The organism is Pseudomonas sp. MF6767, assembly GCF_016405475.1.
In the GTDB taxonomy this organism is placed as follows: Bacteria; Pseudomonadota; Gammaproteobacteria; order Pseudomonadales; family Pseudomonadaceae; genus Aquipseudomonas; species Aquipseudomonas paracarnis.
Genome location: NZ_JAEKCY010000014.1, coordinates 57672 through 113129, shown reverse-complemented (window position 1 = coordinate 113129; position 55458 = coordinate 57672). Strand labels below are relative to the sequence as shown.

Below are 55458 nucleotides of genomic sequence, written 5' to 3'. Positions count from 1 at the left end.
CCGACAGCAATCGCCAGTTCCAAGCCCACGTCTTGCCGTGACAGCACCTGCACCTTGGCTTGCGGGCTGATCTGCGTCTCGCCTTTGCCTGCATCCACGGCCCGTGACAACGCGGCGCCCCATTGCACGGCGGGCATGGCGCTGAACGTGCAGGCGGGCGACAAGGTGCCGTTATGGGTACTGCCCGCGTGCCGCTGGGCGCTGTACCAGGCGTCGACATTGCATTCACCCGGCGTGTTGATCGCGCCGTCGTCAACCACATAAGCGCCGCCTGCGGCTTGCGCTTTTGAAATCAACGCGGCCACCAGGACAAGGCCCAGGATCACGCCGATAAAGATCAGGTTGCGCTGCAATGCGCGGCGCTTTGCTGGCGGCAGTAACAGCAGGGTGTGGCGAGAGTGGCGTGCGCGATATTTGGCAAACCCGTCGCGGCGTGCCGGCGTGTGTTTTTTGTGCATGATGCACCTCGCTTGAGTTCAGCTTTCTACGGTCAGCACCGAAATGCCGCTGGCTTTGGCCTGGCAAACCAGCTCCGAGGTATCGTCACCGCCCGGCAGGGCAATGATCAGATCGGGGCGGCTGTCGGCCAGCATGAAGTGATTGCGCTGGCGTTCCGCCTGTTTGCCATGGCGCTGCCAATTGGGTGGATAACGCACCACGTCGATACCGATTTCCCGGGCCCATTCCTCGATCTCACTGCCCAGGAACTGGTTGCCGCCGTGGATCAGTACCTGCACCGGGCGCAGGCGGTGGTAAGCGTCCAGCACATGGCGGGACTTTTTGGTGTCGGCGTAATGACGACCTGCACAGATCAACACGCGCATGAGCAAATCCTTGTATTGCACGCAGGCGACCGGGCGGCCGCCTGCGTTTGAACGGCGGGGAGGGTCAGTACCACTGCTTGAAGCGGCGGATGTAGATCGTCTTCATCAGTTGGGCGACGCAGCAGTAAGCCAGCAAGGTGCCCACCAGCCATGGGAAGTACGCCAGCGGCAGCGGTTGCAGGCCCACCAGGGTGCCCAGCGGTGAGAACGGCACGTAGATGCCCAGGGCGATCACGATGCAGGTCATCATCAACACCGGCCAGGCGGCCGTGCTCTGGAAGAACGGGATCTTGCGGGTGCGCAGCATATGCACCACCAGGGTTTGCGAGAGCAGCCCTTCGATAAACCAGCCGGACTGGAACAGCGTCTGCATTTCCACACTGTTGGCCGAGAACACGTACCACATCAGCGCAAAGGTGGTGATGTCGAAGATCGACGAGGTCGGCCCGATCCAGATCATGAAGCGTCCGATGTTTTTCGCATCCCACTTGCGTGGCTTGGCCAGGTATTCCTTGTCCATCTTGTCCCAAGGCAGGGCCAGTTGGGAGATGTCGTACATCAGGTTCTGCAGCAGCAGATGGATCGCCAGCATCGGCATGAACGGGATGAACGCACTGGCCACCAGCACCGAGAACACGTTGCCGAAGTTGGAGCTGGCAGTCATGTTCAGGTACTTCATGATATTGCCGAAGGTTTCGCGGCCCTTGAGCACGCCTTCTTCCAGCACCATCAGGCTCTTTTCCAGCAGGATGATGTCGGCCGATTCCTTGGCGATGTCGGTGCCGCTGTCCACCGAAATACCCACATCGGCATCCCGCAGCGCAGGTGCATCGTTGATACCGTCACCGAGGAAGCCGACGGTGTGACCGTTGGTTTGCAGCGCCTTGAGCACGCGGGATTTTTGCAGCGGCGTGAGCTTGGCGAATACGGTGCGCTCTTCTACGCGGCGCAGCAGGGTGGCGTCGTCCATGGCTTCGATTTCCACACCCAGCAGCGGCTGGCCGGGTTCCAGGCCAACCTGGCGGCAGATCTTGCTGGTGACCACGGCGTTGTCGCCGGTCAACACCTTGATCGCCACGCCAATCTGTTGCAGCGCCGCAATGGCCGGGCCTGCGGTTTCCTTCGGTGGGTCCAGGAACGTCAGGAAGCCCTGGATCACCAGGTTGCGTTCGTCGCTGGTGGTGTACTGCTGGCGTGCCAGCGCTTTAGGGATATTGCGGGTCGCTACCACCAGCACGCGGAAACCGTCTTCGTTGTAATCATTGGCGAGCGCCAGTAGCGCCTCACGACGGCGGTCATCCAGGGGCAAGGCTTCGCCGGCCTCCATGACATGGGTAGAAATGCTCAGCATCTCTTCCACCGCTCCCTTGCATACCAGCAACTGATCACCGGCGGCATCCTTGACCACGATCGACAGGCGACGACGGACAAAGTCGAACGGCAATTCATCGACCTTGCTGTAGGCAAACGGCACCTGGAACTTGGGGTTCTGTTCCGAGAACTGCACCACCGCCTGGTCCATCAGGTTTTTCATGCCGCTCTGGTGAAAGCTGTTGAGCCACGCCAGGGACAGCACGGCGTCATCGCGCTGGCCAAAGGCATTGACGTGATGCTCGAGGATGATCTTGTCCTGGGTGAGGGTGCCGGTCTTGTCAGTGCACAGCACATCCATCGAGCCGAAGTTCTGGATCGCATTGAGGCGCTTGACCACCACTTTGCGCTTGGCCATGGCCGTAGCCCCCTTGGCCAGGTTGGCGCTGACGATCATCGGCAGCATTTCCGGGGTAAGGCCGACGGCTACCGCCAGGGCAAACAGGAAGGCATCGCCCCAATCGCCCTTGGAGAAGCCATTGAGGAAAAACACGATGGGTACCATCACCAGCATGAAGCGGATCAGCAGCCAGCTGACACTGTTCACGCCCCGGTCGAAGGCGGTTTGCACCCGCGAGCCGACAATCGCCTTGGCCAGGGAGCCAAAGTAAGTGCGCGGCCCTGTTGCCACCACCACTGCTTTGGCGCGGCCGCTGACCACGTTGGTGCCCATGAAGCAGATGTTCGGCAAGTCCAGCAGGTTGCCCTGGTCGGCGGCCAGGGTAGAGGCGGACTTTTGCGTGACATCGCCCAGGGTGTCGTACTTCTCCACCGGCAAGGCTTCGCCGGTCAGCACGGCCTGGCTGATAAACAGGTCGCGGGACTCGATCAGGCGGATATCGGCGGGGATCATGTCGCCGGCTGACAGCTGCACGATGTCGCCGGCCACCAGGTCGCGCATCGGCACTTCGCGCAAGACCGGCTGGGCGCCAACCTGCTCGCGGCGCAGCACGGTGGCGGTGGTGCGTACCATGGCCTTGAGGGCTTCTGCGGATTTGGCCGAGCGGTGTTCTTGCCAGAAACGCAGCAGGCTGCTGAGCAACACCATGGTCATGATGATGATGACTTTGGTCAGGTCGACTTCTTCACCTGCCTGAAGTGGCAACCAATAGTCGGTGACAAAGCTGATACCGCCCAGGGTCAACAGCACGTAGATGAAGGGGTTGTTCAGTGCCTGCAGGAACTGGACGATAGCGTGTGGCGGCTTGTCATGGGCCACTTCGTTATAGCCTTCGCGTTGCAGGCGCGCCGAGGCGTCCAGTTCGGTCAGGCCGTCCTGGGTGGCGCGTACATTGGCGAGGGTGGCCGCCAGGCCATTGTGGGCTTCGCGGGCGGCACGCATCGACAGCCTGGTGTCGGCAGCGGTGCCATTTTTCTTGTGCAGAGGCGTGTTTTTTACGGCGCTCATTGTCTGTACTCCTGTCGCCAATTCTCGACAAAACATACCCTCTACTTACCTGCAGACAGGCGAGCGAAAGCATGCCGAGCCGCGGACTTCGCGATCGGTTAAAATAAAGTATTTAAATAACTTCTGAAGGGCCCGCTAACAGCAAGTTAGTTAACTAGCGTGCAGCAGGCTACTACTGGACGTGTTCATAAAGAACTCCAGGGTCATCAATAAGAAAGTTGCTGTTTCCAGCGAGGTCAGGCGGCGTGAGTACTCAGGTAGAAACCGAGCATCAAGCGCGCTTGCGCCAGGCAGGAAACCTGGGGTCTCTGCGGGTCTTGAGGGTCGGCATGATCCCAGTGCTGCACCAGGTGGCCGCTTTCAGGGCAGATACGCCAGTGCGCCAGCGGCGGGGCTGGGCGCACTTGAGGGGAGGGTGTGACAAAGATCGAGCGGCTTGGCGAAAAGCCCGCCGGCGCTCGGCACAGCTTGGCGCGCAGGGCTGCGACCAGTGTGCGCGTATCAGGCAAAACAAGGAGTTGGAAGGTCATAACACACCTCGGGACCGGACGGGCGACCGGTGAGGCAGTTACGGTGGAGCATCAAGCTCTAGCGCAGCTTACCGGACCTGGAACGCGAGTCCTGTCATATTCTGGGTTTGGCGCCCGATGCCCGCAAAGGCGGTGCTCGGACAGCGACTAGATACTGTGTCCATTGGCTTCTTTTGTGAGGTTTAAAAAAGGCCCCAGTTGCGGGCACGGGCAATCTACTCAGGGCGTCAGTGAATGTCAACGTATGATTAATTAAATTAACCAGTGTTCAGAGTTTGTTCAGACAAGAGGCGCGCGTAAGTTGTGAGTTGAATAACTTCATACACCTTGCGCGGCGAGGAGTGCCAGATAGATCAATACTAAACCGCAGGCCGCATAACTCACACGCTGCCAAGTCGGTGATGCGTTCTTGCGTAGCAGGTTCACCAAGGCGGCGGTAAGAAAACACGAGAGTACCGACGCCAGCATGAAGCCGGCAAAAAACATCAGGGTCTGTCCGTGACTGGGGGTGGTGCCGACAATCCCCGACAGTGCGCTTCCCAAGGCGCCCCAGTAGACGATGTTTTTCGGATTAGCCAAGGAAATCGCCGCGCCCACCGCCAACGCATTTTTGCCTGAGCTGGCAGGGGCATTGTCCATTGCCGGTAACTGCCAGGCATCAATCAGGCTGCGAATGCCCAGCCAGGCCAGGTACAGCGCGCAGACGATTGTAAGTGGAACCCGCACTGCATCATGCTGGATCAGCAGTGCGATACCGGTGAGGCCAATCACGGCCCAGACGGCGTCGCCCACCAGTGAGCCGAACTGCACCAGCAACGCCGGCGTGAAGCCATGGAGCAAGCCGCGGCGCAGAGTCTCTGCCAGCACGGCGCCGGGGGAAAGGCAAAATACAAAACCGAATACCAGCGCATAGACAAAGATCGACAGCATGCTCAGTTCCTTTCGAGAAAGTGCCAGAGCATACGTCAGTCCGGGAGAGGGATACCACGCCCTCTGTAGGAACGCCCGCGATGGCGGCGCGTCAGCGACTGAATCTTCAACTGAACCACCGCTATCGCAGGCAAGCCAGCTCCCACACTGGCCGTGTATTGCCCACAGGATCAGCGCCCGGCACAGATCCCCTGTGGGAGCGGGCTTGCTCGCGAAGGCGGTGTGTCAGCCACTGAATCTTTAACTGAATCACCGCTTTCGCAGGCAAGCCAGCTCCCACATTGGCCATGCATTGCCCACAGAATCAGCGCCCCCTGTAGGAGCGAGCTTGCTCGCGAAAAACTTCAACGATAACGCGTGTTGCCTGAATGATCGCGGTGCCTATGAGTTTTTCGCGAGCAAGCTCGCTCCTACACAGGCTGCGGCGTTGAGGCAATGCGGTGGAGTTCAGCCTTCAATTCATCCGGCGATAGACGTGCAAAGGGCAGCGCAAAAAACGCCTCGCAGCGTGCGGTGATAATGTCGAGGGTGGCCTTGAATGCTGCCTCTACTTGCGCCTCGTTACCCTGCACTTCGGAAGGGTCCTCCAGGCCCCAATGCGTCTTCACCGCTGGGCCGAAATATACTGGGCACGCTTCACCGGCTGCTTTATCGCACACGGTGATGACCACATCAGGCGGGCTGTCTTGAAAGGCCTCATTGCCCTTGCTGTACAAACCTTCGATGCTGATGCCCGCCGCCTCCAGCGTACTCAGGCTACGGGGCAACACCTGGCCCCTGGGAAAACTGCCCGAGCTGATCGCCTCGAATCCCTCCGGCGCCAGGTGATTGAACATCGCTTCGGACAAGATGCTGCGGCAGCTGTTGGCGGTACACATGAACAGCACTTTCATTGCAGTCTCCATTAGACGCTCAGGCGCAAGGCGAGGGCGGCGAGGGTGATCAGCAGGACGGGCAGGGTCAGCACGATCCCGACCTTGAAGTAGTAACCCCAGGTGATGGTGATGCCTTTGCGTGCCAGGATATGCAACCACAACAAGGTGGCCAGGCTGCCGATGGGGGTGATTTTCGGGCCCAGGTCGCTGCCGATCACATTGGCGTAGATCATCGCGTCCTTGACCACGCCCACGGCATGGCTGGACTCGATGGACAACGCGCCAATCAGCACGGTCGGCAGGTTATTCATGGCTGATGAGAGCAGCGCGGTCAGCACCCCGGTGCCCATGGCCGCGCCCCACACACCATAGGTGGCGAAGGTATCGAGCCAGGTGGCCAGGTAGTCGGTCAGGCCGGCGTTACGCAGGCCATAGACCACCAGGTACATGCCCAGGGAAAAAATCACGATCTGCCACGGGGCTTCCTTGAGGACCTTGCACGTGGAAATCTGATGACCTTTGGCAGCAATCACCAGCAGCAGTACCGCACAGAACGCCGAGATCGCACTGATGGGAATGCCCAACGGTTCCAGGGCGAAACAGCCGACCAGCAAAATACCGAGTACCCACCAGCCGGCACGAAAGGTCGCACGGTCATGGATGGCACTGGCGGGGTCTTCCAGGTCGGACGGGTTGTAGGTCTGCGGAATATCCCGGCGGAAAAACCACAGCAGCACCGCGAGCGTGGCGGCGACACTGACCAGGTTCACCGGCACCATCACCGCGGCGTATTCGTTGAAGCCAATCTTGAAATAGTCCGCCGAGACGATATTCACCAGGTTCGACACCACCAGCGGCAGGCTCGCCGTGTCGGCGATAAACCCTGCGCCCATGACGAAGGCCAGCGTCGCCGCCGGGGAAAAGCGCAAGGCCAGCAGCATCGACATCACGATAGGCGTCAGGATCAACGCCGCACCGTCGTTGGCAAACAGCGCCGATACCAGCGCACCCAGCAACACCATATAGGCAAACAACCGCCGGCCGCGGCCACGCCCCCAGCGCGCCACATGCAGCGCCGTCCAGGCGAAGAAACCGGCTTCGTCCAGCAACAGGCTGATGATGATCAGCGCGACGAAGGTGCCGGTGGCGTTCCAGATGATCTGCCACACCGCCGGGATGTCCGCCAGGCTGATCACCCCGCAGGCCAGCGCCAGGATCGCGCCCAGTGTGGCACTCCAGCCGACGCCCAGGCCCTTGGGTTGCCAGATGACCAGCACGATGGTGACGAGGAAAATCGCAATTGCGACAAGCATGAATAAACGCTCCGATGGCTCAGCAGCAGGTGCTGGCCCGTTGTGGTCTGTCGCCCATTGCATTCAGACGCAGTGCGTCATCCTGCAACCATGGCTGGTTGGCTTGCAGAGTGGTGTCCAGCACCTGAGTAACCCAGGCGGGCAGTGCCGGATTGATGCGGTAGTAGATCCATTGCCCTTGACGTCGGTCCACCAGTAGCCCGCAACTGCGCAATTGCGCGAGATGGCGGGAGATTTTTGGCTGGCTGTCGTCCAAGGCATGGATCAACTCACACACGCAAAGTTCGCCCTCGCGCAGGATCAGTAAGGTCACCCGTGCACGGGTGGCATCGGCCAGGCACTTGAACAGGGTGGGAGGAGAGAAGAGGTCTGACATGGTCAAGGACTTTTCAAGTAGAGATATTCGAATATACGTATTTGCATATATATAGGTCAAATCTTGTTTCAATTGATATGGATCAAAACCCTTTGAAAGCGCCACAACTGTTTGAAATTAAAATGAAACACAAATGTCCTAACGTGCCTGCCCATTGCTGATGAAGGAAGACCCCGCGTGACCCGAGCCACCCGCAACCTGCGCAAGACCCTGGATTCCGTCGCGGAAAATAACGAAACCGCGGCCTTTGACCTGATGCGCGCCGTGGAAAAACTCGGCGATGAAGTGCTGCGCCAGCGCCTGCTCAATACCATCCACCGGCTGAACCAGGATGCGTATGAATTGCGCGAAGCCCGGGATTCGGTGGAGCAGGTTTCGGTAAAGCTCGCCTGAGCAAGATCGTTCAAGACAAGCTTTCGTTCGCGCTGGCATGCTTGTCGACTGTCTGTCGATGAGCCGCTTCCATGCCCACTGCATTACCTCATTACGCCTTCACCCGCGGCGCCATCGCCGTCATTCCCTTATCCCTGGCCTGTGCGCCCTGGGGGTTGCTGGCCGGCTCCATGGCCATTGACGCGCAATTTACCCCGCTGCAAGCCCAAGGCTTGTCTGCCATTGTGTTTGCCGGTGCCGCACAACTGGTGGCCATCGGCATGGTCAAGAGCGGTGCCAGCCTGATTTCCATCGTGCTGACCACTTTGCTGCTCACATCCCAGCATCTGCTCTATGGCATGCACATGCGTCCTACGCTGTCTTCGCTCAACACCCGTTGGCGCATGAGCCTGGGGTTCTTGTTGACCGATGAATTCTTTGCCCTGGTCAACCACTACGACCGCGAGACCTTCAACCGCTGGTACGCCCTGGGCGTCGGCCTGACGTTTTACCTGGTCTGGAACCTCTTCACCCTTGCCGGCATTGTGCTGGGCAAAAGCATTCCCGGCCTTGATCAATTGGGGCTGGAGTTCTCGATTGCCGCGACCTTTATCGCCTTGATCACCCCTGTGGTGCGCGACGTGCCCACGGTGGTATGCGTTGCCGTGGCACTGCTGAGCTCGGTCTGGTTGAGTTATCTGCACTGGGAGTCGGCGGTGGTGGTCTCGGGTGTGTTGGGGATGAGCGCGGGGTTTGCCTGTAAACGGCTGGGAGTGGGGCAACGATGATTTACCTGATGATTGTGGCCATGGGCCTGGTGGTGTTCTTCAACCGTTACCTGTTTATCGAGCCGCGCTTGCCAGTACGGCTCAATCGCGGTGCGCGTGAATTTCTGGGCTTCGCCGTGCCGGGCATGCTCACCGCGATCTGCGGGCCGATTATTTTCCTGGCTGACCATCGGCTCAACCTGAGCCCGAGCAACCCTTATCTGCTGGCCGGCATCTGCGCCGTGGCGTTGATGTACTGGACGCGCAGCGTGTTGACCACGGTGCTATTGAGCATGGCGCTGTTCTATCTGTTCCGTTGGTGGTTTTGACACCCGGGCAAAAAAAAAGCCCGCGGGGTGGCGGGCAGAAGGGAGACTTCTAAAAAATGAGCCTGGCCACTATAGGCGGCGTGTTTGCCCTTCACAGTGAAACAAAGTTCATGGGCGCGTCAGTTGGCAGACGCACAGTGGTAGAGTCACGGTTTTTCCAAGGAAGCAATGGCATGCACAAAGTGGTAATGGGCGCATTGATACTGGCGGCACTGACCGGTTGCGCCGGTTCGAAGATGAAGGAAGCGCGCGCAGGCAGCCCCTACAAGACCCTGGCATCAGACAAGGCCACTCTGGTCGTTGCCCAGTGCATCCAGTTCGGCTGGCAGGATGAAAGCGTGTTCGGCGTCGATGCTGGCGGCTTCAAGGAAGCGACCGAGGCGGGTGGTTTTACGGTGTATACCACCGGTGGCGATTACTTTGTCGATGTACTCAGCACCGGCGCGGGTTCTACGGTCAACTACTATGCAGCACAGGACAATATGCCGGCCAAACGTCGCCTGGCAGCACTGGCCACTTGTCTGTAAGTCGGTTGCCTTAGCCATATTCCGAAATGCCTGGCGGGACAGCCGCTGGGCATTGGCCTATGATTCACTTGCTCGTTCGACGTGATGGCTCTTTACCGGTACACGGATGTCGAGGCTTAAACGTCGAACGAGCTCCTCCACCCCAACCTCACCGGGGCATGAAACCCAAGTGCCAGCGTCGCGGAATCAACAGTGTCGCCACCCCCAAGGCCGCAGCCAACGCACCACTGACCCACAATGCGCGCAGGCCCATCTGCTGTTCCAGCAGTGCACCGATCACAGCGCCAATGAACATCCCGCCCCACGGAATCAATTGCACGCGCCAGCCATTGCGGCGCTCCCCCAATAACCAACGGCCGAGCCCGCGACCAAAGCGTGACAGCGCTCCGGTGACGTAGGTCAGCCCCACCGGCAGCCCGTTCACTTCCTCGACGGCCGCGTTGAGCATGCCCATGGCAATGATAGCTGCGAGCAACGCGGGCAAGGTGTCGGTCGATGGCCACAACGCCGCAGCGCAGAGCAAGGCGCCGATGCACAGTAATAAGGGCAACGCATGGCGCTTGCTGAAACGGCTGACCAGCACGCCCAAGGCATTGCCGACCACGAAGGTGGTGACCAGCAATACCAGGCGCCCGGTGAGCCCCAGGTCGCCCGCACTGATGGCCACCGCCAGGCGCGTGGTGTTACCACTCATGAACGAGACGAAATCGCCGCTGGCCATAAAACCGATCGCATCGGTCATGCCCGCCAGCACCGACAGGCAGGCCACCAGCATCAAGCCCACGCGCCCGCGCCAGCGCTGACGACGGGCGAGCGTGGCATTGGTGTAAGGCTTGCGGGACGAAGGCAGCATGGGGCTGGTTTCCTCGGTGAGATTATCCGGCCACTACCGTAGGGCGCTTTGCCTGTCCGCGCAATGACCTCAGACACGCTCCAGTTGCCAGCCGGTGGCGTGCCACGTCAGATGGTGAGTCGGCTCGATCGCCTGCAAGAATGCCTCGTCGTGTGATACGGCCAGCAGCGCGCCGGTAAACCCCTTCAAAGCCTGCTCAAACGCTAGCACTGACTCCAGGTCCAGGTGATTGGTGGGTTCATCCAACAACAGTAATTGCGCCGGTGTATCACGCCACAAGGCCAGGGCCATCGCGGCTTTCAAGCGCTCGCCGCCGCTGAGTTGCCCTGCCGGCTGCGTAACCCGCAGCGCGTCCAGCTGCAAAAACGCCAGACGTGTGCGCAGTTCGGCTTCGGCCAGCGGCGTGTCGAGCAGGTTGAGTTGCTCGACAAGGCTGCGCCGGTCGTCCAGCAGCGCCAGGTGCTGATCAATGTACGCACTGGGCACCGCTACGCTGCACTTGCCACTGACCGCCTGCCAGTGGCCGGCCAGCAGTTTGAGCAAGGTCGATTTGCCGCAACCGTTCGGCCCACGCACGGCAACGCGAGCCGGACCTGTCAGGTTTAGCGTCAGGTAGCTGACGGGCGCCAGGGGATCGAGCCAGGGCAATTGCGCCTGCTCCAGCACCAGTACCTGGCGGCCATTGGGGACCGTCGAGCCTGATAATGCGAGCAGTGTGGGCGTCTCATCCGCCACGCGCTCGTAAGCCTGGCGCACCTGGGCGTCGAGTTGGTTTTTGCACGCATGATGGGCGCTACGCACGCTGCTGACGATCTCCTTTGCTGCGCTTTTCCAGCGCGCCTTGGTAAAACGGTCGACGTTGGCGGTCTCGGCCTGTTTACGTGCGCGTGCGGCATGGCGCTGCAGGTCGTCGTGGTCTTTTTGCAGACGCCGACGCTCACGGCTGCGGGCCAGACGCGCCTGTTCCCACGCAGCAATCGCGGCCTGCTGGTGAGTATCGCGTTGCTGGCGATAGGCGTCGTAGTTGCCGCCGTAGACCTGAATGCCAAGGGGCGAAAGCTCAATGATGCGACCCATGACGTTGAGCAACTGTCGATCATGGCTGACCACCACCAGGCCACCTCGCCAATCGCGCAACACACGCAACAGCCAATCGCGCCCGGCAGCATCAAGGTGGTTACTGGGCTCATCCAGAATCAGCAACTGCGGCGCAGCCAACAACGCCCCGATCAGCGCGACCCTGGCGAGTTGGCCACCGCTGAGTTGATCGGCCGGGGTACTGGCACTGAGGGTCTGCAAACCCGCTGCATCCAGTGCCTGGCGCAGGCGCTCGGCGAGGTCCCAGCGATCGTCGATCAGTTCCAGGTCACCGAGGCGTGCATCGCCCTGGGCCATACGTGCAAGGGCAGCCAAGGCTGCGGCAGTTGCGGTGATATCGGCGATGGTTTGCCCTGGTTGAGCCGTGATGGCCTGGGGCACATAGGCAACGTGGGCCGGTTTTTTCAACGTGCCGGAGGAGGGCAGCAGCACGCCGGCCATCAACTTGGCCAGGATACTTTTGCCCCGTCCATTGCGCCCGACGATACCGGTAGGCGTTTGATCAATGGACAGGTTCACGTCGGCCAGCAAGGTTTCGCCATTGGCGAACTGGAAAGACAGGTGTTGCAGGGAAACAAGAGCGGGCAGCCGTTTGACGTCAGTCATCAGCACCTCCAAAAAAATGTCGAACAGGCCAACAAGCGCGCCAGCGGCTCGTTGCAGATACATTTTGGAAGGCTTAGATGTTCACGTCGGCGGTCATCCCGTGAGTCAGAAGGGAGGCAGAGCCTAACCCACCTTAACTTTGTGCGGCAAGTCTTCGGCCAGTTTTTCCAGGAACATCGCCAGCGCGACTTCTTCGGCTTTCAAGCCTTTGCGCACCCGCGGCTTGGGCAACTTCGACAATTCGCCGAGGCTGAAATGCTCGAGCACCGCCGGGTGGATATAGCACTTGCGGCACACCGCCGGCGTATTGCCCAACTGCCGGGAGACATCCTTGACCATCGCCACCACATGCCGCTTGGCGTCGGATTCGGGCTGCCACGCCAACTCGCGCAACACCGCCAGCGCCATTGCTGTACCAGCCCAGGTGCGGTAGTCCTTGGCGGTAAAGTCTTCGCCGGTCAGGCTGTGCAGGTAGTCGTTGACATCCTGGGAGCTGACGGTATGCCGCTCACCGTCTTCGTCCAGGTACTGGAACAGGTTTTGCCCTGGCAATTCCATGCAACGCTTGACCACCCGGGCCAGGCGCCGATCCTTGACGCTGACTTGGTGCTCCACGCCACTCTTGCCACGAAACTGGAACTGGATCTCACTGCCCTTGATGTCCACATGGCGGTTGCGCAAGGTGGTCAGCCCGTAGGATTTGTTTTCACGGGCATATTGGGTATTGCCGACGCGGATCAGCGTGGCGTCCAGCAACATCACCACCGTGGCCAACACCTTTTCGCGGGTAAACCCCGGCTCGGCGATTTGAGCTTCGAGCTGTTTGCGCAATTTGGGCAACGCGGCGCCAAAAGCCTGCAAGCGCGAGTACTTGTCGCTGTCGCGCACCTCGCGCCAGCGTGGGTGGTAACGGTATTGCTTGCGGCCACGGGCGTCGCGGCCGGTGGCTTGCAGGTGGCCGCGAGGGTCGGCACAGATCCACACGTCGGTGTAGGCGGGCGGCACCGCCAAGGCGTTCAGGCGTTTTATTTCGTCCGCGTCGGTAATGCGCTCGCCCTTGGCGTTCAGATACTGGAACTTGCCTCGCACTTTTTTACGGCGGATGCCGGGCTGGGTGTCATCCACATAATGCAGGTCGCGGGGCAGGTCGGCGGGTAGCGAAGAGTCAGGCATGGGGCGGGTTCCTTGGCAACAAATCAGGCCGGTATGTCTGATTGACCGCAGCACCCTGCGGTCGTGCCAAATGGTTAAGCCAGCACCGCCACCGCCTTGATTTGCGCCCACAGTGTCTGGCCCGGATGCAGTTGCAACTGGTCGTGTGAGAAGCGCGTGATGCGTGCCAGCAAGGGCGTGCCGCCGGCGTCGAGGCGCACCAGCACGTGGGCGCTGTTGTCCGCGCCAATAGTCTGGGTGACGGTCACCGGCAAGCGGTTGAGGATGCTGCTGTGTTCCTGGGCCTGCAGGCTCAGGCTTACATCCCGTGCCTGGACCTTGACCCGCAGCGGGCTGCCCACCGCCAGCGGGACATGGGCCACGCGCATCTGCAACGGGCAATCGGGCAACTGCAGAGTGAGCAACTGATAGTGCGCGTCGTAGGCAACGACGCTGCCGGCGATCACCACGCCGGCATCGTCGCCCAGCGCCAAGGGCAGGTCGAGGCGCGCCAGGGTCTCGCCGATCGGGCCGCTGGCCAGGGCCTTGCCGTCGCTGAGCAAGACAATATGGTCGGCCAGTCGCGCCACTTCGTCCTGGGCATGGCTGACGTACAGCACCGGGATATCCAGCTCGTCGTGCAGGCGTTCCAGGTAAGGCAATATCTCGCTTTTGCGCTGGCTGTCCAGGGCCGCCAGTGGTTCATCCATCAACAACAACTTGGGGCTGGTGAGCAAGGCGCGGGCGATGCCGATGCGTTGGCGCTCGCCGCCGGACAAGTGTTGCGGGTGACGCTCAAGCAAGTGCCCGATGCCCAACAGTTCGGTGGCCTGCGCCAAGTCCACGCGCCGTTGCGGGCGCGGAATACGTTTGAGGCCGAACTCCAGATTGGCGCGCACCGACAGGTGCGCAAACAGGCTCGCCTCCTGGAACACATAGCCCAGAGCGCGTTTATGCGGCGGTACAAACATCCCTTTGCTGCTGTCTTGCCAGACCTCGCCGTTGACTTGTACAAAACCGTGTTCGGCGCGTTCCAATCCGGCGATGCAGCGCAGGCACGTGGTCTTGCCGGAGCCAGAATGCCCGTACAGCGCGCTCACGCCACGGCCGGGCAATTGCAGGTCAACATCCAGTGTGAAGGCGCAATACTTCAGGTGCAGGCGTATATCCATCATCGCGATCAGCTCCAGCCCATCTTGGTTTTACGGCTGGAATAGAGCGCCAGCAACACGAGGAAGGCGAACACCACCATGGCCCCGGCCAGCCAATGGGCCTGGGCATATTCCATGGCTTCGACGTGGTCGTAGATCTGCACCGAGACGACACGGGTCTTGTCCGGGATATTGCCGCCGATCATCAGCACCACGCCGAACTCACCGACGGTATGGGCAAAGCCCAGGATCGAGGCGGTGATAAACCCAGGGCGTGCCAGCGGCAGGATCACCGTGAAAAACGTGTCCCACGGGTTGGCGCGCAAGGTCGCGGCCACTTCCAGCGGGCGCGTGCCGATGCTAGAAAACGCATTCTGCAACGGCTGCACCACGAAGGGCATGGAGTAGATCACCGAGCCAATCACCAGCCCGGCGAAACTGAAGGTGAGGGTGCCCACGCCCAGCCATTGGGTGAACTGGCCGACGTACCCGTTGGGCCCCATGGCCAACAGCAAGTAAAAGCCGATGACCGTTGGCGGCAACACCAACGGCAGTGCGACCACTGCGCCGATGGGGCCGCACCACTTGGAACGGGTGCGCGACAGCCACAGGGCGATCGGTGTGCCGATGATCAATAGGATCAGGGTGGTCAGTGAGGCCAGTTTGAGGGTCAACCAGATCGCAGAAAAATCAGCACTCGTCAGGGGCATTTACAGCTCGTAACCGTAGGATTTGATAACGGCAGCCGCTTTCGGGCCTTTGAGGTAGTCAACCAGAGCCTTGGCGGCGGCGCTGTCCTTGCCCTTGTTGAGGATTACGGCGTCCTGTTTGATCGGGTCATGCAGGGACGCCGGAACAATCCACGCCGAACCGCCGGTGACTTTGCCGTCTTTGTAGATCTGCGACAAGGCCACAAAACCCAGCTCGGCGTTGCCGGTAGACACAAACTGATAAGCCTGGGTGATGTTCTGGCCCTCGACGAGCTTGTCCTTGACCTGGTCGCTCAAGCCTTCCCTGGCCAGCAATTGGGTGGCGGCCAGGCCGTAGGGCGCTGTTTTGGGGTTGGCGATGGACAAGTGCTTGAATTGGTTTTTCTTCAGCACATCACCCTTGGCATCCACATAGCCTTCTTTGGCCGACCACAGCGCCAGGGTGCCGACCGCGTAGGTGAAGCGTGAACCCTTGACCGTAGCGCCTTCGCTTTCGAGTTTTTGCGGGGTCGTGTCATCGGCGCTGAGGAACACCTCAAATGGCGCGCCGTTCTTGATCTGAGTGTAGAACTGCCCGGTGGCACCGTAAGCCGCGACCAGTTTATGGCCGGTGTCTTTCTCGAAGTCGGCGGCAATCGCCTGGATCGGGGCGGTGAAGTTGGCGGCCACGGCCACCTGCACTTCATCGGCATGGGCCGTACCCAAGGCAAAGGCGGCAAGCAGGGGGGCCAGGCGCGAAACGCGGGTCATCATGAAGCAACTCCTTGAAGGTGTACGGCAGGTTGTAGGTAAAAAGGCTTACCGCTATGTATGGGAATATATAGCGGTAGGCTGTTGCCGGTACAGCACCAAGTTGCTGCGCAGGTCAGTCGCGGGTGAATCTGGCTATCGCGTGCTCGGCCAATTCGCGGGTCAGGTCATAGGTGGACAGGTCTTTGCCCAGCCTCAGGGCCTGGCCTGCCCACAGGTTACTGAAACCGGCTTCATCCTTGGCCTTGAGTGGCATTAATGCGCCTCCGGCTTTGGGGAACGCCGGCGCCGTCGGGTTGATTGCGCCGAGCTCACGCATCACCCGGTTGACGATGCCCCGCGCCGGGCGGCCGGTAAACAGGTTGGTCAGCGCGGTTTCGCTGGCTTGGGCATGGCGCAGCGCATGGTGATGGGAGGCGCTTACCGTAGCTTCGGGTGTGAACAGGTATGCCGTGCCGACCTGCACTGCCGAAGCGCCCAGCGCAAAGGCGGCGACGATGCCGCGCGCATCGCCGATTCCGCCCGCAGCAATCACCGGCACGCTGACCGCGTCGACAATCTGCGGTAGCAGCGCCATCAAGCCGATCTGGCTGTTGAGGTCATCGCTGAGAAACAGGCCACGATGCCCACCAGCTTCGATGCCCATGGCGATAATCGCGTCGCAGCCGTGCTGCTCCAGCCACACGGCTTCCTCGACAGTGGTGGCCGATGACAGCACCTTGGCACCGGTGGCTTTTACCCGGTCCAGCAAAGACTTCTCTGGCAGGCCAAAATGAAAGCTCACCACTTCTGGCCGAAACGCTTCCACTACCTGGCAGGCTGCGTCATTGAACGGCGCGCGGTTGGACACCGGGGTTGGCGCATCGAAGTCGGCGCCCAGCTCATAGTAGTAAGGTTGCAGCAAGGCCTTCCAAGCCTGGTCCCGCGCGTCATCGGCATCGGGCGGTTGATGGCAGAAGAAGTTGATGTTCAGCGGCGCATGACTGGCCTGGCGAATGAGAGCCAAGGCATCGCGCAGTTGCTCCAGGCTCAGCGCCGCCGCAGGCATCGAGCCCAGGGCTCCGGCTTGCTGGGCGGCGATGACCATGGCGGTGGTCGTCGCGCCAGCCATCGGCGCCTGGATGATCGGCACCTCAATGCCCAACAGGTCAAGAATGCGGGTGTCTGGCCAGGTGCTCATGGGGTGCTTCTCCAGCGTTAGTAGGGCTTTTCGCTGTTTTAGCAGGGCAATCAGCACCCGGCCAGTCTGTTTTATTCACTGGACGGAAGCGGCGTTTTGTGGGGCTGGGTTTCGCGCTCGAGTAACTGGCGCTTGCGCTCTACGCCCCAGCGGTAGCCCGACAGCTCGCCATTGCTGCGCACCACGCGATGACAGGGAATCGCCACCGCCAGGTGGTTGGCACCGCAAGCCTGGGCCACGGCGCGAAAGGAGGAGGGGGCACCGATACGCTCGGCAATCTGCGCATAGCTGGCGGTGCTGCCCGCAGGGATTTCGCGCAACGCCTGCCACACCCGCTCCTGAAAGGCTGTGCCGCGCAGGTCCAAGGGCAAATCCAGGCCCAAGGCAGGGGCCTCGACAAAGCCGACGACGTGGGCCACCAGTTGTTCGAAACCCTGATCCGCGCCGATCAACTCAGCTTTGGGAAACTGGTCTTGCAGGTCGCGCACCAGTTTGTCCGGATCATCACCCAATAAAATCGCACACACGCCACGTTGGCTTTGCGCCACCAGAATCGCCCCCAGCGAGCACTGGCCAACGGCAAAGCGGATGGTGTTATTGGCGCCGCCGCCTTTGTAGTCTCCAGGTCTCATGCCGAGCACTTGGTCGGCGGCTTCATAAAAGCGGCTATTGGAATTAAAGCCCGCGTCATACAGGGTGTCCGTCACCGAATGCTGGCCCTTGAGGCCGTCGCGCACTCTGCGCGAACGCAGGGCGCTGGCGTAACCCTTGGGGGTCAACCCGGTATTGGCTTTGAATACGCGGTGGAAGTGAAAGGGACTCAGCCCGGCGCATCGGGCCAGCATGTCCAGGCTAGGCGGGGTTTCGGCCTGTTCGATTTGCCGGCAGGCCTCGGCCACCAATTGCCCATGGTGAGCGGCCAACTGGGTCTGGTCGCCGGCAGCGCGTTTACTGGGACGATAACCGGCGGCTTCGGCCTGCGCCGGCGTGTCGAAAAACTCGACATTCTCCGGGCGCGGCAAACGCGAAGCGCTGCTGGGGCGGCAATACACGCCGGTGGTTTTCACGCCGTAGACAAACAAGGCGTCGGCCTTGGCATCACGGGCAATAATGGCAGCCCAGCGCGGATCGTGTTCGTTGTTCATGGCCTGCACTCTTGACGGTTCAGGAGCAGATTAAGCCTGCCGCTCGCCATCGACACTCCGAAGCTTGCGGTCAAATTAACCGGCGGTGCGAAAGGTCAGGTTGATGCGCTGCGGGCCCATGACCGGATGCACGCCGTCCTTGATCGGCATCACGCCATGAAAGCGCAGGCGATCAACGCCGCCCCACACCACCACATCACCATGAAACAGCGAGACCTTTTGGGTTTTGTCGCTGCGCGCATGGCCACCGAACAGGAAAATCGCCGGCAGCCCCAGGGACACCGACACCACGGGCGCGCTGTAGCTGCGCTCGTTCTTATCCTGATGCAGGGACATCTTCGCCCCCGGTACGTAACGGTTGATCAAGCAGGCATCGGGTTGAAAACCGCCAAAGCCGGCCTCGATAGCCGCAGCCACCGCCAGTTGGCGCAATGTGTCGGGCATGACGGGCCAAGGTTGCTGGCTGCGCGGGTCGAGTGGGCTGTAGCGATAGCCATGGGCGTCGGTGGTCCAGCCCAGCTCGCCGCAACTGCTCAGCGCCGCAGACATGGTAAAGCCGCCGGGAGTGACCATCTGCCGAAACGGTGATTGAGCCAGGACACGCCGCAGTTCAGGCAATAACCGCTCGATCCAGGGCAGGGCATAGCCCCTTAGTACATAGGACTCTTCGCCAATTTGCTCGCGCCCGGCAGGCTGTTGCAGGGCCTCGTCGGCAAACAAATCGGCGGTAGGGCCAGGCATGGCTTACAGCGCCTTGCTCACGTTGATGTCGGTGATTTCGTCGTTGGCATCATGAATTTTTGCCAAGGCTTGCTTGGCTTCTTCGATGCTGTTGTTGTGCAACTGGGCAAATTCAAAGCGGCGTTCGCCGTTGAGCTTGTACTTGATGACGTATTTGGTTGTGGTGGTCACAGCTTTTTTCCTGTCAGGTGTTCAGGTCAGCTCAGCTTGCTGCTGGTACGACGAACGATACGAATCTTGTGGGACAACGCAGGCTTGCGGGTCACGCTGATGGCGCGACGGGTCACCACATCCAGGGTGATGTTCCAGAAGCCGGTGCTGGGCGCGGTGATCTTGGCCGGGAATTTATCAAATGCGCCGCCGTGGTAGGTATGGCGGCCGCCATTTTTGAAGCTGCGAAAGTTCGCATCGCTCATCAGGCGAATATTGCAGGTCTGCGAGCATTCGATGACGACAATGTCTCCCTCGTTGAGGTGCTCACGCTGGTGGATGAATTTCATGGGGTGTCTCCAGAAGGGCTTTTTCTGAAAAATCAGAACGATACGTAGGTTAAGATGGAGTTTATCAGCCCCAGCGCGTTTATTATCGGGCCGTCGTCGACGACTTCGACAATTTAAAACAGTTATTTACCGAGTTATCACAGATAAATCCTACGTTGGTGGGAGAAAATTACCATCCCCGCTGTCGTAGGGTCTTTATCGGAGGTTTTTGTATGAAGTGGAGTGTGTTGGTGCTGGCCTTGGCAATAGGTGGGTGTGCTTCGGTTGCAGATATCAAGCAGACCCCGCCAACATTGGTGGTCATCTCAGGGAAGAAACCGCAGGAATATGCGGCGTGTGTGGTACGCAAATTGGAGGCGACCCGTCGGCCGCCGCAGATCGAACCCCATAAAGACGGCATTCAGGTGATCGTGCCGCAGAAGTTCTCGGCAGACCCGTCGGCGATCTTTGAAATCGAAGACCGCTCCAGCGGTAGCAGCATCAAGCTTTATGAAAGCATGTCCAATGTGCCGATCCGCCCGGGCGACGTGAAGAAGGCTGGGGAAGAATGCATTTCCGGTTGAGCTCCAGACTCATCCCTCACACCCGATAAAAAAAGCCCTTACCCCGCAGGGACGGTATGCATCCGTTAAACTGTCGGGCATTCACTATAAAGATGCCGCTCAAACCCGGGGTTTGAGCGGCATTTGTTTTTCTGGAAAGCCGGTTATGAAACGAGAACACGTCAAAGCCCGCCATGCCGAAGGGCAGATCTCGGCCACCCATGTCATCCAGAACCCCGCCGATCTGGGCGAGTGGATCGTATTTTTCAAGAAGAGCGGCGGGCGCAGCTACTTCCTGGTGGACGAACAGGATGAGGTCGAATCATTTGCTCGCCTGGATGACCTGATCGAAATCCTGCGGGGCCTGGGGATCAAGTTCGCTGAAGTGCACCTGTAGCAACGTTACTTGCAGACCACCACCACGCTGCGGCCTTTGAAGTTGCCCACGTCCTGGCCCAGGGTCTTGTCGCTTTCCTTGAGTGCCGGCGTGCCATTGGTGCCGACGATGCGGTAACCGATGCCCGCGCAGGAGGCGTCCGCCTTCTCGTAGCAACTGGCCCATGAATTGGCCTCGCCCGAGCAGTCGATGGTCAGGCCTTGCTCGCCATTTTTCAGGAGGGTGTCGGAGGCGGTGGTGCAGCCGGCGATTGCCAGTACCGCGGTCAGTGCCAGGATTTTTTTCATAGAGGGGGTCGTCATCGAGGGTATTGGAAGGGCGCGCTGACACTGTCGTGGCGTTGTTGAAGATTATAGCGAACTGCCATCTAGGTACAGACAAACAAAAAAGCCCCGTTTAACGGGGCTTTCAAAGCAGTGCAAAGAGGCTTACTTGGTTTTCGGCCGCTTGCTCGATGCATGGCCTGCCTCATCCACAAACACTTCGGCGACGGCGATCGCCATGCTTTCGGACTCGAATACGCCGGCAACGCTGTCACCGTGAAAATTGATCAAATGCCAGCCGTCTGCTCGCTTAGTGATCAGGTAGCCGTTTACACCTTTTGGTTCTGACATCTGTTGGCAATCTCGTGGTCTTGGTTCAAGGCGCCCATGATAGCGCCAAATGCCGGGGCAGGGCGCAAGTTGTTGCGGGTCAGTGCCAGGGGTGCAAAAGCGTGCTAAAACCATTGCAGCCCTTTCAAACAAGGGGTCGACGCGAGTTCTGACCAACCGTTGGTGACACCCATTGCAGGATCAGCGGAACTTACGCCGACATTTTTTCTCTATGATGACATCGCAACGCCAGCAGGACCCCATTGTAAGGTGACTGCGGCCTGATTAGACTGCGCCGAATTCCGTACGCACAGCCCTTTGTAAGGACTCATATGATCAAGAAATGCTTGTTCCCAGCAGCCGGTTACGGCACTCGCTTCTTGCCAGCGACCAAAGCCATGCCCAAAGAAATGCTGCCAGTGGTGAACAAGCCACTGATTCAGTACGGTGTGGAAGAGGCTCTGGATGCCGGTTTGAACGAGATCTCCATCGTCACGGGTCGTGGCAAGCGCGCGCTGGAAGACCACTTCGACATCAGCTATGAGCTGGAAAACCAGATCAAGGGCACCGACAAGGAAAAATACCTGGTCGGTATCCGCAAGTTGCTCGACGAGTGCTCGTTCTCCTACACCCGTCAGACTCAGATGAAAGGTCTCGGCCACGCCATCCTTACCGGTCGCCCGCTGATTGGTGACGAACCCTTCGCCGTGGTCCTGGCGGACGACTTGTGCGTCAACCTGGAAGGCGACGGTGTGCTGACCCAGATGGTCAAGCTCTACCAGAAATACCGTTGCACCATCGTTGCGGTGATGGAAGTCAACCCAACCGAAACCAATAAGTACGGTGTTATCGCCGGTGACGATATTGGCGATGGCCTGATCCGCGTACGCGACATGGTCGAGAAACCAGCGCCGGAAGACGCGCCATCGAACCTGGCGATCATCGGTCGTTACATCCTCACGCCGGACATCTTCAAGCTGATCGAAGAAACCGAGCCAGGCAAGGGTGGCGAGATCCAGATCACCGACGCTCTGCTCAAGCAAGCCAAAGACGGCTGCGTGATTGCCTACAAGTTCAAGGGCCAGCGTTTCGACTGCGGCGGCGCTGAGGGCTACATCGAAGCGACCAACTTCTGCTACGAGCATTTCTACAAGACGGGCAAGGCTTACTGATCCACGCTTGCCGGCACGTTTTAAGCGAAAGCCACCTTCGGGTGGCTTTTTCGTTTTTCAGCCCCATGTAAGTCGGTATGCTGGTGTACTGCCGAGGAGAGTGAAATGGCCTACGATTTTGACCTGTATGTAATTGGCGCCGGTTCCGGCGGTGTTCGCGCGGCGCGCTTTGCCGCGGGCTTTGGCGCCAAGGTGGCTGTGGCCGAGAGCCGCTACCTGGGCGGCACCTGTGTGAACGTCGGCTGCGTGCCAAAGAAGCTGTTGGTGTACGGCGCGCATTTTGCCGAAGATTTTGAACAGGCCAGCGGCTTTGGCTGGTCCCTGGGCGAGGCGAACTTTGATTGGGCGACCCTGATCGCCAACAAGGATCGTGAGATCAACCGCCTCAACGGTATCTATCGCAACCTGTTGGTAAACAGCGGCGTGACCCTGCATAAAGGACATGCACGCCTGGTCGATGCCCATCAGGTGGAGATCAACGGTGAGCGTTTCACTGCCAGGCACATCCTGATCGCCACCGGCGGCTGGCCGCAGATCCCTGAGATTCCAGGGCGCGAGCACGCCATTGGCTCGAACGAGGCGTTCTTCCTTAAAGAGCTGCCCAAGCGCGTGCTGGTAGTGGGTGGTGGTTATATCGCCGTTGAGTTCGCGGGCATCTTCCACGGCTTGGGCGCGCAAACCTCATTGCTGTATCGCGGTGACTTGTTCTTGCGCGGTTTTGACGGTTCGGTGCGCAAACACCTGCAAGAAGAGCTGACCAAGCGCGGCCTGGACTTGCAGTTCAATGCAGACATCGAGCGCATCGACAAACAGGCCGACGGCAGCCTCAAGGCCACTTTGAAGGATGGCCGCGTGCTGGAAGCCGATTGCGTGTTCTACGCCACTGGCCGCCGTCCAATGCTGGATAACCTGGGCCTGGAAAATACCGGGGTCAAACTGGACGAACGCGGTTTCGTCGCGGTGGATGATCTCTATCAGACCGCCGAGCCGTCGATCCTGGCGATTGGCGATGTGATTGGTCGTGTGCAACTGACGCCGGTGGCCCTGGCTGAAGGCATGGCCGTGGCGCGGCGGTTGTTCAAGCCCGAGCAATACCGCCCGGTGGATTACGCCAATATCGCGACGGCGGTATTCAGCCTGCCGAATATCGGCACAGTCGGCCTGACAGAAGAGGATGCACGCAAAAATGGCCACAACGTGCAGATCTTTGAAAGCCGGTTCCGGCCGATGAAGCTGACCCTGACCGATTGCCAGGAAAAGACCTTGATGAAGCTGGTGGTCGACGCCGACACCGACAAAGTACTGGGTTGCCACATGGTCGGTCCGGATGCGGGTGAGATCGTGCAAGGGCTGGCGATCGCGCTCAAGGCGGGCGCGACCAAGCAGCATTTCGATGAAACTATCGGCGTGCATCCTACGGCGGCGGAAGAATTCGTCACCATGCGCACGCCTGTAGCGGACTGATCAGGTTGGCTCTGCTGCCTCTGGCGCCGTTGCAACGACGGTCGCCAAGCGCAGGGCTTCGATGCTTGCCTGGGCCTTGACCAGGTCCAGCTCAAGCGCCTTGTTGTGCTGCTGATACTCCAGCAGTGATGCTTGGCGCGATTGGCTGTCCAGCACGGCAACCCGCAGGCGTTCCTGGAGCAGGGTGCGCTCGCTGTCGATCTGGCTGAGCTGCTCCTTGAGTTTCAGCTGTAGCGCCTGGTCCTGGCGAGCTTGCTCCTGCAGCGCTTTCAATTCCTTGGTTGTCACTCGCTGCTCACTCAGCAGGCGCTCGTTGTCGCGATGCAGTTGGGTGATTTCGTCCTGGCGCACCAGTGCGCTTTGCTGCGCCTGACGCAATTCGGCCTGTACCTGTTGCAACTGGCCCTCATGGCGACGCTGTTCCTGCTCGCGCTGCTCCTTGATGGCAGTGCGGTAATGCTCAAGCGCATCGCGGGCGTGCAGGTGTTTTTCTTCCAGTGAGCGAATCTGCTCGTCTTTGTCGTTGAGCCTCAGCTCGTAGTCGCTGCACGCCTGGCTCAACCCGGCGTTACGGGTTTGCTCGGTCTGCAGGCTGGTGCTGGCGGTTTGCAGCGCCGCGCTTTCTTCAGCGAGGGCAGCGGCCTGGATATCAAATTGCTGTTTGAGCTGGGTGTGCGCTTCTTCCAGGGTTTCTACCTGGGCGAGCAGGGCGGCTTTTTGTTGCTCGAATTGCGCCAGGGCCAGGTCGATCGGCTCTTGGGCCTTCTCTTTCAGGCGTTGGGACAGGCGGGCGACTAGCTCGCCCAGCTCATCATCAATCGGTGCTTGGGTGATGGTCTGGCGCGTCTCGCTTTCGTCCAGCTCTTTCAAATAGCGATGAATGGTGGTTTTCGAGCCGGTATTGCCCATTTCGATACGCACCGCATCGATGCTGGGGTTTTCGCCACGGGCGAGGATCGCCAGGCGTGCCGTTTGCACTACTGCTTTGTTTATGCCGCCGCGAGCCATGGGGTCTCCGTCGATTTAGTACTGTGGTACGTGGTATGTATATACATACTATATCATGATTGAAAACTGGTTGAAATTCATGATTTAACAGATGGGATATTGGCGTATTATCTCGTGTCATAAGCATTTTCATCAGCCATCCACCCTTCAGCAGTACGAAAAGACGCCTATGAGCGACCTCGACCGATATCTCAACGCCGCCACTCGCGACAACACGCGCCGCAGCTACCGCGCGGCGATCGAGCATTTCGAAGTCAGTTGGGGAGGGTTCCTGCCGGCCACCAGCGAGAGTGTGGCGCGCTACCTCGTGGCGCATGCCGGGGTATTGGCAGTCAACACCTTGAAATTGCGGCTCTCGGCCTTGGCGCAATGGCATACCAGCCAAGGGTTTGCCGACCCGACGAAGGCGCCGGTGGTACGCAAGGTGCTCAAGGGCATTCGCGCTGTGCACCCGGCGCGGGAGCGGCAGGCCGAGCCTTTGCAGCTCACGCAGTTGGAGCAAGTAATCGCTGCCCTGGACATTGAAGCCAAACAGGCCAGCGAGCGTCACGACCAGCCGCGCTTGCTGCGGGCCAAGCGCGACGCTGCGCTGATTCTGCTGGGCTTCTGGCGCGGCTTTCGCAGTGATGAGCTGTGCCGATTAAGCATTGAGCACGTGCAGGCCGTGCCAGGCGCAGGCATCAGCCTGTACTTGCCCCGCAGCAAAAGTGATCGTGAAAACCTCGGCAAAACCTACCAGACCCCAGCGTTGCTGCGGCTGTGCCCGGTGCAGGCTTATAGCGAGTGGCTCAGCGCCTCGGCTTTGGTTCGCGGCCCGGTGTTTCGCGGCATTGACCGCTGGGGCAACCTGGGTGAGGAGGGCTTGCACCCCAACAGTGTGATCCCGTTATTGCGCCAGGCCCTTGAGCGCGCAGGCATCCCCGCCGATCAATACACCAGCCACTCCCTGCGTCGGGGTTTCGCCACTTGGGCGCATCGAAGTGGTTGGGATTTGAAGTCGCTGATGAGTTACGTCGGCTGGAACGACATGAAATCTGCGATGCGCTATGTTGAAGCGACGCCGTTTCTAGGCATGACCCTGGCAACACAACCGCTGATTTGAGATTTTTTCTATTAATAGCGTCACCTGATAGAGAAACCCAATCGTCAGCATCAGGTTTGCCAATGAGCCATCGACCGAGAGAGCCGGTAGGATTCACCTCATCAACTTCTTAACCCCTGACGGAGAGTCAACGATGCCTATCATCAACAGCCAAGTAAAACCGTTTAAAGCCACCGCTTTCAAAAACGGCAGCTTCGTCGATGTGACCGACGCTGACCTGAAAGGCAAGTGGTCGGTTGTCTTCTTCTACCCAGCCGATTTCACCTTCGTCTGCCCGACCGAACTGGAAGACCTGGCTGACAACTACGCCGAATTCCAGAAGCTGGGCGTCGAAATCTACAGCGTTTCCACCGACACCCACTTCGCCCACGCTGCCTGGCACAACACTTCGCCAGCCATCGGCAAAATCCAGTACACCATGATCGGCGACCCAACCCTGACCATCTCCCGCAACTTCGACGTACTGATCGAAGAAGCTGGCCTGGCAGACCGCGGCACCTTCGTGATCAACCCGGAAGGTCAGATCAAGATCGTTGAACTGAACGACGGTGGTGTAGGCCGTGACGCTTCCGAGCTGCTGCGCAAGATCAAGGCTGCTCAGTACGTTGCCGCCCACCCGGGTGAAGTATGCCCAGCCAAGTGGAAAGAAGGCGAGGCCACTCTGGCGCCGTCTCTGGACCTGGTCGGCAAGATCTAAGTCTGTGAACGCGTATCAAGGGCGGGTATCCGCACTTAAGTAAGCTGCATCCGCCCTCAAAACGCCCGGGCGAGATTCGCTCGGGCGTTTTTTTGTCTGCAATAAACCGAATGAACAGGAAATCGCCCGTATGTTGGACGCCAATCTTAAAGCTCAGTTGAAGTCATACCTGGAACGGGTCACCCAGCCGATCGAGATCGTCGCCTCCCTCGACGACGGTGCGAAATCCCAGGAAATGCTTGCTCTTTTGCAGGACGTAACCAGCCTATCCACGCTGATTACTCTGAACACCGATGGCAATGATGGGCGCAAGCCATCGTTCTCCATCAACCGCCCGGGTGCCGAGATCAGCCTGCGTTTCGCCGGTATCCCCATGGGCCATGAATTTACTTCGCTGGTGCTGGCCCTGCTGCAAGTCGGTGGCCACCCGTCGAAGGCCAGTGTCGAAGTGATTGAACAGATCCGCGCCCTCAAAGGCGAGTTCAGCTTCGAGACTTACTTCTCGCTGTCGTGCCAGAACTGCCCGGACGTGGTCCAGGCGCTGAACCTGATGGCCGTGCTGAACCCGAACATCCGCCACGTTGCGATTGATGGCGCGCTGTTCCAGGCTGAAGTCGATGAGCGCCAGATCATGGCGGTCCCGAGTGTCTACTTGAACGGGGTCAACTTTGGCCAAGGCCGTATGGGCCTGGAAGAAATCCTCGCCAAGCTCGACACCAGCGGTATCGAGAAAGCCGCGGAGAAAATCAGCGCTAAGGATGCCTTCGACGTCCTGGTAGTTGGCGGTGGCCCGGCCGGGTCTTCGGCTGCCATCTATGCGGCACGTAAAGGTATTCGTACCGGTGTGGCGGCTGAACGCTTTGGTGGCCAGGTGCTGGACACCATGTCCATCGAAAACTTTATCTCGGTACAGGAAACCGAAGGGCCGAAACTGGCCAGCGCACTGGAAGCCCATGTGCGTCAGTACGACGTGGATATCATGAACCTGCAACGCGCCAGTAGCTTGATTCCGGCAAAAAATGCCGGTGAGCTGCACGAAATTCGCTTCGAAAGCGGTGCGACCCTCAAGTCCAAGACCGTGATCTTGGCCACAGGCGCGCGCTGGAGAGAGATGGGTGTGCCCGGCGAGCAGGAATACAAGGCCAAGGGCGTGTGCTTCTGCCCGCATTGCGATGGCCCGCTGTTCAAGGGCAAGCGTGTGGCGGTGATCGGCGGCGGTAACTCCGGCGTAGAAGCGGCCATTGACCTGGCCGGTATCGTCAGCCATGTCACCTTGCTTGAATTCGACAGCAAGCTGCGCGCCGATGCCGTGTTGCAACGCAAGCTCTACAGCCTGCCGAACGTGGATGTAATCACCAGCGCGTTGACCAGTGAAGTCAAAGGCGATGGCCAGAAAGTCACCGGCCTTGCCTACAAGGACCGCGACACTGGTGAGTTCAAGACCATCGACCTGGAAGGCATCTTTGTGCAGATTGGCTTGCTGCCCAACACCGACTGGCTCAAAGGCAGCGTAGAGCTGTCGCCGCGTGGCGAGATCATTGTCGATTCCCGTGGCGAGACTTCACTGCCTGGCGTGTTCGCCGCCGGAGACGTAACGACTGTGCCGTACAAGCAGATCGTGATAGCAGTAGGCGAGGGCGCCAAGGCTTCGTTGAGCGCGTTCGATCACTTGATCCGCACCTCTGCTCCGGCGTAATCCTGAGCTGCAAATAAAAAACCCCATGAGCGATCATGGGGTTTTTCTCGTTCCCACGCCCGGCGCGGGATTCTCGTTCCCACGCTCCGCATGGGAATGCATCCGGTGACGCTCCCCGTCACGCAGTGCTTATGACATCGGCGCCGGCTGGATGATCTCCACCCAATAAGCATCCGGGTCTTTGATGAACGCGAGGCTCTTCATACGGCCATCCGTCAGGCGTTTCTGGAAGTCGCAACCCAAGGCTTCGAAACGTTCGCACGCCGCGACAATGTCCGGCACCGAGATGCAGATATGGCCAAAACCACGCGGGTCGGTGTTGCCGTTGTGGTAGGCAAAGTCGGCATCGTTTTCGGTGCCGTGGTTGTGGGTCAGTTCGAGAATGCCCGGAATCGACTTCATCCACTGGGTGCGCTCGGCCGCGTCGGCCGGGATCTGGGCCTTGTCCACCAGGGCCAGGAAGTACAGGCTGAATTCGGCTTCCGGGAAGTCACGTTTCTCGACCAGGGAGAAACCGAGGATGCGCGTGTAGAAGTCCAGCGACTTGGTGATGTCCTTGACCCGCAACATGGTGTGGTTGAACACAAAGTTCGCCGTGGCGTTGTCGGGTTGGGCAGTGACGCCCGGGAAGGTGTTCAATTCGTGCAGGCTCATGGGCCCTCCAGAAAAAATGTGAGATGAGCGGTCCATTGGCTTGCGGCCTGCGTCCATGCAGGCGGGCCATGATACGCAAGCCGCACGGGCTGCGCCAAATGAAAAAGCGCGCCCAACCCTTGCAGTCAGCGCGTGCCGGGCCGCACACTTTGCCGCTGGAACCTTGGGTGTTTTTGCAATGATCGAGTTTCGTAGGCCACTGTTGAGTGCTGTGTGCGTGTTGTTGAACAGCTCGTTTGTGTTGGCAGCCGAGCCGGAAGTCCATTGGCCCAGCGGTTGGCAGGTCGAAGAAGTCGTGCCTGACGGCGAACTCCCTGTCAAACCCCAAGCAGTGTCCCGGCAGCGAGCGATCAAGAATGATGAAAATGGCGCCACGTTGATGGTGATGGAGTTGACCGGAACGCCGATTGAGGCCGGCCATAAAGTTAATCTTCCCGGCGTGTTGCTGGAGATGCGCAAGTCGATCCAGAAAGACTTTGCCCGTGGCGGTTATCAAAGCGTGTGCAGCAAAATGCACCCCACGACATTGAGTCGTCTTGATGCGCTGGAAACTACCTGTGTGATTACCGAGAACGGTCGACACGTATTGTCGCAAACATTAGTCGGTGCGCTGGATGTCGACAAAGCCTATGTTTTTTCATACGCAGGCCAGGCGCAAGCGTACGAGGCGAGCAAGGAGGAAGTCAGTCTGGTGCGCAACAGTCTGAAACTTTGACAGGTTCAAGCTGAGCGAATTTGAACAATACGAACCCTGAGTTAAGTTCGATTCCGAACCGTTAGAGAAAAAAAACCCCGCGTATGCGGGGCTATTTTTTAGTACATGTTTCAGCCGCGAAGCCAGGAGTCTACAGTGGCGGCGCCGTACTGCTCTTTCCAGGCTTTGAGGCCGCGGTGGTTGCCACCTTTGGTCTCGATCAGCTCGCCGGTGTGCGGGTTGTGGTAAACCTTGACCACCCGTGCGCGGCGCTGTTTTGGCGCCGCGGCGGCCGGTGCGCCGCCTTTGCGTGGCGCTGGATCGAGGATGGCGATCACATCGCGCAGGCTTTTGTCGTATTTGCCCATCAGCGTCTTGAGCTTTTCTTCGAATTCGATTTCTTTCTTCAGGCCAGCGTCGTTCTTCAAGGATTCCAGCTGGGCAAGCTGCTCTTGAAGGGCTTTTTCTGCTGCGCGAAATTCGGCGAGTCTGGACAAAATCTATACTCCAATAATGTAGTTGCTGATATCAACTGCAGACAAAGCTATAAGCCAAGAACGTTAAGCCACGTCAACGAAAAAGACCCTTCTGCGAGTTCTGCACAGGCAGAAAAAATTGTAGTAGTTAATTCATCTCGAGTAAATCATGTCTTTTAAAGAAAGACCAATCTTTCATGGTAGGTGGTACACGGCTATTCAACGATACCCAACGACTTAATGAATTCATCGCAGGGTAATGGTCGACCAAACAGGTAACCCTGTAGGAAATCCACGCCCTGGGCAACGAGGTATTCACACTGTTGGGCTGTTTCCACGCCTTCGGCAACAATGCCTAGATCCAGCTTGACCGACAACTCTATGATGCTGTCTAGAATATGCCGCGACAGCGCATCCGCACCGATCATGGCGACAAAGCTTTGATCGATCTTCAAGTAGTCGACATTGAAATTGCGCAAATAGCCCAAGCTGGAGTGGCCGGTGCCGAAGTCATCAATGGCGATCATGACCCCCATTTGATGCAGCGCCTCGAACAGGCGGCGGGTGGTCTCGGTGGGTTCGATCAGTTCCCGCTCGGTCAACTCCAGCACCAGGGTGACCTGGCCGGGTGGGAACGCGGCGAGGAATTCCCGGCAGTCCTGCACCAGCGCCATGTCCTGGCAATGGCGGGCTGTGATGTTCACGCCGATATGAAAGCCAGGGCTGAAGCGTGCGGCATGGGGCGCCAATTGCACGGCGGTCTGGCGCAGCAGGGCACGGGTCATCGGCACGATCAGGCCAGAGTCTTCGGCCAGGGGAATAAACAGGTCCGGGCGCACCAGGCCTTCTTTGGGATGCTTCCAGCGCATCAGGACCTCACAGCCGGCCCATTGGCGTGTGTCACCCCGTACCACCGGTTGGAAATACGGGATGAACTCATTGGCTCCCAAGGCGCGTTGTAACTCGTGGGTCGGCGCGGACGAGCGTTTTTGCAGCCAGTGAGCGAGCAGCCCCGCCAATATCCCGAAGAACACCACCAGGCTGAACAGCGCCGGATACCGCGCCTGCATGTAGCGCCAGACTTCACCCTCGGGCATCCCGGCCTCGACACTGTATTGATAGCGCTCGGAAGCCAGGCGTTGTGGCGCCACGGCAAATACCGGCAGCGCGCCTTGATGCACCTTGCCGTCGGCACCCAGCCAGTTCGGGCCGACGTGCAGTACCAAGTGTGCGTAACGGCTGATCAGGCGCAAGGCGTTGGTGAGGTGGTAACCGTCAACCGAGGCAAACGCGCCTTGATCGCCTTCCACCAGGCGATACACCAATAGCGCGGTATCGGGTGTAACGGGGTTGCCATTCATCAACCACAGGCGCCCATCGACATAGTCGTCCGGGTTGACGGGCGATTGGTAGCGACCGCCAAACAACGAACTGCAATAGATGTTTTTCTGCCAGGACAGCGTCGTGGCCCGCACAAACGGCCGGCGCGTGACTTGTTCACGTAGCGCCAACTTGGCGACGCTGTCACAAGGTTTACCGGCCAGCGGCAGCAAAGCTTGGGCAGCGATGGCGGTATTGTCCAGCATCAGGTCGAACTGGCGCACCGCTTCTTGAGCGGTTTGCGCTGTGCTTTGCTCGAGCGTGCGTTCGGCTTGCCAGTAAAGAATTACCACCCCCAACAGAATGGGCAGCAGCCCGCACAGGGTGCTGATGAAATAGCGTGCGGCTCGGCTTCGTGGGCCTTTGACGGTCAGGGGCATGGGAGCAGTCAATCGTGAAAAAGAGAGTGGGCTCTGCCGATGATAGATGGCATTGCACGGGGCTGCTCACTTGTTTAACGCCTACTGACCTAGCCGTTCGGTCAGTTGTGGCGGGCACTTCAACTTGGCAACATAAACTTCATTGCAAAACGTAAGAGACTCGGTAGCCCTTAATCCCTACAGCCTCTTTCTTAGCCGCTCAGCCCAATTTTGGCGGGAGGGCCGCGTCTCGCCCTTCGATTGATGAGTCATGGCTTGCAACTCTTTCACTGACATTCACGAGGAAGTATCTGTAATGAAAACTATCGCATTGGCCGTTGTATTTCTGGCGGTCACCGGCGTTGCCGCTTTGCCTGTTGTCGCCGCAGACGGCAAGATCACCTTGACCGGTGAAATCACCGGCACCACTTGCAGCATCAGCGGTGGCACGGGCTCTGCGCCCGGCACCAGCCCGGACTTTTCGGTGCCACTCAACAAGGTCCAGGCCAGCGCGCTCAAGGCGCCCGGCCAGACTGCCGGGGCGAAACCCTATTACATCCATGTCGGTTCCTGCCCGAAGGATACGACCGTCGCCGTGATGTATGAGAGCAGCAGCCCCGCGATCAATCCGGCGACCGGTAACCTGGTCAACCAGGCACCCGCCAAGCCGACGCCTGCCACCCTCGTTGAGGTGCAACTTGTGGATGGCGTCACCCACCAGCCCATGGATTTGCGCCTGGGCCAGAACTCCAGCCCCGCGAAAGTCCCGGCAAGCGGCGAGGTGTCGCTGCCCTTTGCTGCTCAATACATTGCCACGGGCACTGCTACGCCAGGCCCGGTCAGTACGCAAGTGCTGTATTCGGTGACGTTCCCCTGATCGAGGCCCCGTTGCCTGGCCGTGCGCCAGGCAAGGACAGACGAAATGCTTGCCCGGACATTGCTAGTGACCCCCCTGCTGAGCGCACTGCTGACCAGTGTCGGGTTGGTGTCCGCCGCTCACGCCGGCGTAGTGATCGACGGCACGCGGCACATCTATCCGCAGCAGCGTCGAGAAATCACGCTGCGCCTGACCAATGACGATCAGCGAGCGCCGCGCCTGGTCCAGGTGTGGCTGGACCAGGGCGACCCGGCGCAAGACCCCACCGGCAGCGACGTGCCGTTCAGCCTGTCGCCCCCTGTGTTTCGCATGGACGCGGGCAAAAGCCAGGTAGTGCGACTGGTGTATACCCAGGACCCACTGCCGGATGACCGCGAATCGTTGTTCTGGCTCAACGCCCTGGAGATACCGCCCAAGGTCAACGTGGCACCGGGCAGCCCGCAAGAGGCCCCTTCGAACCACCTGCAGTTCGCTTTTCGTATCCGCACCAAAGTGTTTTTCCGCCCGGCCCAATTGCCGGGCTCCGCGGACGAGGCGCCCACCCACTTACGCTGGACCCTGCACCGGAGTGCCCAGGTACCGCTACTGGAAGTGCACAACCCATCGGCTTATCACGTGACCTTCAATGAGGTTGCCTTGGCCATGGGCTCGGGCCCGGGTGCTCGCCTGTTACCGGCGGGAGAGGGCATGGTGCCCCCCGGCGGCAGCCTGAAGCTGCCCGTCAAGGATGTCGCACAAGCAATACCCGCCGACGCCCAGGTGCATTTCAAATACATCAATGATTACGGCGCATTCTCCGTGCCGCAGCGTGCTCCCCTGAAGTTCTGATCATGTATGCCTTATTGCAAATACCCGTTCACCGCTTTACGGCCTGGCTGTTTGCCAACCCCAACTTACTGCTGTGGCTGGGCCTGCTCAGTACCTTATTGATGTCGGCAGAAGCCGCGCCACTGGTGTTTGACATCGAGGCGTTCGCCAGCGGGCTGTCCTCTTCGGCAGATATCTCACGCTTCAATACCAGCAACGTGTTGGCGCCAGGTGTCTACCGCGTAGATGTGATGCTCAACGGGCAATCGATGGGACGCCGCGAGATCACCTTCGTCCCCCTTGCCGGACAGGACGACGCCCAGCCTTGCCTGAACGCTGCCGAGCTTGGCCAACTGGGGGTTTCTGTGCAGGCGCTGGCGGATAACACCGAGCATGCCTGCCGGGATTTTGCCGAGTGGATACCCATGGCCAGCAGCCGCGTCGATATCGAGACCCTGACCCTGGATGTCAGCATCCCGCAGATCTATATCAACCGTTCCGCGCGCGGCTACATTGACCCGTCTGAATGGGACAATGGCATTGACGCCGCGCTGCTCAACTACAACTTCAGTGCCGCGACGGCGACAGCGGGCGCCGGTGAGGATCGTGGCTACCTGGGCCTCAACGGCGGTCTCAACCTGGGCGACTGGCGGCTGCGCCATCAGGGTGGGCAGGCATGGGCATCCGGTAGCGGCCTGGCGCGTTATCAACACACCGCCACCTACCTGCAACGGTCCCTTGCCGCCTGGCGTTCACAACTGACCGTCGGCGACAGCTTCAGCAGTGGCCAGATCCTCGACGGTGTGCGTGTACGCGGCATCACCCTGGCCACCGATGACCGCATGCTTGCCCAGTCGCAACAAGGCTATGCGCCTCAGGTGCGAGGCATTGCCGACAGCAATGCAACGGTGACAGTGCGCCAGAACGGCTACACCCTCTACGAAACCACAGTGGCCCCGGGGCCGTTTGTCATCGATGACCTGTACCCCACCGGGTACGGCGGCGACCTGCACGTCAGCGTCACCGAGGTCGACGGCCGGCGCAGCAGCTTCGTGGTGCCTTACTCCGTGGTGCCTTACCTGCTGCGTGACGGTGCCAGCCACTACAGCGTGACCTTGGGGCAGTTGCAGCAATACGGCGTCAGCGATGCCAGCCCGCTGATCTTGCAGGGTACGCTGCAGCATGGCCTGGGCGATCGTCTGAGCGCCTATGGTGGCAGTACGCTTTCCCCAGGCTACGGCCAGGCCAAAGCCGGCCTGGCGATGAGTACTCCGATTGGCGCGTTCTCCCTCGACAACACCCACTCGCGCACCCAAGTTCTGGGGCTGGGCGTAGTCGGCGGGCAAAGCTGGGGCCTGGCTTATAACAAGAACCTGCCGTTCTCGGGAACGCACTTTGCGCTGGGCGCCTATCGTTTCTCCACGGACGGGTACCTGAACCTGCCTGATGCGCTCAATGTGCGGGAACTGGCCCGCCAAGGCGGGAGTATCAACAGTTACGCGAGGCAGAAAAGCCGCCTCGACCTGACAATCAGCCAGCAGTTGGGCGCAGGCTCGCTGAGCCTGTATGGCAGCTCCATCGACTACTGGGCGGGCCGCCAAGGGCGCCAGACATCCTTCACCCTCAGTTATGCGGCTAATTGGAAGTCACTCAACTGGAACCTTTCGGCGCAGCGCTCGCGTGTCAGTGAAACCCATCAATTGAACGATCACGAGCGCAGCGACGAAATCTTTTTTGGCCGGTCGGCGCAAGCCGGGCGCGTGGATAATCACCTGGTTCTGACACTGTCCATGCCATTGGGCGCAGGAACGCGTGCGCCAACCCTGAGCAGCAGCCTGTCGCACGATGCTGGCGATTCACGCGGCAGCCAGCATCAGGTGGGAATCAATGGTTTGCTGGGTGACACCGGTGAAGCCAGCTACGGGCTGACTGGCAGCCGTGGCACGGGCCACCAGCAAGGCTCCAGCTTCAATGCCTACGCGGGCTATCGCAGCCGGGCTGCGAGCCTGCGGGCCGGCTATGCCCAGGCCCGCGACAGTTCGCAACTATCCATGAGTGCCGATGGCGGGCTGATAGCCCACGAGGGTGGCGTGACCTTCGCGCAAAACCTCGGTGAAGCCTCGGCACTGGTGTATGCGCCGGATGCACAAGGTGCCCGGCTCGGCAGCAGCGGGGCGCGTATCGATAAGCAGGGTTATGCGGTGCTGCCAGCCCTCAGGGCTTATCAGCGCAATGAAGTAGATATCGATCCCGAGGGCATGCCCATGGATGTCGAACTCAAGGAATCGAGTCACGCCGTGGTGCCGACGCTGGGAGCCGTCTCACTGGTCAGGTTCGAGACCGTCAGTGGCCGTGCCGTGGTGATCAAGGCCACTCATATGGGTGGCAAGCCGTTGCCATTTGCCGCGCAAGTGTTTGACGAGCGCGGCGTCGAAATCGGCGTGATCGGCCAGGCTGGCAAGGCTTTTGTGCGCGGGGTTGCCGACCAGGGGCGGTTGACGGTGCGCTGGAATGCAGGGGCGGCTGACCAGTGCTTCATCCATTACCGTTTGCCGCCGCGCAGGCCCGAGCAACGCCAGGAAAGCGCGGACCAGTTGGTCAGTCAATGTGCCGACCATGGTGATGCGGACGAGGAGCGCAGTTGATGACTCATCGATTGCTCCGCGTGCTGCTTGGCCTGGCCCTGGCGGTGCAGACAGTATTGGCCCATGGGGAAATCGTCATTGACCGCACGCGCATCATTTACCCGGCCAGCGCCGCTGGGGTAACGGTCAACCTGCACAATGAGGCCGACGGCCCGCGATTGGCCCAGGTGTGGATCGATGCGGGCGACCCGCAGGTCGCGCCCGAGTCCAGTGATGTGCCCTTTACGGTGACCCCGCCGATCCTGCGCCTGGATGCCGGCAAGCACCGCGCATTGCGGGTGATGTACCACGCGACCCAAGACAAGGCCATGGCCGTGCCTCAGGAGTTGGTGTACTGGCTGAATGTGCTGGGGATCCGCCCGTCTGTCGATACCGGCAACCAGCTGCAATTTGCCTTTCGCACACGGATCAAGCTCTTCCTGCGCCCGGACGCGTTGCCAGGCCAAGCGCAGCAGGCGGTGGATACGTTGCAGTGGCGCCTGGCAGGCGACGGCCCGGTCCTGCAGGTGCGCAATCCCAGTGCCTTTCATGTGACGCTTTCCAGCGTGTTGCTGACCGTCGATGGCGTCGAGTACCACAGTGAGGCCCCGCCGATGCTGTTGCCGCGCTCGGTTGCCCGCATCGTGCTGGAGGGCAGGGCGCCGTGGGGGCAGGGTACGGTCGCGCTGCGATTTACCACCCTGGATGACCATGGCATGACGCGTACGCACACAGTGTCTTTGGGGCACACGAAGGATTTGGCGATATGAACGGTGTCCGGCAATTTATGATCAGGTTTTTACAGATTGGCGTGTGCTTGAGTATTTGCGCAGTCGCGATGGACGCACAGGCGCATTTCAATGCAGGCGTCTGTACCCCCCAAGCCCCGGTGACGCTGTTCGTCCCGCCCATCACCCTGCCTGACAACCTGCAGGTGGGCGAGGCGATTGGCTACCCAAGTGGCTATGACTTCGCCGGCAATGGCTTTGTCATGCGGTGCCGCTACACCGACTGGCCATTGTCGCAGCCGGTGTCGGCCAACATCAGCGTGGTCAATTCGCCGGCGACCGGCATAACGTTCAACGCAAATGGGCTGACGTTGCCGGTCTATGCGACCAGCTACCCTGGCGTCGGGTTCGTCATGATGGCCGGGGATCCGTCCCAGCATTTGAAGGTCATCACCCACACCGGCGTCACGCTGTTGGACACCAAGCACAACAAACCCAATGGCTGGGGCCTGCAAGGGCGCGTGTATCTGGTGGCGACGGGCCCGATCACCTCGGGCACCATCCCTGGGAACACAGTCGCCAGGTATATGCTGACCAATGTCAATATCGAAAGCCCCGGCGCTGCCTCGGTCAACTTCGCCGATACGGTGATATTGCCGCCGCAAAAGCCAACTTGCCGGGTGACCACGCCGTCGCTTGCAATGCCGCTGGGGCAGGTGCCCAGCCGTGATTTCAAGGGAGTCGGCAGCAGCGCCGGCAGCGTTAGTCGCGACATAACCCTGGACTGTGCCGGCGGCACCGGCGGCATCCTGGATGTATGGATCACCGTGACTGACCAGACGGAACCCGGCAACCGCAGTAACCAGTTGTCCTTGACCCGCAACTCGCACGCCCGCGGCGTCGCCCTGCAATTGCTCAGTGGCGATCGGTTGGTAAGCTATGGGCCCGATTCCTCCGGCGTGGGCAACCCGAACCAATGGCAGGTCGCAAACACGGGCAACGGCGCCCTGACGATTCCCTTGACCGCCCGTTACGTTCAAACCGCGTCGACCATCAAGCCTGGTACCGCCAACGGCCTGGCCTCGTTTACCCTGAGTTACCGGTGAGCCCCGGGATCAGGGTACAGCGTTTGCGCCAGTGCGATAAACGCCAGGGTTGCGGGAGAGGCCTGGCGGCGATCCAGCACCGCCAGGCCTATGCGGCGCGGTACGCCCGGTGACAACGGGCGGGCAACGTAGCGCTGGTCGGCATCGGCCGGCAGTGAGCCCTGGGCCACGATACTCAGGCCGTCGCCGCGGCTTACAGCTTCCAGGGTAGTAAGTAGCTGAGTGCAGCGATAACGCACTTTAGGTTGCAACTGCGCTTCACCAAACAACCGCGTGACCAGCTCTGCTGAGCCTGCCTCGGTCAGGATGAACGGGTCATCGCACAACGCTTTCAAAGGTACCGCCATGCTTGCCGCCAAGGCATGGCCGACCGGTATCAGCGCCACCAGTTGGTCTTCGAGCAGGGCCACGGTGTCGAAGCGTTCCTGCTCCAGTACCACGAAGCCCACATCCACCCGGCGCTGATCCAGCCATTGAACGACCTGCCGGTCCGGCCCTTCGTCTATATGTACCTCGATACCCGGATAGTCCCTTCGAAAGTGGCTGAGAATGGTTGGTAGCAAACGGTTCGAAGCGGTGGGGCCGAACGACCCTATACGCAATGTACCGCGCTTCATCCCGCGGGCATCGGCGGCTTCCTGCTGCAAGGTGTTGGCCAGGCCCAGCATGCCCCGTGCGCGCCCAAGTAACTGCGCGCCGATATCGCTCAGTTCCACCAGGGTCTGGTGCCGGCGAAACAACTCTACCCCCAGTTCCTGCTCCAGGGCCTTGATCGCATGGGACACCGCCGATTGGCTGATGCCCAGGCGATGCGCCGCACTGGTGAAGCCTCGGAGTTCGGCGACCAGGGAGAAGATTTCCAGCTGGGTCAGGGTCATGAGTAAAGCCTTGTTTTACGATGACAAATCATTAGTAAAAGAATAGTCCCATCCTTTCTCACGTTGAGCACATTCTTATGCATGCCCGCGAAGGCCTCACTTACCTGAAGCTGGCCGCTGTCACCATGATCTGGGGCGGGACCTTCGTCGCCGGGCGCTTTCTGGCCGATCACGTGGACCCGCTGCTCGCGGCCTGCCTGCGGTTTATCCTGGCCAGCCTCGCGTTGCTGCTGTTCCTGGCCTGCGCGCGCATCCCACTGGCGCGCCCAACTACAGGGCAAATGGCGCGGCTGGTACTGCTGGGCCTATGCGGCATCTTTTTCTACAACCTGTGTTTTTTCTATGGCCTTCACTACATCAATGCGTCGCGGGCGTCCTTGATCGTGGCATTGAACCCGGCAGTGATCGGCCTGGCGTCCTGGTTGTTGTTCAAGGAGCGCCTGGGCCGGGCCAAGTGGCTGGGTATCGGGCTGTGCCTGGTGGGGGCGGCTGTGGTGATCGTGAGCCGCAATCCCAACCTCATGCAGGGGGCCCGCAACGCTTGGATCGGTGACCTGTTGATCCTGGGCTGCGTAATGGCCTGGGGGGCCTATTCGCTGCTGTCTCGGGAACTCAACCAGACGTTGGGGCCGGTGCAAACCGTCACTTGGTCGGTGCTGTGGGGTACGCTGATGTTGACCCTTGCCACCCTCGCCACCGGTCGGCTGACGCTGCAAGGTTTCAGCGCGCTGCAGCTGGCGCAGTGGTACAGCCTGCTGTACCTGGGTGTGCTGGGTTCGGCCCTGGCCTATATTGGTTACTACGACGGCATCCGGCGAATCGGCGCGACCCGCTCCGGGGTGTTCATCGCCCTCAACCCGCTGACAGCGGTGATATGTGGCGCGTTGCTGCTGGACGAAGCCTTGACGGTGCCGATGCTGGCGGGTGGCGCGGTCATCCTGTTGGGCATCTACCTGTGCAACAAACCCCTTGCGCGGGGCAGGGCAATGGGGATTTGATAAGAGTACGGACAAACCTGGTTACGCTGTGTAGAATCAGTTTACGCATACAAGAATATGGACTTGCGCTCACGCAAGCCTCGGCCGTCAGAGACTGATGACACCATGAAGCTACTTGGCTCCCCCCTCATCTTTGGTGACTTCCTCGCCCGCAGCGTGCGAGGCCTTTCTTGTGCGCCACCCTCCAGCCTCATCCTTGCTTGCAACTAAACAATTGCTACCCACAAGAATGATGAGGCACCGAACATGACCGACCAACTCGACAACCCAATGGGCCTGATGGGCTTTGAATTCATCGAATTTGCATCGCCCACCCCAGGCACCCTGGAGCCGATCTTCGAGATCATGGGTTTCACCAAAGTGGCGACCCACCGTTCCAAGAACGTGCACCTGTATCGCCAGGGCGAGATCAACCTGATCCTCAACAACGAACCCGATAGCCTCGCTTCTTACTTCGCGGCCGAGCATGGCCCGTCGGTGTGCGGCATGGCGTTCCGCGTCAAGGACTCGCAACAGGCCTACAAACGTGCCCTGGAGCTGGGCGCCCAGCCGATCCACATCGACACCGGCCCGATGGAGCTGAACCTGCCGGCGATCAAAGGCATTGGCGGTTCGCCGTTGTACCTGATCGACCGGTTCGGCGAAGGCAACTCGATCTACGACATCGACTTCGTCTACCTCGAAGGTGTTGATCGCAACCCGGTAGGCGCTGGCCTGAAGGTCATCGACCACCTGACCCACAACGTCTATCGCGGGCGCATGATCTATTGGGCCAACTTCTACGAGAAGCTGTTCAACTTCCGCGAAGCGCGTTATTTCGATATCAAGGGCGAGTACACCGGCCTGACCTCCAAGGCCATGAGCGCGCCGGACGGCAAGATCCGTATCCCGTTGAACGAGGAGTCGTCCAAGGGGGCCGGGCAGATCGAAGAGTTCCTGATGCAGTTCAACGGTGAGGGTATCCAGCACGTCGCGTTCCTCACCGACGACCTGGTCAAGACCTGGGATGCACTGAAGAAGATCGGCATGCGCTTCATGACGGCGCCGCCAGACACGTATTACGAAATGCTCGAAGGCCGCCTGCCGAACCACGGTGAACCAGTGGACCAGTTGCAATCGCGCGGCATCCTGCTGGACGGCTCGTCGATTGCCGGTGACAAGCGTCTTCTGTTGCAGATCTTCTCGGAAACCCTGATGGGCCCGGTGTTCTTCGAGTTCATCCAGCGCAAAGGCGACGATGGGTTTGGCGAGGGCAACTTCAAGGCACTGTTCGAGTCGATCGAGCGCGACCAGGTGCGTCGTGGGGTCTTGACCGCCGACTGATCCATGTGAGGCCGGGCAGGCTGTTCCGGCGCTTCACGCACAGGCTCCGTATCGAAAGGTACGGAGCCTTTTTTTGCCTGCCAAACAGGTCTGACCGATCTTGTAACAGACAAATCCTCGGGGCAGGGGAACGGAGTCGACATGGCTTCCACTCAGGAGTGACGCAAGAGCTGATCTTCTCCTGTGTCGCAACCTTGCGTTTCGCGAACCCCAATTGTGAGGAAAGACTGATTATGACAAAACAAACTCTGGCGGCTGCAGTGCTCGCTTTGTGCGGCTTCGCTGCCAGCTCCGCGCATGCGGCAGACGGTACCATCACGATCACCGGCTCGGTCAGTGGCACCACCTGCACCATCAGCGGCGGTACCGGGGCCTCGCCAGGCTCAGGCGCCAACTTTCCGGTAGTGCTTGACCGCGTACAAACCTCGGCTCTCAAGGCAGCAGGCGATACGGCAGGCGCCAAGCGCTACTTTGTGTATGTGGGCGGCTCGGGCGGGTGTCCGGACGGTACCAAGGTCGCCGTACGTTATGAACCGACCAGCCCTGGCATCAACCCGGCAACCGGCAACCTGCGTAACACGGCAACGGCGACACCCGCCTCCCGGGTAGAGGTACAAATTCTCGATGGGGCTTCCAACACGCCAATGGACTTGCGCACAGGTAATAACTCGACCGTTGCCACCGTTACCAGTGGTCTGGCGACCTTGCCGTTTTACGCACGCTACATCGCCAACGGCGGAGCGGCAGGCGCGGGCAATGTCACCAGCAGCGTGCAGTACTCGGTCACCTTTCCTTGATGCAGCCAGGCTGATGACCACTGCGTTTGTTGCCTGAGATCCTCGCTCGACCCAGTGGTCGGGCGCAGGACAACCGTTTTCAAGGATTACCTGATGCAGGATTTACTGATGATCTTGAGTCGTCGTGTGGTGCGGGTCGCGCTGAGCCTGGCCTTGGGGATGGCATCGCACACGGTGCACGCGGGAGTGGTTATCGACGGTACGCGACAGATTTACCCCGAGCCGCGACGTGAGGTCACCGTGCGAGTAACCAATGATGACAAACACGCGCCCCGCCTGGTCCAGGCGTGGCTGGACGCGGGTGACGCGCAGGAAGCGCCGACACTGAGCGATGTGCCTTTCGTCCTGTCTCCTCCGGTATTTCGCCTGGACGCCGGCAAAAGTCAGTCCATGCGCCTGTCCTACACCAAGGCACCGCTGCCGACGGATAGAGAGTCGCTGTTCTGGTTGAACGTACTCGAAGTGCCTGGCGCTGCCAGTGAGTTTGACCCCACGCTTGAAGACAGCCAGCGGAATCACTTCAAGTTCGCGTTTCGTATCCGCACCAAAGTGTTTTTTCGTCCGGCGCAGTTACCTGGAACACCCGAGGAGGCGCCTGGGCTGTTGCGCTGGTCCGTGGAACGGGGCGCCCAAGGCAGCGTGATACAGGTGCATAACCCCTCGGCGTATCACGTCACCTTCAACGACATTGTCCTGCTCATGGGCTCTGGTCCCGAAGCGGAAAAACTGTCCCTGACGGAGGGCATGGTGGAGCCAGGAGGCACGTTGAAGGTGCCGGTGCCGAAAGCCGCGAAGGTAATACCCGCCGATGCGCGGGTGGATTTCACTTACATCAACGATTTCGGCGGCTTTTCATCCGCGCAGCCTGCTGTATTGCACCGCTGAACGCGGCCCCTAAACGTTGCTGATGGCAAGCAAACGTACATTTCTCAGCGTCCACTGAAGTCATAACTATGCCTAGTCACATCCAAGTACGGGTGCATCGCTGCGCCCCGATTTTGCCATTCCAGCATCGCACGATAATGCTGGGCGGTTTGATGAGTGCGGCCGTGATCGCCAGCGATGTCGCGCTTGCGGCTGAGTTGAGCTTTGATCTGAACGCATTCTCCAGTGGCCTGGCGTCGTCGGTTGACACGTCACGGTTCAATACCAGCAACCAGATGAGCCCTGGCGTATACCGCGTAGATATCGTAGTCAACGGCCAGACCCTGGGGCGCAGGGAGGTGGAGTTTGTTGCGGCCCATGCAAAGACCGGGGCGCAGCCGTGCTTGAGTCGTGAAGTATTGGAAAAAATCGGTATCGCGATGGATAAAGTCGATACTGATGCCCATGGGCGCGAACTCTCGAACCCTGCCGCCGCCGGCCAGTACTGCGGCGACCTGGGGCAGTGGATTCCGATGGCATCCAGCACGTTCGATCCGGGTGCACTCGAGTTGGCGGCCAGCGTGCCGCAGGCCTACATGAAGCGTTCCATGCGCGGCTACATTGACCCCGAGTTGTTGGATGAGGGCATTGCCGCCGGGCTGCTCAATTACAACTTCAGTACCAATACGGTCACCGCAGGTGAAGGTGACGGTCGTACTTACCTGGGCCTCAATGCCGGTATCAACCTGGGTGCATGGCGCTTGCGACATCAGGGCGCCCAGGCCTGGGGCAACCGCACTGGCTTTGAGACTTATCAGAACACGTCCACTTATGTACAGCGCAGCATCATCCCCTGGCAGTCACAACTGACCCTCGGAGACACCTTCAGCAACGGACAGATTGTCGACGGGGTGCGCGTGCGGGGCGTCACTCTGGCCACCGACGACCGGATGCGCCCGCAGACGCAGCAAGGTTACGCACCGCAGGTTCGGGGGACGGCCGACAGTAATGCAACGGTCACGGTCAGCCAGAACGGCTACACCATTTATGAGACCACGGTGCCGCCCGGCCCCTTTGTTATCAGTGACCTGCATGCCACCGGCTACGGTGGTGATTTGATCGTCAGCGTGACCGAAGTCGACGGGCGTCGGAACACCTTCGTCGTGCCGTACTCGGTGGCCCCGCAGTTATTGCGCGCCGACGCGACAAAGTACAGCGCCACCTTGGGTAAGGTGCAGCAAAAGGGCGTTGACGCGAAGGGCGCCAACGTCTTTCAAGGCACTTTGCAGCACGGTTTGACCGATGATCTGACGGTCTACGGTGGCGGTAGTGTTTCCAAAGGCTATGAACAGGGAAAGCTCGGTATCGCGTTGAATACGTCCTTCGGTGCGTTCTCTCTGGACACTGCCACCTCCCATACCGAGGTGCCCGATCATGGGCGCCAGTCCGGGCAAAGCCTGGGGCTGGGTTACAACAAAAGCCTGCCGGCCTCGGGTACGCATTTTGCGCTGGGTGCGTATCGGTTCTCCACCGAGGGTTACCTGAACCTGCAGGATGCACTGAATGTGCGCGAAATCGCGAGCCGGGCAGGTGACATCAACAGCTATGCCCGGCAAAAAAGCCGGCTCGACATGACAGTCAGCCAGCAGTTGGGTATCGGCACCTTGAGCTTGTACGGCAGCTCCGTCGACTATTGGGGAGGACAGGAAGGGCGCCAGGTTTCATTCACCGCCAGCTATGGCTCGACCTGGAACAAGGTCAACTGGAACCTGTCGGCACAGCGCTCCAGGGTCCAGGACACGCGACAACTGACCCAAAGCGAGCTCAGCGACGATGTGTTTTTCGGGCGTATCGGCCAACCCGGGCGTATCGATAACCGCTACATGCTCACACTGTCGATGCCGCTGGGGGGCGAATCGCGAGCGCCGACGATCAATACTTCGTTCTCCCGGGACACCGGTGATACACGGGGCAGCCAGCAGCAGGTGGGCATCAACGGGTTCCTGGGCGAGGACACCGCGCTCAACTACGGTGTTTCAGCCAGCCGCGCAACCAGTGAAAGCACGCACTCCGGCCAGTTCAACACCTATGCCGGCTATCGCACGGATGCCACCCAACTGCGTGCCGGATATAGCCAGAGCCGCGATAGCTCGCAGCTTTCGTTTGGCGCCGATGGTGGGGTGGTCGTTCATGCCGAAGGTATCGCGTTCTCGCAAAGCCTAGGCGAAGCCTCGGCGCTGGTGCATGTGCCAGGTGCAGAAGGGGCCAGGCTCGGGGGGAGCAGCGGTGCACGGGTCAACAGCAGCGGGTTCGCTGTCGTGCCCAATCTGACGGCGTTCCAGAATAATACGGTGGAAATCGATCCGGAAGGCATGTCGATGGATGTAGAGCTCCAGGAGTCGACGCGCAACGTCGTACCGACCTCGGGCGCAGTATCGCTGGTCAAGTTCGACACGCTCAGTGGTCGGGCGGTACTGGTCAAGGGCGTCCACGAGAATGGCAGCCCGCTGCCATTTGCAGCACAGGTATTTGATGCGCAAGGGCGTGAGGTAGGCGTGGTGGGGCAGGCCAGTAAAGCCTTCGTCCGAGACATCCCGCAGGAAGGTCGTCTGACCGTCAAGTGGGGCAGCAAAATCGCCGAGCAGTGCGATATCTACTACCACATGCCGCCAATCACCGAGGGCCAACGACAGGCCACTACCGATTACCTTCAGGGGGTGTGCGTGGCAAGCCAAGGGCGCCAGGTTGCGGGGCAGCTATGAGTGAGTGCCGATGGATGACTGTTGCGGCGCATGACTTATTCGATATGACAGAGGTGTTGTTTTCATGACTAGGTTTTCACTTGCCAGCGTGGTGCTGGGAGGATGGATGGTGGCGCTGGAAGCTCAAGCGATCACCTGTGCCCCCGGCCCGGCGGTGAATATTTCCATTCCCCCGATCACGGTTGCGGCCGGGCAGCAAATCGGGCAGGTGGTCGGGTCCGCCAATGGCTATCGCTTCGACAGTCCTCCATCGTCCGCGCTTCGGTGTACCACACGAATTGCTTTAGGGGCACAGGCCAGGCTGGCACTGGTCAATAGCACGCCGACGGGCCGGACATTTTTCGCTAGCGGGCTTTCAATGCCAGTGTATGCCACCAATGTGCCTGGGGTGGGGTTTGCCCTGATGGCGAGGGACCCGAACCGGCCGTTCATGGCCATCAACACGGCAGGTGTCACACTCATTGTTGGAGATGCCAGAGCAAGGCCCATCGTCCTTGGGCTTGATACCCGAATTTATTTTGTCGCCACAGGCGCCATAACGGGTGGCACGATCACCGCCAGAAACATTGCAAGGTATACGATCACCGGCACGCCCATCACCGGCGCTGGCTATTACGCAGTGAACTTCTCCAACGTCACCATCAATGCGCCACGAAAACCCACCTGCAGGGTCTCAACACCTTCGGTCGCCATGCCTATGCCGGCCGTGGCTGCTCGTGATTTTCGCGGCGTGGGCAGTTTCGCCGGCAGCGTGACCCGCAATATCACACTGTCATGTGCGGGTGGCATCGGCGGGGCAACGCGTGACGTATTTGTGACGGTGACAGACCAGACCGTGCCGGCTAATCGCAGCGACGTACTGTCCTTGACCCGTACCTCTATGGCCAGTGGCGTTGCTCTGCAATTACTACGGGGGAACACGCTGGTGCGCTACGGGGCTGACTCCACGACGATTGGGAACCCGAATCAGTGGCTGGTCGGCAGTACTGGCAATGCGACTGTCCAGATCCCTTTGACCGCACGTTATATCCAGACCGCCTCCTCGATCCGTCCCGGCAGCGCGAACGGGTTGGCGTCATTCACAATGAGCTACCGATGAGCAGCGCGCTTTGGCGCGGGGGCCTGGGCGTGCTGATGAGCTTGCAGGCAATCGCCGTGCAGGGCGAAATCGTGATTGACCGCACGCGTGTCATCTACCCGGTTACCGCGCGCACGGTGGTGGTCAATCTGCACAATGAGGCTGACGGTCCGCGCCTAGTGCAAGCGTGGATCGATGATGGCGATGCGATGGCGGCACCCGAGAACAGTGATGTGCCGTTCACGATTACGCCACCCATCGCCCGTATGAACGCGGGTACCGGGCGCGCCTTGCGGATCATGCATGATCAAACGCCAAAACAGGTGGCAGACCGGGAGTCGGTGTACTGGCTGAACGTACTGGCAATCAGACCGAGCGTTGAGGCATCCGATGAAACCAACGCCCTGCAATTTGCCTTTCGTACGCGGATCAAGCTTTTCCTCCGGCCCGCCCAATTGCCGGGAAAGGTACAGGACGTGGTTCATGCGCTTCAATGGTGCCTAAGCCGAGGGGACGACGTGGGGTTGGAGGTGCTCAACCCCACGGCGTATCACGTGACCTTGTCTGGTGTGGTTCTGACACTCGGTGGTGTGGAGCATCACAGCGAAGATCCGCCGATGGTTGCACCTTATGCTACTGCACGGGTTGCGATACCTGAGTTGCCTAGCGGCGACCTATCCGGCCCGCAATTACAGTTCACCACCTTGGATGATGATGGGGCTACTCAACATCATCAAGCACAGTTGCAGTTTGTCGACTGTTCGTCGGTCAAACCCTACGCTGCCGCACCAGATGCTTGAACCCTTCGAACACCAGCACCATGACCGCGATCCAGATCGGGATGTAGGTCAGCCATTGGCCTGCCTTGATCCCTTCACCCAGCAGCAGCGCCACCACCAGCAACAGCACTGGCTCGACATAACTGAGCAGCCCGAACAGGCTGAACGCAAGCAGCCGGCTGGCGATGATATAGCTCACCAACGCCGAAGCGCTGATCAGACCCAGTATCGGGATCAGCGCATACAAATTGGGGTGGGCATCCATCACTGCAAAGCCCTGTTCGCCGCTTTGCACAAACCACCATGCCACCGGCAGCATCAGCGCCATGTCCAGCCACAGGCCGCCCAGGTGGTCGGTCTTGAGGTATTTACGCACGATAAAGTACAGCGGGTAACCGATGATCACCACCAGCGTCGCCCAGGAGAACCCACCGGCCTGGTATAACTCGTTGAGTACCCCGAGCCCGGCAAAAAACACCGCGATCTTTTGCAGGTAGGAAAGCTGTTCGCCCCACACCAGGCGCCCGGTGAGCACCATGGTCAGCGGCAGCAGGAAGTAACCGACCGACACATCCAGGCTGCGCCCGTTCAGTGGCGCCCACATGAACAACCACAGCTGCACGCCGAGCAAGGCCGACGACACCAGCACACCGCCGATCAGCCGTGGCTTGGCCGCGAGCATGCGCAGCAGTTCCCAGACCCGGCGCCACTCGCCGCTGACAAGCATGAACACCGTCATGCAGGGCACGGTGAGCAACATGCGCCAGCCGAAAATCTCCAGGCCACTCAAGGGCGTTAGCAGTGATGTGAAGTAATACATCACGGCAAACAACACCGAAGCCAAGACCGATAACACCACACCTTTAGACACGTTGTCCTCGCGAAAGCCAATTATTGCGCGGGTAGTCTACAGGCGTGCCAATCGACCGGATACAAAATGCCCGACATCGTTGAAGCCGGGCGAGGACGAATGCCCCGGCGTGACCAGCGAATCAATGAACGCCTCGTCTTCAGCGCTGATCTTCACCGCCAGCGCCCCGGTGTAGGCGTCCCACTGCGCCTCGGTCCGTGGCCCGACAATCGCCGAGCTTACCGCCGCATTGTTCAGCACCCAGGCGATTGCGAACTCGACGATCCCCACGCCACGCCCTTGGGTGTATTGCTGGATCTGCTGGGCAATGCGCAGTGATTCAATTCGCCACTCGGTTTCCAGGATGCGTTTATCCTGGCGCGCGGCACGGCTGCCGGCCTCGGGCGTGACATCCGGTGCGTACTTGCCGCTGAGGACCCCTCGGGCCAGTGGACTGTACGGCACCACTCCCAGGCCGTAGGCCGCTGCAGCGGTGATCTGCTCGACCTCGGCCTGGCGATTGACGATGTTATACAGCGGCTGGCTGATGATGGGTTTATCGACGCCCAGGCGTTCGGCCACGCGAATCACTTCAGCGATGCGCCAACCCCGGTAGTTGGACAGGCCCCAATAGCGGACCTTGCCCTGGCGGATCAGGTCACCCATGGCGGACACGGTGACCTCCAACGGCGTGTCGTGGTCTTCGCGGTGCAGGTAGTAGATGTCCAGGTAGTCGGTATCCAGGCGTGCCAGGCTGGCGTCCAGCGCGTTGAACAGACGCTTGCGGCTCAAACCGCTGCGGTTGGGCACGCCGTCGGTAGGGCCGAAGCCGACCTTGGAGGCCACCACCCAGTCCTGGCGGTTGCGTGCAATCGCCTCGCCGACGATTTCCTCGGAGCGCCCGCCTGTATACAGGTCCGCCGTGTCGATGAAATTGATGCCCTGGTCCCAGGCCTTGTCGATGATGCGCAGCGAATCTTCGGTGCTGGTCTGTTCGCCAAACATCATGGTGCCGAGGGTCAGAGCGCTGACCTTTAACCCGGACTGGCCCAATGTGCGGTAATTCATGCAAAGCTCCTCACGCAAATGTAAGTGATGCAATACCAGACCCGAGCGCTCTGGAACAAGCCCTGGGGGCATTTCTTCATGTGCGTAGCAAAGTCAGGCAGCGGGCCTGTAAAAAACGGTGCAGCACTTTCACGCGTTCCGACACTTGCAGGCGGTGCGGGCACATCAGGTTGAACGGCGCGGGTTCGCCTTGCCAGTCGGGTAGCAAGGGCACCAACCGCCCAGCCTGAATATCACGGGCCACATCCAGGTTGGCCTTATAGGCAATGCCATGCCCCGCCAACGCCCAGCGGCGGACAATCTCGCCGTCATCGCTGAGGTAGTCACCGCTCACCTCGACTTCTTGAAGCAACGCCCCCTGGCGGAAATACCAGGTGCTATTGGCCTGGCCCCGGCGCATATAGCGCAGCGTGCTGTGGTGGGCCAAATCTTCGGGCGTATGCGGAGTACCGTGGCGCGCCAGGTAGTCGGGGCTGGCGCAGGCAATGCGATGGTGATCGGGCACCACCGGCAGGGCCACCAGGCTGGAGTCTCTAGGCACGCCAAAGCGCAAGGCGATGTCGACCGTGTCGCGAAACAAGTCGGCATTGCTGTCGTTGAGCAACAGTTGCAGACGGATGGTGGGGTGCTCCAGCTTGAACTCATCCAGCCAGCCCAGCAGCACATTGCGACCAAAGTCCGAGGGCGCGGCCAACTGCAATAAACCACTGAGGCTCTGGCCCTGTTGCTTGATGGCGTGCTCGCCGTCCGACAGCGCCTCCAGTGCCACCCGCACACTGTCCAGGTAACGCCGGCCTTCTTCGGTCAGGCGCATGCTGCGGGTGGAGCGGGCGAGCAGGCGGATGCCGAGGCGGGTTTCAAGGCGCTTGAGGGCAATGCTGGCCGCCGCCGGCGTGAGGCCAAGGCCACGGGCGGCGGCCGTCAGGCTGCCGGTGTCGGCGCTGCGCACGAAGACTTCAAGGTCGAGAATGGAGCTCATTGATAAAAATCCTTTAAAGATCTTGTCGTTTTACCCGGATTTTTCATCGATTGCCAAGCTGGGAAGATGAACGCTCACTTTCTGACCCAGGTAGTTTTCTCATGACCTCTTCTCTGAGCGGTAAAACCATCATCGTCATCGGCGGCAGCAGCGGTATCGGCGCGGCAGTGGCCCAGGCAGCCTTGGCGCGAGGCGCGCATGTGATCGTGGCCGGGCGCCGCTTGGCGCCAGGTTCCGACAGCGGGCTGCGCAGCGAGCCGGTGGACGTCACCGACAGCGCCTCGTTAACGCAACTGTTCGAAACCGTGGGGCGCTTTGACCATCTGGTCTACACCTCGGGGCCTTCGGTGCGGGCCAAGCCTTTGATTGAAACAGACCTGGATGAAGCCCAGGACAACTTCGATGTGAAGCTCTGGGGCGCACTACGCGCCATTCAACACGCGCTGCCCTTTTTGCACGAACAGGGCAGCATCACCCTGACCTCGGGCCAGTTGGGGCGCAAGTTGGCGGCAGGGCAGTTCATCAAGACGGGCATTAACGCTGCGACCGAGGCCTTGGGCAAACAACTGGCCAAAGAACTGGCGCCGCGTCGAGTCAATGTGATCAGCCCTGGGGTGATAGACACACCGGCCTATGCAGGGCTTGGCCAAGAGCAACGCTTGGCAATGTTTGCCAAGGCGGGCCAAGGGTTGCCGGTTGGGCGGGTAGGGCAGGCTGAAGAAGTGGCGGCGGGGTATGTACTGGCCATGGAAAATGGCTTTATGACCGGTGCGGTGGTTGATATCGACGGTGGCGGCCTGTTGTAAATACATGGTCCAAGTGGGAGGGAGCAGATCCCTCCCACGTTGAAGGCGTCAGGCCTTGAGCGTGCGCGTCATCCGCAATGCAAGAACACTGCCGCCCACAATCACCGCCGCCAGCAGGTACAACGCCACATCCGTAGACCCGGTGGCATCCTTCACAAAACCCACGATATACGGGCTGAGAAAACCCGCCATCTGCCCCATGGAGTTGATCAACGCCAAGCCACCCGCCGCCGCACCCGCGCTGAGCATGGCGGTGGGCACCGGCCAGAACATCGGCAGGCCGGTCAGGGCGCCCATGGTGGCGATGGTCAGGCCGAGAATGGCGATAGCGGGCGTAGTGGCGAAGTTAACGGCGATCACCAGGCCGATGGCGCCCATCAACATCGGCACCACCAAATGCCAGCGGCGCTCCTTGCGCAGGTCGGCGGAGCGGCCCACCAGCAACATGAACACCGCCGCCAACAGATACGGGATCGCGCTGAGCCAGCCAATCACCAGGTTGTCGCTGAAGCCCATGTTCTTGATGATCGACGGCAGCCAGAAGTTGATCGCATACACCCCACTCTGGATGCAGAAGTAGATCAGACCGAATGCCCAGATCGCCGGGTTCTTGAACACTTCGGCCAGGGAGTCGCTGGTGGTTTTCGGCTTGTTAGCCAGGTCTGTGGCCTGGTCCGCTTCCAGTACCGCACGCTCATGGGGCTTGAGCCACTTGGCGTTGGCGAAGCTGTCACTGAGCAGGAAGTAGGCGAGGGCGCCGAGGACCACGGTCGGGATGCCTTGCAGCAGGAACATCCACTGCCAGCCCGCCAAGCCACCTTGGCCTGCGGCAAAGTGATTCAGAATCCAGCCGGAAAACGGGCTGCCGAGCAAACCGGACACCGGGATCGCCGACATGAACAGTGCCATGATTCGCCCACGGCGGAAGGTCGGAAACCACTGCGAAAGGTACAACACCACGCCGGGGAAGAAGCCCGCTTCAGCGGCACCGGTAAACAGGCGCAGGGTGTAGAAATGCGTGGGCGTGGTCACAAACAGCAGGCATGTGGAGAGCGTACCCCACACGATCATCATCAATGCGATCCAGCGCCGCGGGCCAAACCGGGTCAGCGCCAGGTTGCTCGGCACGCCGCATAGCACGTAGCCGATAAAGAAAATCCCGGCTCCCAGGCCGTATACAGTTTCACTGAATTTCAACGCGTCGAGCATCTGCAGCTTGGCAAAGCCAACGTTTACCCGGTCGAGGTAATTGAACAGATAGCAGATAAAAATGAAGGGGATCAGGCGCAGGGTAATGCGCTTGTAGATGGCGTTTTTATCGTCATCGCTGGCCAGTGCGGCAGTGGCGCTCTGTGACATGGGATTCTCTCTTTATTATGATTTTTCGCGGTGCGAGGGTAACGTTGACCGCCCTGACAGTCTCGGTGACGTGAAGGGCAACTGTCTTTGTGCCGGCGCACAGTCAAGCCATCTTTGCGCTGTGCTGGTGAACAACCTTTTTCAGGAAATTAGCCCCATGTTCGAGCTGGATCATGCCCTGGCGCAGGAGATTGTCGATCGCACCATGGCAATCCTGCCCCATAACGTCAATGTCATGGACAGCCAGGGCTTGATCCTGGGCAGCGGCGAGCCGGAGCGTATCAATACCCGCCATGAAGGTGCCCAGCTAGTGTTGGCCAATGGGCGGGTGGTGGAAATCGACGGGCAGACCGCCAAGCATCTCAAGGGTGTGCAACCAGGAATCAATCTGCCGCTGCTGCATGATCAGCGCCTGATTGGCGTACTGGGTATCACCGGCGAGCCGGATGGGTTACGCACCTATGCCGAACTGGTGCGCATGACCGCTGAAATGCTGGTCAGCCAACGCCATCAGCAAGCCGAACAACAATGGCGGCGCCAGCGTTGCGATGATCTGCTGGCCCTGCTGTTGGCCGACAGCGGCGACTCCCCGCGCCTGGTGGACGAAGCCCAGCAACTGGGGCTCAAGCCACAACTGGCGCGCACGCCGTACCTGTTTGAACTGGGCCCGGGCCAAACGGCGGAGGCCCTGAGCGCATGGCTCGCCAGCCGCTACCCCGACAGTTGGTGCGTCAGCTCTGCGCAGTTTTCCTTGCTGTGGTGCCGACCTGCTGCGGTGCAGGTCGATAACCCCCGCTTGCTGGAAAAGCTCGACGGCCTGGGTTGGAACGTCCTGCGCGTGGCCATCGGCGGGCAAGCGGAGGGCTTGGCGGGGCTGCGCCGCTGTTACCGCCGGGTAGGGGATCTGCTTGCTTATGGCCGCGACATCCTGCCGCAATCACGCCTGTTGACCCTCAACCGTTATCGCCTGCCGGTAATGCTTTGGCGTCATCGCAACGACGACGCCCTGGACGAATTGCTCAACCCGTTGCGCAAGGTGTTGGCCAAGGACAGCAACGGGCAACTGCTCGCCACGTTGCGCAGTTGGTGCGAGCACGACGGGCAAAGCCAGGCGTGTGCCGACGCCTTGGGCATTCACCGCAACAGCCTGCGCTACCGCATGGAACGCATAGCCGAACTCAGCGGCGTAGACCCGCTGACGCTAGATGGGATGCTTGCCTTGTACCTGGGCGTACAACTGCTGCCCCACCCCCTGTAGGCGCGAGCAAGCTCGCTCCTACAGGGGGCATTGTAGAAATGAACAACAAACCCGCCCCACACTTGTGCATCGGCCCCGCGTCATTGCCCCAGCCAACTGGCAGCATGGGCGTTATAAAAACCGGAGAAAGCCCATGAAAATCGTGATCGCCCCCGACTCGTTCAAAGACAGCCTGAGTGCCGCAGGTGTCGCCCAGGCGATTGCCGAGGGGTGGGCCGAGGTCTGGCCTGATGCGCACGTGCTTCAATGCCCGATGGCCGATGGCGGTGAAGGCACGGTGGATGCGGTGCTCGCAGCATGTAAGGGGCAATTGCGCCGGCAAACGGTCCGAGGCCCGCTGGGCGACAGCGTCGAAGCGCGTTGGGGATGGTTGGCCGACAGCCATACCGCGATGATCGAGATGGCCGAGGCCAGTGGTTTGCAACTCGTCGCGCCGGGGCAGCGCGACGCCTGTTCCAGTACCACCTATGGCACCGGCGAGTTGATCCGCGCCGCGCTGGATGCCGGGGCGCAGCGCATCATCCTGGCGATTGGTGGCAGTGCTACCAACGATGGCGGCGCGGGGGCGATGCAGGCCCTTGGCGTGCAGCTATTGGATAGCGAACGCCAGCCACTGCCGGCGGGTGGGTTGGCGTTGGCTCGCCTGGCCCATATCAGCCTCGAACAACTGGACCCGCGCCTGGCACAGGTGCGTTTTGAAATCGCCGCCGACGTCAACAATCCCCTGTGCGGCCCCCACGGTGCCTCGTCGATTTTCGGCCCGCAAAAAGGCGCGAGCCCCGAGCAGGTGGCACAACTGGACGCGGCCCTTGGGCACTTCGCTGACCATTGCGCCCAGGTGCTGCCCAAGGATGTGCGCGACGAACCCGGCAGTGGTGCCGCCGGTGGACTGGGCTTTGCTGCCAAGGCGTTCCTCGCCGCCCAGTTTCGTCCAGGGGTCGAGGTGGTTGCTGAACTGGTTGGCCTGGATGAAGCGGTGCGTGGTGCCGACCTGGTGATTACCGGCGAGGGCCGCTTCGACGCCCAGACCCTGCGTGGCAAAACCCCGTTTGGCGTGGCTCGCATTGCCCAGCGACAGGGCGTGCCGGTGGTCGTCATTGCGGGGACATTGGGCGAGGGCTACGAGCAGATGTATGCCCAGGGTGTGGACGCAGCATTTGCTTTGCCATCGGGCCCGATGTCACTGGAACAGGCTTGTCACGAGGCGCCGCGCCTGTTGCGTGAGCGGGCCTCGGACGTTGCGCGGGTGTGGCGTTTGGCAGCTACTCGCTGACTCCGCGCGCCAACCGCTCCACCCACTGCGCTTGAAACCCCTGCAGCGCCGCACCGGGTTGCTGCAACTGCACAAACTCAAGCATCGGGTCTAGCACCGCTGTGCGCACGCCGCTCAATTCCTCCAGGGTCGCCAGGCCGCAGAACGGTACATAGGCTTCGCTGTAGCCGCCTTCGTGCACCAGCACCAGGCGGCCCTGACATAAACGATCGGCTGCCAGGCGCAGGGCGCGGGTCAGCAGACGGAACGATTCGCTGTGCAACAACATGCGCGCTAGCGGGTCGACGGCGTTGGCGTCATAACCGCAAGCAACGATGATCAACTCCGGCTCGAAGCGCTCCAGCGCGGGCACTACGATGCGTTCCATGGCGTGTAGATAGGTGGCGTGCCCACTGCCTGGGGGCAACGGAATATTGATGTTGGCCCCCACGCCGGCCCCGCGGCCTCGATCCTGCTCGCCGCTGTAGCCAGGCGGGTAGCAGCCGTCCTGATGCAGGGAAAT

Annotated in this window: 58 protein-coding genes (2 of these 58 running past the window's edge); 27 read left to right on the top strand and 31 right to left on the bottom strand. The window is 60.3% G+C overall.

The window, feature by feature from the left end:
- The 8 genes from JFT58_RS20940 to JFT58_RS20905 all read right to left on the bottom strand — a co-directional run.
- Positions 1-458 carry the 5' portion of a hypothetical protein gene (locus tag JFT58_RS20940; RefSeq protein ID WP_054897298.1) on the bottom strand. It extends 355 nt beyond the left edge of the window, so the window shows 458 of its 813 coding nt (coding positions 1-458); the start codon lies at positions 456-458; the stop codon falls past the left edge of the window.
- An 18-nt stretch (positions 459-476) separates the two neighbouring features.
- Entirely contained in the window at positions 477-824 is a 348-nt protein-coding gene (locus JFT58_RS20935) for a DUF2493 domain-containing protein (RefSeq protein ID WP_003191350.1), read from the bottom strand.
- A gap of 64 nt (positions 825-888) precedes the next feature.
- Positions 889-3603 carry a magnesium-translocating P-type ATPase gene (gene mgtA, locus JFT58_RS20930; RefSeq protein ID WP_034127512.1) on the bottom strand — a complete coding sequence of 905 codons (2715 nt, stop codon included), beginning with the start codon at positions 3601-3603 and terminating at the stop codon, positions 889-891.
- A gap of 236 nt (positions 3604-3839) precedes the next feature.
- The gene (locus JFT58_RS20925; RefSeq protein ID WP_054897297.1) at positions 3840-4133 is read right to left on the bottom strand and encodes a hypothetical protein; all 294 of its coding nucleotides are present in this window, start codon (positions 4131-4133) and stop codon (positions 3840-3842) included.
- Between the two features lie 318 nt (positions 4134-4451).
- Positions 4452-5063 (bottom strand): LysE family transporter, encoded by a 612-nt coding sequence (locus tag JFT58_RS20920; protein WP_054897296.1) that lies wholly within the window; start codon positions 5061-5063, stop codon positions 4452-4454.
- A gap of 410 nt (positions 5064-5473) precedes the next feature.
- A complete protein-coding gene (locus JFT58_RS20915) occupies positions 5474-5956 on the bottom strand; it encodes an arsenate reductase ArsC (protein ID WP_054897295.1) in 483 nt (160 codons plus the stop codon).
- A gap of 11 nt (positions 5957-5967) precedes the next feature.
- Positions 5968-7251, bottom strand: coding sequence for an arsenic transporter (locus JFT58_RS20910; protein ID WP_054897294.1), 1284 nt, complete (start codon positions 7249-7251; stop codon positions 5968-5970).
- A 19-nt stretch (positions 7252-7270) separates the two neighbouring features.
- Positions 7271-7627: a metalloregulator ArsR/SmtB family transcription factor gene (locus tag JFT58_RS20905; protein ID WP_034127507.1), complete on the bottom strand. Its 357-nt coding sequence runs from the start codon at positions 7625-7627 to the stop codon at positions 7271-7273.
- Positions 7628-7804: 177 nt separating this feature from the next.
- Between JFT58_RS20905 and JFT58_RS20900 the strand changes: the two genes are divergently transcribed.
- From JFT58_RS20900 to JFT58_RS20885, 4 genes are all read left to right on the top strand, one after another.
- Positions 7805-8020, top strand: a complete 216-nt coding sequence (locus JFT58_RS20900; protein ID WP_003191339.1) for a hypothetical protein — start codon at positions 7805-7807, stop codon at positions 8018-8020.
- Between the two features lie 71 nt (positions 8021-8091).
- Positions 8092-8787, top strand: coding sequence for an AzlC family ABC transporter permease (locus JFT58_RS20895; protein WP_054897293.1), 696 nt, complete (start codon positions 8092-8094; stop codon positions 8785-8787).
- Positions 8784-9095, top strand: coding sequence for an AzlD domain-containing protein (locus tag JFT58_RS20890; protein ID WP_014718527.1), 312 nt, complete (start codon positions 8784-8786; stop codon positions 9093-9095). Before JFT58_RS20895 ends, JFT58_RS20890 begins: the two co-directional genes overlap by 4 nt.
- 173 nt (positions 9096-9268) lie before the next feature.
- Entirely contained in the window at positions 9269-9622 is a 354-nt protein-coding gene (locus JFT58_RS20885) for a hypothetical protein (protein ID WP_054897292.1), read from the top strand.
- Between the two features lie 148 nt (positions 9623-9770).
- On the opposite strand, the gene JFT58_RS20880 is transcribed toward JFT58_RS20885, so the two are convergent.
- From JFT58_RS20880 to JFT58_RS20830, 11 genes are all read right to left on the bottom strand, one after another.
- Positions 9771-10475 (bottom strand): YoaK family protein, encoded by a 705-nt coding sequence (locus JFT58_RS20880; RefSeq protein ID WP_057975835.1) that lies wholly within the window; start codon positions 10473-10475, stop codon positions 9771-9773.
- A gap of 69 nt (positions 10476-10544) precedes the next feature.
- Positions 10545-12179 carry an ABC-F family ATP-binding cassette domain-containing protein gene (locus JFT58_RS20875; RefSeq protein WP_054897336.1) on the bottom strand — a complete coding sequence of 545 codons (1635 nt, stop codon included), beginning with the start codon at positions 12177-12179 and terminating at the stop codon, positions 10545-10547.
- Positions 12180-12302: 123 nt separating this feature from the next.
- Positions 12303-13352, bottom strand: coding sequence for a DNA topoisomerase IB (locus JFT58_RS20870; RefSeq protein ID WP_034127504.1), 1050 nt, complete (start codon positions 13350-13352; stop codon positions 12303-12305).
- Between the two features lie 74 nt (positions 13353-13426).
- Positions 13427-14506 carry a molybdenum ABC transporter ATP-binding protein gene (gene modC / locus JFT58_RS20865; RefSeq protein ID WP_103299632.1) on the bottom strand — a complete coding sequence of 360 codons (1080 nt, stop codon included), beginning with the start codon at positions 14504-14506 and terminating at the stop codon, positions 13427-13429.
- A gap of 5 nt (positions 14507-14511) precedes the next feature.
- Positions 14512-15192, bottom strand: coding sequence for a molybdate ABC transporter permease subunit (gene modB / locus JFT58_RS20860; protein WP_054898423.1), 681 nt, complete (start codon positions 15190-15192; stop codon positions 14512-14514).
- Positions 15193-15945, bottom strand: a complete 753-nt coding sequence (gene modA, locus JFT58_RS20855; RefSeq protein WP_054898424.1) for a molybdate ABC transporter substrate-binding protein — start codon at positions 15943-15945, stop codon at positions 15193-15195.
- Positions 15946-16057: 112 nt separating this feature from the next.
- On the bottom strand, positions 16058-17122 hold the full coding sequence (locus JFT58_RS20850; RefSeq protein WP_054898425.1) for an NAD(P)H-dependent flavin oxidoreductase: 1065 nt from the start codon (positions 17120-17122) through the stop codon (positions 16058-16060).
- 71 nt (positions 17123-17193) lie between these two features.
- Entirely contained in the window at positions 17194-18267 is a 1074-nt protein-coding gene (ada, locus tag JFT58_RS20845) for a bifunctional DNA-binding transcriptional regulator/O6-methylguanine-DNA methyltransferase Ada (protein ID WP_054898426.1), read from the bottom strand.
- A gap of 75 nt (positions 18268-18342) precedes the next feature.
- Positions 18343-19008: a DNA oxidative demethylase AlkB gene (gene alkB / locus JFT58_RS20840; RefSeq protein ID WP_034127498.1), complete on the bottom strand. Its 666-nt coding sequence runs from the start codon at positions 19006-19008 to the stop codon at positions 18343-18345.
- A 3-nt stretch (positions 19009-19011) separates the two neighbouring features.
- Entirely contained in the window at positions 19012-19179 is a 168-nt protein-coding gene (locus tag JFT58_RS20835; protein ID WP_169918926.1) for a hypothetical protein, read from the bottom strand.
- 26 nt (positions 19180-19205) lie between these two features.
- Positions 19206-19508 carry a DUF1883 domain-containing protein gene (locus JFT58_RS20830; protein ID WP_003191319.1) on the bottom strand — a complete coding sequence of 101 codons (303 nt, stop codon included), beginning with the start codon at positions 19506-19508 and terminating at the stop codon, positions 19206-19208.
- A 212-nt stretch (positions 19509-19720) separates the two neighbouring features.
- Here JFT58_RS20830 and JFT58_RS20825 point away from each other — a divergent pair, with 212 nt between their 5' ends.
- Together JFT58_RS20825 and JFT58_RS20820 are read left to right on the top strand one after the other, a co-directional pair.
- Complete coding sequence (locus JFT58_RS20825; protein ID WP_003191317.1) at positions 19721-20071, top strand: hypothetical protein; 351 nt, start codon at positions 19721-19723, stop codon at positions 20069-20071.
- 145 nt (positions 20072-20216) lie between these two features.
- A complete protein-coding gene (locus JFT58_RS20820) occupies positions 20217-20447 on the top strand; it encodes a hypothetical protein (RefSeq protein ID WP_034127497.1) in 231 nt (76 codons plus the stop codon).
- A gap of 5 nt (positions 20448-20452) precedes the next feature.
- On the opposite strand, the gene JFT58_RS20815 is transcribed toward JFT58_RS20820, so the two are convergent.
- Positions 20453-20734, bottom strand: a complete 282-nt coding sequence (locus JFT58_RS20815) for a hypothetical protein (protein WP_198834513.1) — start codon at positions 20732-20734, stop codon at positions 20453-20455.
- A gap of 141 nt (positions 20735-20875) precedes the next feature.
- Entirely contained in the window at positions 20876-21061 is a 186-nt protein-coding gene (locus JFT58_RS20810; RefSeq protein ID WP_034127495.1) for a hypothetical protein, read from the bottom strand.
- 311 nt (positions 21062-21372) lie between these two features.
- Here JFT58_RS20810 and galU point away from each other — a divergent pair, with 311 nt between their 5' ends.
- Both galU and gorA read left to right on the top strand, forming a co-directional pair.
- A complete protein-coding gene (gene galU, locus JFT58_RS20805) occupies positions 21373-22212 on the top strand; it encodes a UTP--glucose-1-phosphate uridylyltransferase GalU (RefSeq protein WP_003173830.1) in 840 nt (279 codons plus the stop codon).
- Between the two features lie 105 nt (positions 22213-22317).
- Positions 22318-23676 carry a glutathione-disulfide reductase gene (gene gorA / locus JFT58_RS20800; protein WP_198834512.1) on the top strand — a complete coding sequence of 453 codons (1359 nt, stop codon included), beginning with the start codon at positions 22318-22320 and terminating at the stop codon, positions 23674-23676.
- Here gorA and JFT58_RS20795 read toward each other — a convergent pair whose 3' ends face one another.
- Positions 23677-24684, bottom strand: coding sequence for a DNA-binding protein (locus JFT58_RS20795; RefSeq protein WP_054898429.1), 1008 nt, complete (start codon positions 24682-24684; stop codon positions 23677-23679).
- A gap of 169 nt (positions 24685-24853) precedes the next feature.
- On the opposite strand from JFT58_RS20795, the gene JFT58_RS20790 reads away from it, so the two are divergent.
- From JFT58_RS20790 to ahpF, 3 genes are all read left to right on the top strand, one after another.
- Positions 24854-25786 (top strand): site-specific integrase, encoded by a 933-nt coding sequence (locus tag JFT58_RS20790; RefSeq protein ID WP_054898430.1) that lies wholly within the window; start codon positions 24854-24856, stop codon positions 25784-25786.
- A gap of 133 nt (positions 25787-25919) precedes the next feature.
- Positions 25920-26483 (top strand): alkyl hydroperoxide reductase subunit C, encoded by a 564-nt coding sequence (gene ahpC, locus JFT58_RS20785; protein ID WP_003191303.1) that lies wholly within the window; start codon positions 25920-25922, stop codon positions 26481-26483.
- A gap of 130 nt (positions 26484-26613) precedes the next feature.
- The gene (gene ahpF / locus JFT58_RS20780; protein ID WP_054898431.1) at positions 26614-28179 is read left to right on the top strand and encodes an alkyl hydroperoxide reductase subunit F; all 1566 of its coding nucleotides are present in this window, start codon (positions 26614-26616) and stop codon (positions 28177-28179) included.
- A gap of 129 nt (positions 28180-28308) precedes the next feature.
- On the opposite strand, the gene gloA is transcribed toward ahpF, so the two are convergent.
- Positions 28309-28833: a lactoylglutathione lyase gene (gene gloA / locus JFT58_RS20775; protein ID WP_054898432.1), complete on the bottom strand. Its 525-nt coding sequence runs from the start codon at positions 28831-28833 to the stop codon at positions 28309-28311.
- Between the two features lie 178 nt (positions 28834-29011).
- Between gloA and JFT58_RS20770 the strand changes: the two genes are divergently transcribed.
- Positions 29012-29548 (top strand): DUF4946 domain-containing protein, encoded by a 537-nt coding sequence (locus JFT58_RS20770; protein WP_054898433.1) that lies wholly within the window; start codon positions 29012-29014, stop codon positions 29546-29548.
- Between the two features lie 110 nt (positions 29549-29658).
- Here JFT58_RS20770 and JFT58_RS20765 read toward each other — a convergent pair whose 3' ends face one another.
- A complete protein-coding gene (locus JFT58_RS20765; protein WP_014718508.1) occupies positions 29659-30024 on the bottom strand; it encodes a histone-like nucleoid-structuring protein, MvaT/MvaU family in 366 nt (121 codons plus the stop codon).
- A gap of 194 nt (positions 30025-30218) precedes the next feature.
- A complete protein-coding gene (locus JFT58_RS20760) occupies positions 30219-31763 on the bottom strand; it encodes an EAL domain-containing protein (RefSeq protein ID WP_034127489.1) in 1545 nt (514 codons plus the stop codon).
- 295 nt (positions 31764-32058) lie between these two features.
- Here JFT58_RS20760 and JFT58_RS20755 point away from each other — a divergent pair, with 295 nt between their 5' ends.
- From JFT58_RS20755 to JFT58_RS20735, 5 genes are all read left to right on the top strand, one after another.
- Entirely contained in the window at positions 32059-32619 is a 561-nt protein-coding gene (locus tag JFT58_RS20755; protein WP_054898434.1) for a fimbrial protein, read from the top strand.
- Positions 32620-32685: 66 nt separating this feature from the next.
- Positions 32686-33447 (top strand): fimbrial biogenesis chaperone, encoded by a 762-nt coding sequence (locus JFT58_RS20750; RefSeq protein WP_332875133.1) that lies wholly within the window; start codon positions 32686-32688, stop codon positions 33445-33447.
- A gap of 2 nt (positions 33448-33449) precedes the next feature.
- The gene (locus JFT58_RS20745; protein WP_054898436.1) at positions 33450-36071 is read left to right on the top strand and encodes a fimbria/pilus outer membrane usher protein; all 2622 of its coding nucleotides are present in this window, start codon (positions 33450-33452) and stop codon (positions 36069-36071) included.
- Positions 36071-36820, top strand: a complete 750-nt coding sequence (locus JFT58_RS20740) for a fimbrial biogenesis chaperone (protein WP_054898437.1) — start codon at positions 36071-36073, stop codon at positions 36818-36820. The genes JFT58_RS20745 and JFT58_RS20740 overlap by 1 nt, the downstream gene beginning before the upstream one ends.
- 17 nt (positions 36821-36837) lie before the next feature.
- Positions 36838-37884 carry a fimbrial protein gene (locus tag JFT58_RS20735; protein ID WP_140915259.1) on the top strand — a complete coding sequence of 349 codons (1047 nt, stop codon included), beginning with the start codon at positions 36838-36840 and terminating at the stop codon, positions 37882-37884.
- On the opposite strand, the gene JFT58_RS20730 is transcribed toward JFT58_RS20735, so the two are convergent.
- Positions 37875-38762, bottom strand: a complete 888-nt coding sequence (locus tag JFT58_RS20730; RefSeq protein WP_057975860.1) for a LysR family transcriptional regulator — start codon at positions 38760-38762, stop codon at positions 37875-37877. The genes JFT58_RS20735 and JFT58_RS20730 overlap by 10 nt on opposite strands.
- Before the next feature lie 77 nt (positions 38763-38839).
- Between JFT58_RS20730 and JFT58_RS20725 the strand changes: the two genes are divergently transcribed.
- From JFT58_RS20725 to JFT58_RS20695, 7 genes are all read left to right on the top strand, one after another.
- Positions 38840-39760 (top strand): DMT family transporter, encoded by a 921-nt coding sequence (locus JFT58_RS20725; protein WP_054898439.1) that lies wholly within the window; start codon positions 38840-38842, stop codon positions 39758-39760.
- A 246-nt stretch (positions 39761-40006) separates the two neighbouring features.
- On the top strand, positions 40007-41083 hold the full coding sequence (hppD, locus tag JFT58_RS20720) for a 4-hydroxyphenylpyruvate dioxygenase (RefSeq protein WP_034127483.1): 1077 nt from the start codon (positions 40007-40009) through the stop codon (positions 41081-41083).
- Positions 41084-41316: 233 nt separating this feature from the next.
- Complete coding sequence (locus JFT58_RS20715; protein WP_034127482.1) at positions 41317-41880, top strand: fimbrial protein; 564 nt, start codon at positions 41317-41319, stop codon at positions 41878-41880.
- Between the two features lie 93 nt (positions 41881-41973).
- A complete protein-coding gene (locus JFT58_RS20710; protein WP_229999370.1) occupies positions 41974-42765 on the top strand; it encodes a fimbrial biogenesis chaperone in 792 nt (263 codons plus the stop codon).
- A gap of 68 nt (positions 42766-42833) precedes the next feature.
- Complete coding sequence (locus tag JFT58_RS20705) at positions 42834-45506, top strand: fimbria/pilus outer membrane usher protein (RefSeq protein ID WP_054898440.1); 2673 nt, start codon at positions 42834-42836, stop codon at positions 45504-45506.
- A gap of 64 nt (positions 45507-45570) precedes the next feature.
- Positions 45571-46605 carry a fimbrial protein gene (locus JFT58_RS20700; RefSeq protein ID WP_080757688.1) on the top strand — a complete coding sequence of 345 codons (1035 nt, stop codon included), beginning with the start codon at positions 45571-45573 and terminating at the stop codon, positions 46603-46605.
- Complete coding sequence (locus JFT58_RS20695; protein WP_052199965.1) at positions 46602-47384, top strand: fimbrial biogenesis chaperone; 783 nt, start codon at positions 46602-46604, stop codon at positions 47382-47384. The genes JFT58_RS20700 and JFT58_RS20695 overlap by 4 nt, the downstream gene beginning before the upstream one ends.
- On the opposite strand, the gene rarD is transcribed toward JFT58_RS20695, so the two are convergent.
- The 3 genes from rarD to JFT58_RS20680 form a co-directional block, all read right to left on the bottom strand.
- The gene (gene rarD, locus JFT58_RS20690) at positions 47353-48234 is read right to left on the bottom strand and encodes an EamA family transporter RarD (protein ID WP_034127481.1); all 882 of its coding nucleotides are present in this window, start codon (positions 48232-48234) and stop codon (positions 47353-47355) included. The genes JFT58_RS20695 and rarD overlap by 32 nt on opposite strands.
- Before the next feature lie 36 nt (positions 48235-48270).
- Positions 48271-49281, bottom strand: coding sequence for an aldo/keto reductase (locus JFT58_RS20685; RefSeq protein WP_054898441.1), 1011 nt, complete (start codon positions 49279-49281; stop codon positions 48271-48273).
- 76 nt (positions 49282-49357) lie between these two features.
- Complete coding sequence (locus JFT58_RS20680) at positions 49358-50260, bottom strand: LysR family transcriptional regulator (protein ID WP_054898442.1); 903 nt, start codon at positions 50258-50260, stop codon at positions 49358-49360.
- Positions 50261-50361: 101 nt separating this feature from the next.
- Here JFT58_RS20680 and JFT58_RS20675 point away from each other — a divergent pair, with 101 nt between their 5' ends.
- A complete protein-coding gene (locus tag JFT58_RS20675; RefSeq protein WP_054898443.1) occupies positions 50362-51066 on the top strand; it encodes an SDR family oxidoreductase in 705 nt (234 codons plus the stop codon).
- 48 nt (positions 51067-51114) lie between these two features.
- Here JFT58_RS20675 and JFT58_RS20670 read toward each other — a convergent pair whose 3' ends face one another.
- Positions 51115-52425: an MFS transporter gene (locus tag JFT58_RS20670; protein ID WP_054898444.1), complete on the bottom strand. Its 1311-nt coding sequence runs from the start codon at positions 52423-52425 to the stop codon at positions 51115-51117.
- A 157-nt stretch (positions 52426-52582) separates the two neighbouring features.
- Here JFT58_RS20670 and JFT58_RS20665 point away from each other — a divergent pair, with 157 nt between their 5' ends.
- Together JFT58_RS20665 and JFT58_RS20660 are read left to right on the top strand one after the other, a co-directional pair.
- The gene (locus tag JFT58_RS20665; protein WP_054898445.1) at positions 52583-53683 is read left to right on the top strand and encodes a sugar diacid recognition domain-containing protein; all 1101 of its coding nucleotides are present in this window, start codon (positions 52583-52585) and stop codon (positions 53681-53683) included.
- Positions 53684-53816: 133 nt separating this feature from the next.
- A complete protein-coding gene (locus JFT58_RS20660; protein ID WP_054898446.1) occupies positions 53817-54956 on the top strand; it encodes a glycerate kinase in 1140 nt (379 codons plus the stop codon).
- On the opposite strand, the gene JFT58_RS20655 is transcribed toward JFT58_RS20660, so the two are convergent.
- Positions 54946-55458, bottom strand: partial view of a class II histone deacetylase gene (locus JFT58_RS20655; RefSeq protein WP_054898447.1) — the end only. The gene runs 600 nt beyond the window's last position; only the last 513 of its 1113 coding nucleotides appear in the window; its start codon lies beyond the right edge, outside the window; the stop codon is at positions 54946-54948. The genes JFT58_RS20660 and JFT58_RS20655 overlap by 11 nt on opposite strands.

Bases quoted from the DNA above. Each gene is read 5' to 3' on its own strand.
- JFT58_RS20935 (WP_003191350.1), bottom strand. From the start codon at position 824: ATGCGCGTGTTGATCTGTGCAGGTCGTCATTACGCCGACACCAAAAAG.
- mgtA (WP_034127512.1), bottom strand. From the start codon at position 3,603: ATGAGCGCCGTAAAAAACACGCCTCTGCACAAGAAAAATGGCACCGCT.
- JFT58_RS20925 (WP_054897297.1), bottom strand. From the start codon at position 4,133: ATGACCTTCCAACTCCTTGTTTTGCCTGATACGCGCACACTGGTCGCA.
- JFT58_RS20920 (WP_054897296.1), bottom strand. From the start codon at position 5,063: ATGCTGTCGATCTTTGTCTATGCGCTGGTATTCGGTTTTGTATTTTGC.
- JFT58_RS20915 (WP_054897295.1), bottom strand. From the start codon at position 5,956: ATGAAAGTGCTGTTCATGTGTACCGCCAACAGCTGCCGCAGCATCTTG.
- JFT58_RS20910 (WP_054897294.1), bottom strand. From the start codon at position 7,251: ATGCTTGTCGCAATTGCGATTTTCCTCGTCACCATCGTGCTGGTCATC.
- JFT58_RS20905 (WP_034127507.1), bottom strand. From the start codon at position 7,627: ATGTCAGACCTCTTCTCTCCTCCCACCCTGTTCAAGTGCCTGGCCGAT.
- JFT58_RS20895 (WP_054897293.1), top strand. From the start codon at position 8,092: ATGCCCACTGCATTACCTCATTACGCCTTCACCCGCGGCGCCATCGCC.
- JFT58_RS20890 (WP_014718527.1), top strand. From the start codon at position 8,784: ATGATTTACCTGATGATTGTGGCCATGGGCCTGGTGGTGTTCTTCAAC.
- JFT58_RS20885 (WP_054897292.1), top strand. From the start codon at position 9,269: ATGCACAAAGTGGTAATGGGCGCATTGATACTGGCGGCACTGACCGGT.
- JFT58_RS20880 (WP_057975835.1), bottom strand. From the start codon at position 10,475: ATGCTGCCTTCGTCCCGCAAGCCTTACACCAATGCCACGCTCGCCCGT.
- JFT58_RS20875 (WP_054897336.1), bottom strand. From the start codon at position 12,179: ATGACTGACGTCAAACGGCTGCCCGCTCTTGTTTCCCTGCAACACCTG.
- JFT58_RS20870 (WP_034127504.1), bottom strand. From the start codon at position 13,352: ATGCCTGACTCTTCGCTACCCGCCGACCTGCCCCGCGACCTGCATTAT.
- modC (WP_103299632.1), bottom strand. From the start codon at position 14,506: ATGATGGATATACGCCTGCACCTGAAGTATTGCGCCTTCACACTGGAT.
- modB (WP_054898423.1), bottom strand. From the start codon at position 15,192: ATGCCCCTGACGAGTGCTGATTTTTCTGCGATCTGGTTGACCCTCAAA.
- modA (WP_054898424.1), bottom strand. From the start codon at position 15,945: ATGATGACCCGCGTTTCGCGCCTGGCCCCCCTGCTTGCCGCCTTTGCC.
- JFT58_RS20850 (WP_054898425.1), bottom strand. From the start codon at position 17,122: ATGAGCACCTGGCCAGACACCCGCATTCTTGACCTGTTGGGCATTGAG.
- ada (WP_054898426.1), bottom strand. From the start codon at position 18,267: ATGAACAACGAACACGATCCGCGCTGGGCTGCCATTATTGCCCGTGAT.
- alkB (WP_034127498.1), bottom strand. From the start codon at position 19,008: ATGCCTGGCCCTACCGCCGATTTGTTTGCCGACGAGGCCCTGCAACAG.
- JFT58_RS20830 (WP_003191319.1), bottom strand. From the start codon at position 19,508: ATGAAATTCATCCACCAGCGTGAGCACCTCAACGAGGGAGACATTGTC.
- JFT58_RS20825 (WP_003191317.1), top strand. From the start codon at position 19,721: ATGAAGTGGAGTGTGTTGGTGCTGGCCTTGGCAATAGGTGGGTGTGCT.
- JFT58_RS20820 (WP_034127497.1), top strand. From the start codon at position 20,217: ATGAAACGAGAACACGTCAAAGCCCGCCATGCCGAAGGGCAGATCTCG.
- JFT58_RS20815 (WP_198834513.1), bottom strand. From the start codon at position 20,734: ATGAAAAAAATCCTGGCACTGACCGCGGTACTGGCAATCGCCGGCTGC.
- JFT58_RS20810 (WP_034127495.1), bottom strand. From the start codon at position 21,061: ATGTCAGAACCAAAAGGTGTAAACGGCTACCTGATCACTAAGCGAGCA.
- galU (WP_003173830.1), top strand. From the start codon at position 21,373: ATGATCAAGAAATGCTTGTTCCCAGCAGCCGGTTACGGCACTCGCTTC.
- gorA (WP_198834512.1), top strand. From the start codon at position 22,318: ATGGCCTACGATTTTGACCTGTATGTAATTGGCGCCGGTTCCGGCGGT.
- JFT58_RS20795 (WP_054898429.1), bottom strand. From the start codon at position 24,684: ATGGCTCGCGGCGGCATAAACAAAGCAGTAGTGCAAACGGCACGCCTG.
- JFT58_RS20790 (WP_054898430.1), top strand. From the start codon at position 24,854: ATGAGCGACCTCGACCGATATCTCAACGCCGCCACTCGCGACAACACG.
- ahpC (WP_003191303.1), top strand. From the start codon at position 25,920: ATGCCTATCATCAACAGCCAAGTAAAACCGTTTAAAGCCACCGCTTTC.
- ahpF (WP_054898431.1), top strand. From the start codon at position 26,614: ATGTTGGACGCCAATCTTAAAGCTCAGTTGAAGTCATACCTGGAACGG.
- gloA (WP_054898432.1), bottom strand. From the start codon at position 28,833: ATGAGCCTGCACGAATTGAACACCTTCCCGGGCGTCACTGCCCAACCC.
- JFT58_RS20770 (WP_054898433.1), top strand. From the start codon at position 29,012: ATGATCGAGTTTCGTAGGCCACTGTTGAGTGCTGTGTGCGTGTTGTTG.
- JFT58_RS20760 (WP_034127489.1), bottom strand. From the start codon at position 31,763: ATGCCCCTGACCGTCAAAGGCCCACGAAGCCGAGCCGCACGCTATTTC.
- JFT58_RS20755 (WP_054898434.1), top strand. From the start codon at position 32,059: ATGAAAACTATCGCATTGGCCGTTGTATTTCTGGCGGTCACCGGCGTT.
- JFT58_RS20745 (WP_054898436.1), top strand. From the start codon at position 33,450: ATGTATGCCTTATTGCAAATACCCGTTCACCGCTTTACGGCCTGGCTG.
- JFT58_RS20740 (WP_054898437.1), top strand. From the start codon at position 36,071: ATGACTCATCGATTGCTCCGCGTGCTGCTTGGCCTGGCCCTGGCGGTG.
- JFT58_RS20735 (WP_140915259.1), top strand. From the start codon at position 36,838: ATGATCAGGTTTTTACAGATTGGCGTGTGCTTGAGTATTTGCGCAGTC.
- JFT58_RS20730 (WP_057975860.1), bottom strand. From the start codon at position 38,762: ATGACCCTGACCCAGCTGGAAATCTTCTCCCTGGTCGCCGAACTCCGA.
- JFT58_RS20725 (WP_054898439.1), top strand. From the start codon at position 38,840: ATGCATGCCCGCGAAGGCCTCACTTACCTGAAGCTGGCCGCTGTCACC.
- hppD (WP_034127483.1), top strand. From the start codon at position 40,007: ATGACCGACCAACTCGACAACCCAATGGGCCTGATGGGCTTTGAATTC.
- JFT58_RS20715 (WP_034127482.1), top strand. From the start codon at position 41,317: ATGACAAAACAAACTCTGGCGGCTGCAGTGCTCGCTTTGTGCGGCTTC.
- JFT58_RS20710 (WP_229999370.1), top strand. From the start codon at position 41,974: ATGCAGGATTTACTGATGATCTTGAGTCGTCGTGTGGTGCGGGTCGCG.
- JFT58_RS20705 (WP_054898440.1), top strand. From the start codon at position 42,834: ATGCCTAGTCACATCCAAGTACGGGTGCATCGCTGCGCCCCGATTTTG.
- JFT58_RS20700 (WP_080757688.1), top strand. From the start codon at position 45,571: ATGACTAGGTTTTCACTTGCCAGCGTGGTGCTGGGAGGATGGATGGTG.
- JFT58_RS20695 (WP_052199965.1), top strand. From the start codon at position 46,602: ATGAGCAGCGCGCTTTGGCGCGGGGGCCTGGGCGTGCTGATGAGCTTG.
- JFT58_RS20685 (WP_054898441.1), bottom strand. From the start codon at position 49,281: ATGAATTACCGCACATTGGGCCAGTCCGGGTTAAAGGTCAGCGCTCTG.
- JFT58_RS20680 (WP_054898442.1), bottom strand. From the start codon at position 50,260: ATGAGCTCCATTCTCGACCTTGAAGTCTTCGTGCGCAGCGCCGACACC.
- JFT58_RS20675 (WP_054898443.1), top strand. From the start codon at position 50,362: ATGACCTCTTCTCTGAGCGGTAAAACCATCATCGTCATCGGCGGCAGC.
- JFT58_RS20670 (WP_054898444.1), bottom strand. From the start codon at position 52,425: ATGTCACAGAGCGCCACTGCCGCACTGGCCAGCGATGACGATAAAAAC.
- JFT58_RS20665 (WP_054898445.1), top strand. From the start codon at position 52,583: ATGTTCGAGCTGGATCATGCCCTGGCGCAGGAGATTGTCGATCGCACC.
- JFT58_RS20660 (WP_054898446.1), top strand. From the start codon at position 53,817: ATGAAAATCGTGATCGCCCCCGACTCGTTCAAAGACAGCCTGAGTGCC.